The 44,717-nt window shown below is 44.2% G+C and carries 33 protein-coding genes and 3 tRNA genes; 23 read left to right on the forward strand and 13 right to left on the reverse strand.

Features of this window, described 5'->3' with window-relative positions:
- Window positions 1-219: 219 nt before the first annotated feature.
- From pgi to K5Q92_RS17810, 4 genes are all read right to left on the reverse strand, one after another.
- Window positions 220-1,857, reverse strand: a complete 1,638-nt coding sequence (gene pgi, locus K5Q92_RS17795; RefSeq protein WP_220770234.1) for a glucose-6-phosphate isomerase — start codon at window positions 1,855-1,857, stop codon at window positions 220-222.
- 18 nt (window positions 1,858-1,875) lie between these two features.
- The gene (tal, locus tag K5Q92_RS17800) at window positions 1,876-2,832 is read right to left on the reverse strand and encodes a transaldolase (protein ID WP_220770235.1); all 957 of its coding nucleotides are present in this window, start codon (window positions 2,830-2,832) and stop codon (window positions 1,876-1,878) included.
- A 280-nt stretch (window positions 2,833-3,112) separates the two neighbouring features.
- Window positions 3,113-4,210 (reverse strand): OmpA family protein, encoded by a 1,098-nt coding sequence (locus K5Q92_RS17805; protein WP_220770236.1) that lies wholly within the window; start codon window positions 4,208-4,210, stop codon window positions 3,113-3,115.
- A gap of 237 nt (window positions 4,211-4,447) precedes the next feature.
- Window positions 4,448-6,814, reverse strand: coding sequence for a phosphoketolase family protein (locus K5Q92_RS17810; protein WP_220770237.1), 2,367 nt, complete (start codon window positions 6,812-6,814; stop codon window positions 4,448-4,450).
- 419 nt (window positions 6,815-7,233) lie between these two features.
- Here K5Q92_RS17810 and K5Q92_RS17815 point away from each other — a divergent pair, with 419 nt between their 5' ends.
- Window positions 7,234-8,715, forward strand: a complete 1,482-nt coding sequence (locus K5Q92_RS17815) for a sodium:alanine symporter family protein (protein ID WP_220770238.1) — start codon at window positions 7,234-7,236, stop codon at window positions 8,713-8,715.
- Between the two features lie 273 nt (window positions 8,716-8,988).
- Entirely contained in the window at window positions 8,989-9,762 is a 774-nt protein-coding gene (gene yaaA, locus K5Q92_RS17820; protein WP_220770239.1) for a peroxide stress protein YaaA, read from the forward strand.
- 82 nt (window positions 9,763-9,844) lie between these two features.
- On the opposite strand, the gene K5Q92_RS17825 is transcribed toward yaaA, so the two are convergent.
- Window positions 9,845-11,248 (reverse strand): M20/M25/M40 family metallo-hydrolase, encoded by a 1,404-nt coding sequence (locus tag K5Q92_RS17825; protein WP_220770240.1) that lies wholly within the window; start codon window positions 11,246-11,248, stop codon window positions 9,845-9,847.
- A gap of 135 nt (window positions 11,249-11,383) precedes the next feature.
- On the opposite strand from K5Q92_RS17825, the gene K5Q92_RS17830 reads away from it, so the two are divergent.
- The gene (locus K5Q92_RS17830; RefSeq protein ID WP_202720391.1) at window positions 11,384-11,698 is read left to right on the forward strand and encodes a metalloregulator ArsR/SmtB family transcription factor; all 315 of its coding nucleotides are present in this window, start codon (window positions 11,384-11,386) and stop codon (window positions 11,696-11,698) included.
- Between the two features lie 244 nt (window positions 11,699-11,942).
- Here K5Q92_RS17830 and rpsT read toward each other — a convergent pair whose 3' ends face one another.
- A complete protein-coding gene (gene rpsT / locus K5Q92_RS17835) occupies window positions 11,943-12,209 on the reverse strand; it encodes a 30S ribosomal protein S20 (protein ID WP_220770241.1) in 267 nt (88 codons plus the stop codon).
- Between the two features lie 255 nt (window positions 12,210-12,464).
- Between rpsT and murJ the strand changes: the two genes are divergently transcribed.
- The 12 genes from murJ to K5Q92_RS17895 all read left to right on the forward strand — a co-directional run bounded on the left by murJ (window position 12,465) and on the right by K5Q92_RS17895 (window position 26,243).
- Window positions 12,465-14,024: a murein biosynthesis integral membrane protein MurJ gene (gene murJ / locus K5Q92_RS17840; RefSeq protein WP_220770242.1), complete on the forward strand. Its 1,560-nt coding sequence runs from the start codon at window positions 12,465-12,467 to the stop codon at window positions 14,022-14,024.
- A 65-nt stretch (window positions 14,025-14,089) separates the two neighbouring features.
- Entirely contained in the window at window positions 14,090-15,025 is a 936-nt protein-coding gene (gene ribF / locus K5Q92_RS17845; RefSeq protein ID WP_220770243.1) for a bifunctional riboflavin kinase/FAD synthetase, read from the forward strand.
- Window positions 15,026-15,056: 31 nt separating this feature from the next.
- Window positions 15,057-17,879: an isoleucine--tRNA ligase gene (ileS, locus tag K5Q92_RS17850; RefSeq protein WP_220770244.1), complete on the forward strand. Its 2,823-nt coding sequence runs from the start codon at window positions 15,057-15,059 to the stop codon at window positions 17,877-17,879.
- 10 nt (window positions 17,880-17,889) lie between these two features.
- Window positions 17,890-18,402 (forward strand): signal peptidase II, encoded by a 513-nt coding sequence (lspA, locus tag K5Q92_RS17855; RefSeq protein ID WP_220770245.1) that lies wholly within the window; start codon window positions 17,890-17,892, stop codon window positions 18,400-18,402.
- A gap of 13 nt (window positions 18,403-18,415) precedes the next feature.
- Entirely contained in the window at window positions 18,416-18,829 is a 414-nt protein-coding gene (fkpB, locus tag K5Q92_RS17860) for an FKBP-type peptidyl-prolyl cis-trans isomerase (protein ID WP_275660436.1), read from the forward strand.
- 2 nt (window positions 18,830-18,831) lie between these two features.
- Window positions 18,832-19,761, forward strand: a complete 930-nt coding sequence (gene ispH / locus K5Q92_RS17865) for a 4-hydroxy-3-methylbut-2-enyl diphosphate reductase (protein WP_220770247.1) — start codon at window positions 18,832-18,834, stop codon at window positions 19,759-19,761.
- A 243-nt stretch (window positions 19,762-20,004) separates the two neighbouring features.
- A complete protein-coding gene (pilV, locus tag K5Q92_RS17870) occupies window positions 20,005-20,526 on the forward strand; it encodes a type IV pilus modification protein PilV (protein ID WP_220770248.1) in 522 nt (173 codons plus the stop codon).
- Window positions 20,527-21,507 (forward strand): PilW family protein, encoded by a 981-nt coding sequence (locus K5Q92_RS17875; protein ID WP_220770249.1) that lies wholly within the window; start codon window positions 20,527-20,529, stop codon window positions 21,505-21,507.
- A gap of 12 nt (window positions 21,508-21,519) precedes the next feature.
- Complete coding sequence (locus tag K5Q92_RS17880; protein WP_220770250.1) at window positions 21,520-21,954, forward strand: PilX N-terminal domain-containing pilus assembly protein; 435 nt, start codon at window positions 21,520-21,522, stop codon at window positions 21,952-21,954.
- A gap of 4 nt (window positions 21,955-21,958) precedes the next feature.
- Window positions 21,959-25,543 (forward strand): pilus assembly protein, encoded by a 3,585-nt coding sequence (locus K5Q92_RS17885; RefSeq protein WP_220770251.1) that lies wholly within the window; start codon window positions 21,959-21,961, stop codon window positions 25,541-25,543.
- A 2-nt stretch (window positions 25,544-25,545) separates the two neighbouring features.
- Window positions 25,546-25,935 carry a type IV pilin protein gene (locus K5Q92_RS17890; RefSeq protein WP_220770252.1) on the forward strand — a complete coding sequence of 130 codons (390 nt, stop codon included), beginning with the start codon at window positions 25,546-25,548 and terminating at the stop codon, window positions 25,933-25,935.
- A complete protein-coding gene (locus K5Q92_RS17895; RefSeq protein ID WP_220770253.1) occupies window positions 25,935-26,243 on the forward strand; it encodes a TapY2 family type IVa secretion system protein in 309 nt (102 codons plus the stop codon). The genes K5Q92_RS17890 and K5Q92_RS17895 overlap by 1 nt, the downstream gene beginning before the upstream one ends.
- A gap of 126 nt (window positions 26,244-26,369) precedes the next feature.
- Here K5Q92_RS17895 and K5Q92_RS17900 read toward each other — a convergent pair whose 3' ends face one another.
- Window positions 26,370-26,861, reverse strand: a complete 492-nt coding sequence (locus tag K5Q92_RS17900; RefSeq protein ID WP_220770254.1) for a GspH/FimT family pseudopilin — start codon at window positions 26,859-26,861, stop codon at window positions 26,370-26,372.
- A gap of 141 nt (window positions 26,862-27,002) precedes the next feature.
- Window positions 27,003-27,518, reverse strand: a complete 516-nt coding sequence (locus K5Q92_RS17905) for a GspH/FimT family pseudopilin (protein WP_220770255.1) — start codon at window positions 27,516-27,518, stop codon at window positions 27,003-27,005.
- 247 nt (window positions 27,519-27,765) lie between these two features.
- Between K5Q92_RS17905 and K5Q92_RS17910 the strand changes: the two genes are divergently transcribed.
- Window positions 27,766-28,104 (forward strand): P-II family nitrogen regulator, encoded by a 339-nt coding sequence (locus tag K5Q92_RS17910; RefSeq protein ID WP_202720377.1) that lies wholly within the window; start codon window positions 27,766-27,768, stop codon window positions 28,102-28,104.
- A 113-nt stretch (window positions 28,105-28,217) separates the two neighbouring features.
- Here K5Q92_RS17910 and K5Q92_RS17915 read toward each other — a convergent pair whose 3' ends face one another.
- The gene (locus K5Q92_RS17915; protein ID WP_220770256.1) at window positions 28,218-29,234 is read right to left on the reverse strand and encodes a LacI family DNA-binding transcriptional regulator; all 1,017 of its coding nucleotides are present in this window, start codon (window positions 29,232-29,234) and stop codon (window positions 28,218-28,220) included.
- A gap of 420 nt (window positions 29,235-29,654) precedes the next feature.
- Here K5Q92_RS17915 and K5Q92_RS17920 point away from each other — a divergent pair, with 420 nt between their 5' ends.
- Together K5Q92_RS17920 and K5Q92_RS17925 are read left to right on the forward strand one after the other, a co-directional pair.
- On the forward strand, window positions 29,655-32,279 hold the full coding sequence (locus tag K5Q92_RS17920; RefSeq protein ID WP_220770264.1) for a TonB-dependent receptor: 2,625 nt from the start codon (window positions 29,655-29,657) through the stop codon (window positions 32,277-32,279).
- Window positions 32,280-32,418: 139 nt separating this feature from the next.
- Window positions 32,419-33,945 (forward strand): tryptophan halogenase family protein, encoded by a 1,527-nt coding sequence (locus K5Q92_RS17925; protein ID WP_220770257.1) that lies wholly within the window; start codon window positions 32,419-32,421, stop codon window positions 33,943-33,945.
- Between the two features lie 59 nt (window positions 33,946-34,004).
- Here the strand turns inward: K5Q92_RS17925 and K5Q92_RS17930 are convergent, their stop codons facing one another.
- On the reverse strand, window positions 34,005-34,733 hold the full coding sequence (locus tag K5Q92_RS17930) for a SapC family protein (protein ID WP_220770258.1): 729 nt from the start codon (window positions 34,731-34,733) through the stop codon (window positions 34,005-34,007).
- Between the two features lie 750 nt (window positions 34,734-35,483).
- Here K5Q92_RS17930 and K5Q92_RS17935 point away from each other — a divergent pair.
- The 5 genes from K5Q92_RS17935 (at window position 35,484) to K5Q92_RS17955 (ending at window position 43,387) form a co-directional block, all read left to right on the forward strand.
- On the forward strand, window positions 35,484-38,189 hold the full coding sequence (locus K5Q92_RS17935; RefSeq protein WP_220770259.1) for a family 20 glycosylhydrolase: 2,706 nt from the start codon (window positions 35,484-35,486) through the stop codon (window positions 38,187-38,189).
- A 235-nt stretch (window positions 38,190-38,424) separates the two neighbouring features.
- On the forward strand, window positions 38,425-39,321 hold the full coding sequence (nagK, locus tag K5Q92_RS17940) for an N-acetylglucosamine kinase (RefSeq protein ID WP_220770260.1): 897 nt from the start codon (window positions 38,425-38,427) through the stop codon (window positions 39,319-39,321).
- 31 nt (window positions 39,322-39,352) lie between these two features.
- On the forward strand, window positions 39,353-40,486 hold the full coding sequence (gene nagA, locus K5Q92_RS17945; protein WP_220770261.1) for an N-acetylglucosamine-6-phosphate deacetylase: 1,134 nt from the start codon (window positions 39,353-39,355) through the stop codon (window positions 40,484-40,486).
- A 114-nt stretch (window positions 40,487-40,600) separates the two neighbouring features.
- Entirely contained in the window at window positions 40,601-41,785 is a 1,185-nt protein-coding gene (gene nagX / locus K5Q92_RS17950; RefSeq protein WP_220770262.1) for a transmembrane glucosamine N-acetyltransferase NagX, read from the forward strand.
- 288 nt (window positions 41,786-42,073) lie between these two features.
- Window positions 42,074-43,387 (forward strand): sugar MFS transporter, encoded by a 1,314-nt coding sequence (locus K5Q92_RS17955; protein ID WP_220770263.1) that lies wholly within the window; start codon window positions 42,074-42,076, stop codon window positions 43,385-43,387.
- A 563-nt stretch (window positions 43,388-43,950) separates the two neighbouring features.
- Here K5Q92_RS17955 and K5Q92_RS17960 read toward each other — a convergent pair.
- The 3 genes from K5Q92_RS17960 to K5Q92_RS17970 all read right to left on the reverse strand — a co-directional run bounded on the left by K5Q92_RS17960 (window position 43,951) and on the right by K5Q92_RS17970 (window position 44,704).
- Window positions 43,951-44,026: transfer RNA gene (locus K5Q92_RS17960), tRNA-Thr, on the reverse strand.
- Between the two features lie 52 nt (window positions 44,027-44,078).
- Window positions 44,079-44,154, reverse strand: a tRNA-Phe gene (locus K5Q92_RS17965).
- A gap of 474 nt (window positions 44,155-44,628) precedes the next feature.
- Window positions 44,629-44,704 (reverse strand) — tRNA-Thr (locus K5Q92_RS17970).
- Between the last annotated feature and the right edge of the window lie 13 nt (window positions 44,705-44,717).

Consider the following 44,717-nt stretch of genomic DNA (forward strand, 5'->3'; position numbering starts at 1 on the left):
AACCTCCTGTTGTTTATTCTGTCTTCAATTTAATAGCATGATTTTGATTCATGGTGCAACTAAAATGTTTCAAAAATGTTAAATCAACATGAAGTTTTATTGTTTTAGTTTGAACTATAGGAGGTGATATATCAGTGTTTTTCAAGCGACTACGGAAGGCTCTGCTGGTTAAAAACAAAAAAGCCAGTCGAAACTGGCTTTTTGAGGAGTGGCAGTGGCTTAAATATTTCCCTGTCTAAACAGATTGATTAAAGCATTACTGGATGAGTCTAGCTCTGTGGCTTCATCATCTGCAGTTAGACGTTCTAGCACATCGTTACCGAGCTGCTTACCGAGCTCTACGCCCCACTGATCGAAAGAGTTTATTTGCCAAATTGCGCCCTGAACAAAAGTTCTGTGTTCATACAGGGCGATGAGTGCACCTAAAGTCGCGGGTGTTAACTTATCCATTAAGATAGTGTTGCTTGGCTTATTACCTGGCATCACCTTGTGTTTAGCGATGAGCTGCTTTTGTTCATCGCTAAGGGTGCTTTGGCTTAGCTCCGCTAACGCTTCATCGAATGTCCGCCCTTGCATTAATGCCTGAGTTTGGCCAAAGCAGTTAGAAGCAAGTTGTACATGGTGCTCACCAACAGGATTGTGGCTGTTGAGTGGCATGATAAAGTCAGCAGGGATCAGTGCCGTACCTTGATGCAGTAGTTGGTGATATGCGTGTTGACCATTGGTACCTTCACCTCCCCAGATCACCGGACCGGTACTGTAATCGACATCTGTACCGCTTAGGGTGACAGATTTACCGTTACTTTCCATATCGAGTTGCTGGAAGTATGCCGGTAGGCCTCTTAGGTAATGATCATAGGTCAGTACGACATGAGACTGGGCATTGAAGAAGTTACCGTACCACAGAGAGAATAAGCCCATAATAACAGGCATATTATTTTCTAAAGGAGTGTTAGCAAAGTGCTCATCCATTTCGTGAGCGCCGGCTAATAACTCGCGAAAGTTATTCATACCGATAAGCAGAGCGATTGGCAGTCCAATTGCAGACCATAATGAATAACGACCACCTACCCAATCCCACATAGGGAAGATATTGTTGGCATCGATACCAAACTCTGTCGCCTTAGCCACATTTGAGCTGACAGCAACAAAGTGCTTTGCAACATCGGCTTGGGATGCACCCTGGCTTAAAAACCATGCTTTGGCGGTAAGGGTATTGGTTAAGGTTTCCTGAGTACCGAAAGATTTAGAAGACATCACAAACAATGTGGTTTGTGGATCCAGTCCCTTAAGCTTTTCAGTAATAGAAGTACCATCAACGTTGGCAACAAAGTGACAGTTTAGGTCCCCCGTCCAATATGGGCGCAGGGCTTGGGAAACGATTTTTGGCCCTAAGAATGAGCCTCCAATACCGATACTTACCACGTCGGTAATGGTTTTACCTGTATAGCCCTTCCACTGACCTGATGTCAGTGACTCGACGAACTCACCCATTTTTGCCAGAGTTTGCTGAACTTCGGCGACAATATTATTGCCATCGACTGTAATCACTTTATCTGCGGGCGCACGCAGAGCTGTGTGCAGTACAGCTCGTTGCTCTGTGTTGTTGATTGCCTGCCCAGCAAACATCGCCTTAATTTTCGATTCAAGCTGAGACTCTTTCGCTAATTGAAACAGTAATGACATCGTCTCTTTTGACGCGCGGTTTTTAGAGTAATCTAACAATAGACCGCATGCCTGAGTCGACATATCACTGAAGCGTTGAGGTTCAGTCGAGAATAGTTCGCGCATATGGGGAAGCGTCTTACAGTGCTTCTCCAGTGCTTGCCAGCTAGCTTGTTGAGTGAGTTCTGTCATTGTATTGTCCTAATTCCGTTAAGACGAAAGCTTATCTTTTAGCATAACTTCGAGCTTACCTTGGTCGATAGCGAAGTTACGAATACCTTCGGCTAGTTTCTCAACGGCCATAGCATCTTCGTTAAATTCCCAACGGAATTGGGCTTCAGTCATATCCGCTTCAGGCGCAACAACTTCAGTTGCAGGAAGTAGCTTCTGAACGATAGGGGTGTTGCTGTTAGATAGCTCTTCTAGTAGTGCAGGGCCAATAGTGAGTCTGTCACAGCCTGCAAGCTCAATGATTTCGCCTGTATTTCTGAAGCTTGCGCCCATAACCACGGTATTAAAGCCATGACGCTTGTAGTAGTTATAAATGCTAGTAACAGAGACTACACCTGGATCTTCAGCCGCACTGTACTCAAGGCCTGTATCTTTCTTGTACCAGTCAAGGATACGACCAACGAAAGGAGAGATTAGATAAACTCCGGCTTCAGCACATGCACGTGCTTGAGCGAAGCTAAAGAGTAAGGTTAGGTTACAGTTAATACCTTCTTGCTCAAGTTGTTTCGCGGCGCAGATCCCTTCCCATGTAGATGCTAGCTTAATAAGGATACGAGACTTGTCGATACCTGCTGCTTGATATAGGTTGATTAGCTTGTGTGCCTTAGCAATTGAGCCTTCTTTATCGAATGAAAGTCGGGCATCCACTTCAGTTGAAATGCGGCCAGGAACAATTTTTAGGATCTCTAAACCAATATTGACGGCAAGCTTATCACCGGCATCTTCAACCTGCTGTGCTAGATCGCTGCTCTGGCCTTTAGCCCAAGAGATGGCATCTTCGATTAATGCACTGTATTCCGGGATTTCTGATGCTTTTAAAATGAGAGAGGGGTTGGTTGTTGCATCTTCTGGCTGGTAACGTTTTATGGCTTCAATATCGCCGGTATCGGCAACAATGGTAGTGAAAGGTTTAAGTTGTTCTAATGTATTTGCCATGCGTATTACATCCTTACTCTATGTACAGCATCTGTGTGACAGTTAAGTTAGTTGCTATTAAAAGCCATTTTAATGAACATTCCAACTATATATGAAAAAAAATTACACAAAAGTTGCTGAAAATCATTAGAACGGTCATTTTTGGTAATCTAGCAACAATATTTTACTTGTTGTTAGCTGGGTAAAAGCTTAATCAGAAAGTATAGCTTTTTTGCGAACTGATAAAACTAAAAAGCCCACGCTTTGAGAAGCGTGAGCTTTTGTTAAGTAAATTGTACTTTTATTTAAGTACAGGCACTTTTTCCGTGCCAGTGACATGGGCTTCGATACGACGGTTAGCCTTATTGGCTTCTGCTGAACTACCTTCAATCAGCGGTTGGGTAATACCGTAGCCTTTAGATGATACTCTTTCTGGTGCGATGCCATACTCATTTACTAGAATTTCGGCAACCGCTGCTGCGCGGCGTTCGGAGATATCCATATTGTAGGCAGCCGATCCAGTGTTAGAAGCGTGGCCAGAAATCATAACTTCTGAGTTTGGATGCTGACTCATATAAGCGGCCAAATCCTTAATATCGCCATATGAAGAGGGCTCTACCTTAGCGGAGTTATTAGCAAACTTAGCTTCGATATCAAACTCGTCTTCAGCCTCCTGGTAAATTGTACAGCCATTTGCGTCAACTTTATGGGTCGGTGGAGTATTAGGGCACTGGTCTAAGTCGTCAGTTACGCCATCGTTATCAGAGTCTGCCACTACGATTGGCGCAACGACCGGAACAGGCTTAGCTTTACTGCCAAAGCGATAGCTTAGCTCTAAGCCCCAGTAGTTACTCTCCATCTCTAGGGTTTTCCACTTATCTTCATCTAAGTTTTCATAGCGGCGGTATTTCGCCTGAAGCTTTAGGTTATCGGTAATGTTATAACCAATACCTGCGCCAACGTATGGAGCAACGCCACTGTCACTATAGTACTCGCTACCATAGTTCTTATTATTAGAGATAAGGTAATTGAAGGCACCTGCTTCTGCGGATAGGCTCCAGTTACCGGCAAATGGCCAAAACGCCACTAAGCCAAGGTTCATCCCCTTGGCGCCAACGTCATTGAGCTTATTTGAATAGTCAACCCATTCGGCTCGGCCTAGGTCGCGATAACCTAGCTCTACGCCAAAGTGGTCATTTAACAGGTAACCAGCGAATACGTCCCATGCGTAGGGATCATCATCGCCGCAACTTTTCATGGTTTTTTGATCGCAATTGGGTTCGTAATTGTTGATGCCGACACCGCCACCTACATACCAGGGGCTCATGCCATCAGCTGCGTTTGCAGCAAAAGGTAACATCGAAGTAAGCAGAACTGCTTTTAGTGTGTTGTTCATCATTCAAAATCCTTATGTTTTATAATAAAACTCCTCCGTCTGCTCAATATCATTTCAAGCAGTGCTAGCGCTTATCACGGAGATCCATTATGTTTTAGCTAGCTGAGACTATTATTAGTTGCAAATGCGATATTTTCCACTTTATTTTCTGGATAATATAGAGCACTAAAGTTGTAAAAAGGGCGCTATTTGAAATAGCGCCCTTTTATTTGGCTTAATTTAGAGTCGTAAATCTGAAGTTTAGCGAGTCCAAACCCAGTTTTCGATGCTCTCTGGATCAACACCGTTGGCCTTGATGTAATTTCTATGATCGACTAGACGCTGAAGCATATCTGTAGTGATAGCAACGTGCTGAGTCTCATCAATTACGCCTTGCTGGAACAGCTTATACGCCATATCGATAACAAGGTGGTAGCGTGATGTGCCGTTACGTACGCCCATATCAAATGGTGTTGTTGTAGAGCCTTCCTCTTCATAGCCCTTGATTCTGAAACGATCGCTACCTTTATAGTCAAACACAAGTTTCTTAATCGTGTTTGGATAACCATGGTAGTTAAATACTACCCCCTTGTCGGCAGTAAATACTTCATCCATCAACCAAGGCTTGCTTTGGAACTCTAAGCTACCTAGACCACTGCTGGTAAGTTCTGTCACACTGACAAAACGAATGCGTACTCGTGGTAATAGTTCACGAATAAGGACTAGTGAAGCCATCGCCTCTTGTGTGACGTAGTCACCACAGCCCACTAGAACGACATCTGGATTTGCATCTGATGCAAAGTCCCAAACCATCACGCCATCTTTAGCTTGCTGACGAGCCTCATCGAGTGTTAACCACTGTGGTAGCTCTTTCTTACCCGCAACTAAGATGTTGAGCTTGTCACGATCGGCATAGGCGCGCTCGGTGTAAACTAAGGTGCTGTTACCATCTGCTGGTAGGTAAGCAGAGATAATCTTAGGGTGCTTCTCAAGCATCGCCCCTAAGAAAGAGGGGTTTTGATGCGAGTAACCATTGTGGTCTTGGCGTTCAAGCAGTGATGATAATACGACGTTACAGGCTGGCACAGGTTTACGGAAATGTACCCCTTGGCTGGCGTAGACGTATTTACAGTATTGGTCAGCCATAGAAGACACGACTTGTGAGAATGCCTCATAAGTTGGGAACATCGCATGGCGACCTGTCACCGTGTAGCCGTGTAGCATACCAAACAACAAGTTTTCTGATAGTAACTCGATGACTCGACCATCACGGGACATATCTTCATCCCAGCTTTCGATAGGCCACTGCCATGCACGGCTAGTTTCTTCAAATACAGCTTGCAATTGATTTGAGTAAGTTTCATCTGGGCAGAAAATGCGTAGATTGCGTTGGTCGCGGTTGAGTTTAAATGCATCACGCATCCACTCACCCATCTTATACATAGACAGGCCACGTTGGCCCCGTGGAGTTTCCGCACCGTAGGCCAGTTTTTCAAGGTTAGGCTGTGCTAAGGCGCGAACCACTTCACCGCCATAGCTTAAATGTTGACGGCCGCATGTGAGTTCTTTTGGTGGTAGTAGCGATTGAATATCTTCATCGAAGATAAGCTCGCCTTGATCGTTGACGCTGTATAGCTCGCCAAACTTATAGCTGGCTAACCAGGTATTCAGTGCATCTAGGTGGGCTTTATCGGTCGCACACTTATTAACGATAACTTGGTGGGACTCACAGTTACCTTCTAGTTTCTTACCGTTAAACTCTGCGGTACCTGTCCAGCCCTTAGCGGTACGCATCAAGATCACCGGCCAGCGTGGCTTAACAATGTCTTCGCCAGCACGCGCTCGGGTTTGGATGTCATTGATCATTTCATATGACTTGTCCATTGCCGCAGCCATTTGAACGTAAACGTCTTCTTCTAGCTCGTCGTCAACAATGATTGGGTGGTAACCTAGACCTCTAAATTCTAGATCCAGCTCTTCGTGGCTCATACGCCCCATACGAGTTGGACCCGAGATCTTATAACCATTGATATGAACGATAGGCAGTACGGCACCGTTGTTCTTCGGTGAAACAAGACGGTTTGCATACCAAGAGGCTGCTAGCGGGCCCGTTTCTGACTCACCATCACCAATTAGACAAGCGGCGATCAGATCGGGGTTATCTAAAACCGCGCCCCAAGCTACAGAAAGTGAGTAGCCTAGCTCCCCGCCTTCTAGAATTTGGCCTGGTGCTTCAGGGTTTGCATGAGAAGGGTAACCATAAGCGGCTGAGAACTTCTGACAGATATCAGTGATACCCTCTTCGTTATATGGGATAATGTCTGGATAGAAGTGACTTAATGACCCTTCCATAAATAGGTTTGCCTGAACGGCAGGGAAACCGTGACCAGGACCGACTAAGTAGACAAATGAGCGATTGTGCTTAGTGATAAGTCTGTTAACGTTTGCATAAACAAAGTTGATACCAGGACAGGTTCCCCAGTGGCCAAGGAGTCTTGGCTTGATATCGCTATGTTCGAGTGCGCGTTTATGCAGCACGTTTTTCTTTAAGTAAATTTGCGATGTCGCTAGAAAGTTAGTTGCTCGAACAAATTTCTTGAGTGCGACAATTTCTTGCTGATGTGCCATAAATAACCCCATTTACGTAATCATAAAGTTAAACAAATTTCATATTCACCACTATATTTGTAATTTTATTACAAAAACGTGGGCAAGCTCTGATTTATTGAAAGCAGTTTGTATAAAAAGCATCACCGACTAGGTGTAAATATAGTGTTAATTTGGTTATTTTGGCTGGTACTATTTGTGTGTTGGTGTGACGTTGATGTCAGGTAAGTGGTGAATTGTGATCTGTGTCGCTCGGGATTGAAGCGATGCTATGCTATTTTGCTGCGCGGATTACAGCGGGCGTGATGTAATTTTTTCACGTTTAAGACAATTTGAGAATAAAATCTGCTGTTATTTAAATACTTAGGAAGGTTAATACAGGATAAACATGATCGAGGGGCGATTTGCTCGATTTAAGTTTGTCATGGGGATTGAAAAAAATGATAGAAACAACGGTTAATTTTCTCAATGCGCTGCTTTGGGGAAAGCTTTTAGTATATGGTCTGGTGGGAGCCGGACTGTATTTTACAGTTCGACTGACATTTATTCAGCTTACTCATTTTAAGCACTCTGGCCAAATTATGCTTAAGAGTCGACAAGGTGGAGGCCGCAGCGGTCTTTCATCTTTTCAAGTGTTCTGTACAAGTATGGCTGCACGTGTTGGTGCCGGTAATATGGCTGGTGTGGCTGTAGCTATTACCGCCGCAGGTCCTGGTGCGGTATTTTGGATGTGGCTTATTGCTATCTTAGGTATGGCAACCGCTATGGTCGAGTCAACATTGGCGCAGGTTTACAAAGTGCGTGATGAAGACGGACAATACCGTGGTGGCCCATCTTATTATATGGATAAGGGACTTGGTCAACGTTGGATGGGGATCCTATTCTCAATCTTCTTGATCATTGCTTTTGGCCTAGTATTTAACGCTGTTCAGGCTAATACGATTACGGGTGCAATGACTCAGGTCTTCAATTTAGATGCAACTTATGTTGGTATCGCAATTGTGATCCTCAGTGCCTTTGTGATTATGGGCGGCCTAAATAAGGTGGCTAAGGTCTCTGAAGTCGTTGTGCCGATCATGGCTTTAGCCTATATCTTGATTGCTTTTGTTGTTGTGGCAATTAACTTCGATAAGCTACCTGATGTATTTATGCTGGTGATTAAGAGTGCCTTTGGTCTACAAGAAGCTGTGGCTGGTGGTGTGGCTTATACTATTGCTCAGGCTATGCAAGCAGGTATCGCTCGAGGTCTGTTTTCTAACGAAGCGGGTATGGGTAGTGCTGCTAACGTAGCAGCGAGTGCGTCACCAAACCCTAACCACCCAGCATCACAAGGCTTTGTGCAGATGATGGGGGTATTTGTTGATACTATTGTTATCTGTACTGCTACAGCGGCTATTATCTTGCTAGCGGGCGACTTAGGTTCGGATGGCGATGGTATTAAGCTGACTATTGAAGCGTTAACTCAACATGTTGGCCCATGGGGCGGCGGATTCGTAGCACTTGCTATTTTATTATTCTGCTTTACCTCAATTATTGCTAACTACTCTTATGCTGAAACCAACGTAATGTATTTATCGGGTAACAGTAAGAAAGCATTGCCGATCTTTAGAGTGTGCGTATTGGGTATGGTGATGTTTGGCGCTGTAGCTAAAATCGGCTTAGTGTGGAATTTAGCCGATGTGTCTATGGGCCTAATGGCAACAGTGAACATCATTGCCTTACTGCTACTGTCTGGTTTAGCGATTCGAGTTATTAACGATTATCGTCAACAGCTGAAAAGCGGCGAAACTCCAACGTTTGATGCTAGCAAGTTCCCTGAGCTATCTAATTTAGAAGGCGGGATCTGGACGAGTAAAACCGTTGAAGAGGAAGCCAAGGCTCAAGCTAAGGCGGAAGCGAAAGCTGATGCTGCTAATGCTTAATCTATAAGCCTTATCAGTACAATCTAAAAAACCACGCTGTTTAAGCGTGGTTTTTTTGTTTTTGTTCAGTATGATTGTCCTATACCAATCAGTATAAGAATGTGAGCTGCTCATCGCGCTTTTTGGGGAGTAAATTCAAGCCCTTTGGGTGATAGAGTCACTATGCTTCTCATTCGTTGCCTTGCCTCTAACGCGCTAAACTTTCGCTCAGAGAGCAATATCTTTAAACTGATTGGGACTAGTTTAAGAATTTTTTCTTTAAAGGACTCATGAATGCTGATCTTAGTCTCTCCTGCAAAAACGTTAGATTTTGAGAATCCACCGGGCAGCGAAAGCTATTCAATGCCAACGTTACTCGATCAAAGTGAACAGTTGATTGAAGTTTGCCGTAAGTTAACACCCGCAGATATCGCAAGCTTGATGAAAGTGAGTGATAAAATAGCAGGCTTAAATGTGGCAAGATTTAGCTCTTGGCAAAAGGACTTTACCCCAGCTAACGCAAAACAAGCTTTGTTTGCTTTTCGTGGTGATGTATATACGGGGCTTGATGCCGATACACTTTCTCCTCAAGCGTTAGATAAGGCGCAGCAGCAACTGCGGATTTTATCGGGTCTTTATGGCTTGCTTAAGCCACTAGACTTGATGCAAGCATATCGTTTGGAGATGGGCACTCGTTTAGCTAATGAGCGAGGCATAAACCTCTATCAATTCTGGGGCGATATCATTACTAATGAGATTAATAAGACCACAGAGGAGCAGGGGGATGAGTTTATAATCAACCTAGCTTCAAATGAGTATTTTAAAGCGGTTAAGCCTAAGCAACTTAAAGCGCAGGTGATCACCCCAGTCTTTAAAGACTGTAAGAACGGCCAATACAAGGTGATTAGCTTTTATGCCAAAAAGGCAAGAGGCATGATGGCGCGTTATATTTTAGATAATAATATTGACTCGTTAGAGGCATTAACCCAATTTGACACGGCGGGTTATTACTATAGTGAGAAAGACTCAACAGTGAATGAGCCTGTGTTCTTACGTGAAGAGCAGTAGTTTTGCTAGTGCAAAGATGAGTGATATGGATATAAGTAAAAAGCAGCTGTCAGGCTGCTTTTTACTTAGATAACCGAGAAAGTTACGGCTCTAGTACAATCGGGCGGAGTTCAATTTCAGATTGTGCCATTAGGTAAGCAAACTGAGCGTAAGCGGCGACATTTTGCCTAAGCGCTGCAGGGTCTATCTTATCTATAGTATCGTTTGGGGTGTGGTGATAGTCGAAGTAATCGCTGCCGTCTTGTCTAAGTGAGGCAACGGGAACACCCAAAGCGGGTAGCATGGATACGTCTGGGCCACCAGAGGCGTTGTTACTGCCCATAGTTACACCATTTGCTGTCATTGGTAGGCTTTTCTGTATTAACTGCTCAAAACCTTGTTCACTGGCTCTAAAGTCTATTTGATAGATGCGGCCCGCGCCAAAATCGGATTCAGCTGCAATATAATGCTTTTCAAGCTCCTCCTTGTGAGTACTCGCATAAGCCTTGCCACCAATGAGGCCTAGCTCTTCTGCTGCATATAACACGACTCTTACGCTGCGAGCGGGTTTAATGGGCAGGTCTTGGATCAGTTTTGCCGCAGCAGTGACAATGGCGACACCGGCGCCGTCATCAATAGCACCTGTGCCTTCATCCCATGAATCTAAGTGAGCACCAATCAAGACTATCTCCTCGGGCTTAGTGGTACCTGTTACTTCAGCAATCACATTGTAAGAGGTGGCAAATCCTTGGTTTTCAGAAGAGAGCGCTAATTTGACGGTGATTTCATCGGTGCGTTTTAGCATGGCATTGATAAGATCTGCATCGGGGTTGGACATCGCTGCAGCTGGGATCTTATTGACTCCATCTTGATAGCGCATCATTCCCGTATGAGCCATACGGTCGTGATCGGTACCAATAGAGCGGATGATAATGGCTACTGCTCCCTTTTTTGCGGCTGCAACGGCGCCTTTTGAGCGGCCTCCAACACTTTTGCCATAGCCTTTACCTGTTTTATGGCGCTCCGTTACGTGATCGATAAACACGATTTTGCCCTTAACTGCAGCGCTGTCGGCTTGCTCTAACGCTTTTAGGCTATCAAAGCGTATGATTTTCGCTTCTATCCCACCATTAGGTGTGGCAATACTGCCCCCTAAGGCGGTGATGACCAGAGGCTGCGGAAATGGAGCCGTGATTGATGCTTTCGCTTCACCTCGGTGCCACACGGGGACTTGTACTGCCTCTTTATAGACTTTATCGAAGCCTAGGCTCGTAAGTTTAGCCTCAGCCCATTGTACGGCTACTAAATCTTTCTCACTTCCGGCAAGCCTTGGGCCTACCTCAACGGTTAGAGATTCAACAAGCTCGTAAGCAAGCGCCGAATTAAGGGCTTTTTGTTGTAACTGAGCGGATATAGACTCGTCACTATTATTTGTATTAGTTTGTTGGCAACCCATTAAGCCAATAAGCGTTAATCCGCAAAGCAGATTGAGATAGTTGTTTTTCATAAGTTTTTTCATTTTTTATTATGTATGTCCCACTTTTAAAAACAATCTAGCAAAAAGTGTGCTTTATGTCCCGACTATATCTGTAAGGCAACGCTATATTAGAGCGTCGGTTTGTTTTAGGAGAAATGGCTCGTAATGAATATAGAACTAATGCAGCAACGAGCAGACCATGCCGTTGTATTGTTGAAAGCGTTAGCCAATGAACGTCGTCTGTTTATCTTGTGTTACCTTCTTAATGAAGGCGAGATGTGCGTTGGTGAAATGAATAAGAAATTGGGTTTAAGCCAATCAGCTCTGTCCCAGCATTTAGCTTGGTTACGTAAAGATAATTTAGTAGAAACGCGCAAAGAAGCTCAAACAGTTTACTACTCGTTAAAGAGTGATGAAGTTGCTGAGATTATTAAATTACTGAACAACATCTATTGCGATAGTTTAAAGACTGTAGCCTAGTGAAGTGAAGACCAGTTGTTAGCACGGTGAGATCGTTTGCTGATAGCTGGTTTTTATTGGCAAGTTAAAAGCTATAGAGTAGATGAACAATGGAGAGGCCTGCCTCTCTATTTTTTTGCCTGCAGTTTACGGCGGCCGATAGAAACGGCTTCATTGTACTAATGGTTAGGTTGTAGAGATGAAAAAGTGGCAGGCATAAAAAAACCGGCCAAGGCCGGTTTTTAATTTGCTTTAAAGCTAAAGATTAAGCAGCTAGTGCTTTGATTTTAGCGTTTAAGCGTGACTTATAACGAGCAGCCTTATTCTTGTGAATAAGACCTTTAGTCGCCATACGGTCAACAATTGGTTGTGCTTTAGCGAAAGCAGCAGTAGCTGTCGCGTGATCACCTGCATTGATTGCAGCAATTACTTTTTTAACGTAAGTACGTAACATTGAGCTACGGCTAGCGTTATGTTGGCGACGCTTTTCAGATTGAAGCGCGCGCTTCTTTGCAGACTTGCTATTAGCCAAGGTGCAACTCCTAAAACTGGGTTTGGTATTTTTAAGGTCGAGGAATATGCCCTATTTATGTCACTTTGTCAATGACAATGATTGAATCAGTCTGATTAACTCAAAATAATCCAACCAGCTTGGCTATCTTCAACCTAACTCGTGTAATATGTGGCGCAATTCTAGCAGGTATTGCTATGAGACAATAGAGGCTAATGCTAATTTTTACGCGATATTGCCTAAGTTATTTAGCTCTATCCAGAGGTCGGGGGCGTTTTGAGCAAGAAGTTAATTAAGTCAGGCATGATTGTGAGTGCTATGACGTTGATTTCCCGTGTTTTAGGTTTAGTTAGGGATGTGGTTATCGCTAACTTGATGGGAGCGGGAAGCAGTGCGGATGTTTTTTTCTTCGCAAATAAAATACCAAATTTTTTAAGACGCCTGTTTGCAGAGGGGGCTTTTGCACAAGCTTTTGTGCCAGTTTTAACTGAATATCAAGAAAAAAATACCAAAGAGGAAGTGCGGGAGTTAATTTCTAAAGTCGCCGGAACCTTAGGAATACTCGTTACTATTGTGACTTTAGTGGGAGTTATCGCATCGCCTGTATTGGCGGCTCTATTCGGCGGTGGTTGGTTTTTAGCTTGGTTAAATGATGAGCCCAATGGGGCCAAGTTTGAACTGGCCTCGTTAATGCTTAAGATTACCTTCCCTTATCTGTGGTTTATCACTTTTACTGCGCTAGCGGGGTCGATATTAAATACCCGTGGGCGATTCGCAGTCTCAGCATTTACCCCAGTATTTTTAAATGTTGCTATCATCGCGGCGGCTATCTATCTTGCGCCTAACTTGAGTCAGCCGGAAATTGGTTTAGCTTGTGGCGTGTTTTTAGGTGGCTTGGTTCAGTTTTTGTTCCAAATTCCTTTTCTTATTAAAGAAAGGGCCATGGTTAAGCCGAGTTGGGGCTGGCATCATCCAGGGGTAACCAAAATTCGCACCTTGATGATCCCGGCACTTTTTGGTGTGTCAGTGTCACAAATTAATCTGTTGCTCGATACCTTCATTGCGAGCTTTTTAATGACAGGTTCTATTAGTTGGCTCTATTACTCAGACCGATTGTTGGAGTTTCCTCTAGGTTTATTTGGTATCGCTATCGCAACGGTTATCTTACCTGCGTTATCTAAACGCCATGTAAATGCCGAAAGTAATGAGTTCGCCAAAACTATGGACTGGGGGGTAAAAGCGATTATTCTACTGGGTCTTCCCGCCATGTGCGGCCTAATTATGTTAGCTAAACCTATGCTGATGGTGCTATTTATGCGCGGTGCCTTCAGTTATGAAGATGTCGAGATGGCCTCATACAGTTTAATGGCCTATGGCAGCGGTTTATTGAGCTTCATGCTGATTAAAATCTTAGCGCCAGGCTATTACTCAAGACAAGATACTCGAACACCTGTGCGTTTTGGTATTATCGCCATGGTGAGCAACATGGTATTTAACCTGATTTTTGCGATTCCATTCGGTTATGTAGGGCTGGCGATTGCCACATCGCTATCGGCGTTATTGAATGCATTCTTATTGTATCGAGGCCTGCATATCGCTAATGTTTACCGTATCCAAAAATCGACACTGATCTTTAGTGTAAAGGTATTGCTCGCTGCAGGGGTCATGTTGGCAGTGTTATTTAAATTTGATCCTACTACGGCACAATGGATCGACTTATCCTTCATAGAGCGCAGCTTTACATTGGCAAAGTTGATTGCATTTGCAGCAATCTCTTACTTTATTTGCTTGGTTTGCCTTGGAATTCGCCCTTGGAAGATGAAAGCTGCTGTTTGAGTGCTGATTATAAAGGCTAGCTAGTATATAATCCGCCCATTTACTCTCATGCGTCGTGTAAGATAATGGAATTAATCCGCGGTATTCATAATATTTTGCCGAAACATCATGGTTGCGTATTGACGATAGGCAACTTTGATGGCGTCCATCGTGGTCATGCGGAAGTGATAAATCGACTGGTTAAAAAGGCACAGCATCTAGGCCTGCCAGCAGTTGTGATGACCTTTGAGCCGCAGCCGCGAGAGTTGTTTCAAGGTGAAAATGCGCCCGCTCGTTTGAGCTTATTGCGAGACAAGCTAGTCTTGCTAGATGAGCTGAAGATCGAGCGTCTATTGTGCGTGAACTTTAATAAGAAATTTTCGAGTTTTACCGCCGAAGATTTTATCGAGCAGCTACTCGTAAAAGCACTCGGTGTGAAATATTTAGTTGTGGGCGATGACTTTTGCTTTGGTAAAATGCGTCAAGGTAATTTTGAGATGCTACGCAAAGCAGGTGAAAAATACGGTTTTGCCGTAGTGAGCACCCAAAGCTTTGTTTTAGGTGATAAGCGCGTAAGCTCGACAGAAGTTAGGCTGCAGCTTGCAAAGGGCAACTTAGAGCAAGCAAGACGTTTATTAGGGCACCCTTTCATCTTAAGTGGCAAGGTTGCTCATGGTGAGAAAATTGGCCGTACAATTGGTTTTCCCACTGCTAATATAGCTTTAAAACGTAAAGTATCGCCAGTTCGTGGTGTCTTTGCTGTGAAGCTGTATTGGGATAATAGCGATATATATGAAGGCGTGGCTAACGTCGGTTTTAGACCAACGGTGAATGGTCAAGTGTGTCAGTTAGAAGTCCATCTGTTCGACTTTGATGGTGACCTTTATGGTAAATCAGTCGAAGTTGAATTGGTGGCGAAGATTAGAGACGAGCAGCCATTCGGATCGTTAGATGCGCTGAAAAAACAAATTAAATATGATGCCGATAGAGCGAAAGCCCTACTTGGTAGCGATGCAGGCTGAAAAGCTTAGCGAACAAAACGGTAAAGGATCAATGAGCGACTATAAATCTACTTTGAATTTGCCGGAAACAGAGTTTCCGATGCGTGGTAATTTGGCTAATCGTGAGCCAGAGATGTTGAAATCTTGGAACGAGAATGGACTGTACAAACAGATCCGTGAAAGCCGTAAAGATGCTAAACCGTTTATTTTGCATGATGGTCCTCCATATGCGAACGGTGACATTCATATTGGCCACTCAGTAAACAAAATTCTTAAAGATATTATTATTAAGTCAAAGACCATGTCTGGTTTTGACGCGCCATACATTCCTGGTTGGGACTGTCATGGTCTACCGATTGAGCTAAAAGTAGAGCAGAAAGTTGGTAAGCCAGGACATAAGATCACTGCTGCTGAATTCCGTCAAAAGTGTCGTGAATACGCGGCTAAGCAGGTTGACGGTCAGCGTGAGGACTTTATCCGTTTAGGTGTTTTTGCCGATTGGCAAAACCCTTACCTAACTATGGATTACAGCACTGAAGCTAACATTGTACGTTCACTTTCTAAAGTGATCGATAGCGGCCATCTACACAAAGGTGTGAAGCCAGTACATTGGTGTACCGATTGTGGTTCAGCTTTGGCTGAAGCTGAAGTTGAATACGAAGACAAGATGTCGCCAGCGATCGATGTGGCTTTCTCTGTTGTTGATAAGCCAGCCTTGCTTGCTAAGTTCGGCGTGACTGATTATCCACATAACATCTCTATGGTTATCTGGACGACAACACCTTGGACTCTGCCTGCTAACCGCGCGTTATCTGTTGGGGCCAATGTCGAGTACACCTTGGTTGAGATGGTCAAAGAGGGTCAGGCTCAAGCATTAGTATTAGCCACTGATTTATATGAGTCATGTGTTGAGCGTTTTGGCGCAGAGTCACACACTGTACTAGGTACAGCTGCGGGTAGCGACTTAGAGCTATTACGTTTTAACCACCCATTCTACGATTTTGACGTACCTGTTATTTTAGGCGACCACGTGACAGTTGATTCAGGTACTGGTGTGGTTCATACCGCTCCAGGTCACGGTCAAGACGATTTCGTGGTTGGTCAGAAATACGGTTTAGAAGTGGCTAACCCAGTTGGTGATAACGGTGTTTATAAGCCAGATACAGAGCTTTTCGCAGGTTTACATGTATTTAAGGCAAACAAGAACGTTGTTGAACTACTAGAAGAGAAAGGTGCGCTACTTAATCACGTACAGATTAAGCACAGCTACCCACATTGCTGGCGCCATAAGACGCCGATTATCTTCCGTGCAACGCCACAGTGGTTTATCTCTATGGATCAAAAGGGTCTGCGTACGCAGGCACTAAGTGAAATCGAGCAGACTCAGTGGATCCCTGATTGGGGTCAGAGCCGTATCGAGAAGATGGTAGAGAACCGTCCAGACTGGTGTATCTCACGTCAGCGTACTTGGGGCGTACCCATCACGCTATTCGTTCACCGTGAAACCGAAGAACTTCACCCAGATAGCGTATCGCTAATGGAGCGCGTTGCTGCACGTATCGAGCAGGAAGGCATTCAAGCTTGGTGGGATCTTGATGCATCAGAGCTTTTGGGCGACGAAGCTGACCAATATCGTAAAGTGACAGATACTTTAGACGTTTGGTATGACTCGGGTTCTACTTTCTCGTCAGTTGTTGCTTCACGTCCAGAATTTAACGGCCACCCAATTGATCTGTACCTTGAAGGTAGCGATCAACACCGTGGTTGGTTTATGTCATCGCTGATGATTTCTACTGCGATGAACGGTAAAGCACCGTATAAGCAAGTATTGACTCACGGTTTTACCGTTGATGGTCAAGGCCGTAAGATGTCTAAGTCAGTTGGTAACGTGATTGCACCGCAACATGTAACGAACAAGTTAGGCGCTGACATTCTACGTTTATGGGTTGCTGCGACAGACTATAGCGGTGAGATGACGGTTTCTGATCAGATCCTTAACCGTAGTGCCGATGCATACCGCCGTATCCGTAACACGGCTCGATTCCTATTGGCTAACATCAATGGCTTTAACCCAGAGACCGATATGGTTGCGGTTGAAGACATGGTTGCATTGGATCGCTGGGTTGTTCGCCGCGCAGCAGCGCTACAGCAAGAGTTACTAGAAGCGTATGAGCAATATAACTTCCACCTAGTCACTCAGAAGTTGATGCAGTTCTGCTCTGTTGAACTAGGTAGCTTCTACTTAGATATCATCAAAGACAGACAGTACACAGCGAAAGAAGACAGCAATGCTCGTCGTAGCTGTCAGTCTGCACTGTACCTCATTTCTGAAGCTATGGTTCGCTGGATTGCGCCAATTCTAAGCTTTACTGCTGACGAAATCTGGAAGCTGCTTCCAGGTGAGCGTGCTGAGTATGTGTTTACTGAAACTTGGTACGACGGCCTTAAGTCTGTGACGCTTGAATCAGATCTAAGCGATGAGTACTGGGATCAGTTACTAGCCGTTCGTGCAGAAGTGAATAAAGTGATTGAGAACGCACGACGTGAAAAGCAAGTGGGTGGCTCATTAGAAGCGGAAGTGACCTTGTATGCCGATGAAGCACTTCAAGCTGCACTTGAGAACCTTGGTGATGAACTGCGTTTCGTTCTATTAACCTCTAAGACTGAAGTTGTTGCGTTAACAGCCGCACCATCTGATGCTATTGAGACTGAGCTTGCGTCACTTAAGCTTGGCTTGAAGAAGTCAGAAGCTGAGAAGTGTGAACGTTGCTGGCACCACAGAGAAGATGTAGGCGCGGTTACCGAGCATCCAACTCTGTGTACTCGTTGTGTAACCAACATCGAAGGCGATGGCGAAGTTCGTCAATTTGCTTAAAGGAACAGTCATGCCCACTACTTGGAAAGACAGTGGCCTGCGTTGGTATTGGGTAGTTGTGTTGGTGTTTCTTGCCGACCAACTATCTAAGCAATGGGTGTTGTCGAATTTTGAACTTTACGAGTCGATACAGTTATTGCCCATTTTTAACTTTACCTATGTGCGCAACTATGGCGCCGCATTTAGCTTTTTAAGCGATGCAGGTGGCTGGCAACGTTGGTTATTCACCTTCGTAGCGGTTGGCTTTAGTGTAGTGTTATCGGTTTGGCTGCGTCAGCAGCCAAGCAAAATGTGGCGCTTAAACCTTGCTTACACCTTAGTGATTGGTGGCGCGTTAGGTAATTTGATTGACCGCTTACAGCATGGTTTTGTGGTCGACTTTTTAGATTTCTATTGGAATACAAGCCATTTTCCGGCATTCAATATCGCCGATTCTGCGATTTGTGTCGGAGCTGGACTCATCATCTTAGATTCGTTTGTTACTGGCAAAGATGACAAGCAAACGGGTGATCTGAAGGAGTAGTTAAGTGTCAGAGATGCATTCAATTTTATGCCATATGAATATCGTACTAGCAGATGGCTCAACTGCTGAGAGCACGCGCTCAAGTGGCAAACCTGCACGATTTAATGTGGGTGATGAAAGCTTAAGCCCTGCATTTGAAGCCGAAATTATTAACCTTAAACAAGGTGATAAGCACAGCTTTACGTTGCAGCCTTCTGACACATTTGGTGAGTCGAACCCTGATGCTGTGCATCATATGGATAGGAGCCGTTTCCCTGCCGATATGAAGCTAGAGTCAGGCGTTATCGTGAGTTTCGCAGGTCCTGGTGGCAGCGAGATCCCTGGTATGGTCAGAGACGTTGTTGGTGACTCGGTAACTATTGATCTCAACCATCCACTCGCGGGACAAGTGCTCACCTTTGAACTTGAAGTGGTACAGGTACTGTAATTATGAATATTCTTCTGGCAAATCCACGTGGCTTTTGCGCCGGTGTCGATCGCGCGATCAGCATTGTGGAGCGAGCATTAGAGCTGTTTTCACCGCCAATCTATGTTAGGCACGAAGTGGTGCATAACCGCTATGTGGTGCAGAATCTAAAGGATCGCGGGGCGGTATTCGTAGAAGAGTTGGATCAGGTGCCCGACGACAGCATCGTCATCTTTAGTGCTCACGGAGTGTCGCAAGCGGTTCGTAGTGAGGCGAAAAGACGCGGTCTTAAGGTATTTGATGCAACCTGCCCTCTAGTCACTAAGGTTCACCTACAGGTGGCAAGGGCTAGCCGTAAAGGCATCGAGTGCATCTTAATTGGCCATGCCGGACATCCTGAAGTAGAAGGCACCATGGGCCAATATGACAACGCGGCAGGTGGTGTGCACTTAGTTGAGTCACCTGAAGATGTGGCAAACCTCGTGGTAAAAGATCCAGATAACCTTTGCTTCGTGACTCAGACAACCTTGTCGATGGACGATACTGCAGATGTTATTGCTTCTTTACAGAAAAAGTATCCTTCTATCGAAGGGCCTCGTAAGGATGATATCTGCTATGCCACCCAGAATCGTCAAGATGCGGTGCGTAATGTTGCAGAACAAGTTGAACTCTTTATTGTGGTTGGCTCAAAGAACAGTTCGAACTCAAATCGTTTACGAGAGTTAGCGCAAAAGAAAGGTACAACGGCGTTCTTAGTCGATAATGCCGATGATGTGGATGCTACTTGGTTTAATGGCGTACAGCGTGTGGCTGTCACAGCAGGGGCTTCGGCACCTGAAGTACTGGTAAAGCAGGTCGTTGATGCTATTGCTAAGATGGCACCGAGTGTGGTCACAGAGGTTGAAGGACGTTTAGAGGATACGGTGTTTGCGGTACCTGCCGAGCTTCGTTGATCCTTCATCAAAAAAAGATACAAATTGAAATAAATAAAAAAGAGGCCTAGGCCTCTTTTTTTTGTATGAAATTCAGAAACATCTGCTATGTTAATCAGTAATTATTGTGAGTCACTACAATACAACATTCGACTAATCTACTATTAACCTGTATGCTTTAATATTACTATAAGTCACCGATTTTAAACGGTAAAAAAATAATTTCAACGTCAAGAATATGACGAATAGAGAGGAATTGACGGAATGGAAACCAGAGAGAAAGGGCTTTCATTAATTGAAGTGCTAGTCGCTTTGGTTATTTTAACCGTTGGCCTAGTTGGTGTCTTTAATCTTCATATCATCTCTAAACGCGGTAGCTTCGAGTCTTTTCAGCAGACTCAGGCGTCTTACTACGCCAATGATATTGTTAATCGTATGAGACTTAATCCTGGGCAGTTAGCGAATTATGTGGGTAATTATAGTGGCACTCCAACTATACCAACCCCCGCCTGTACCGGGGTCGCACTTTGTACTCCAGCACAAACTGCTACTTGGGATCTATATGAATGGCGAGCTGCATTTATCGGCCAAGCAGAAACTGTGGGGACTCAAAACGTTGGTGGGTTAGATACGCCCACAGGGTGTATCACTATTAACGGCAATACAGTCTCGGTCGTCATGTCGTGGCGTGGGATAAGGTCTACATCTGATTCTGGAAAACTCCCTGATTGCGGAAGCTCAAGTGATCGCCGACGAGTCTACTCAATTCAAACGGTGATTATTTAGATGAAATATCTCCCCAAAAAGAGCTTTTCATTGCAGTACGGCATGTCACTTGTCGAATTGATGGTTGCTTTGCTCATTAGCCTTTTTTTGTCTGCCGGTATTCTTACCATGTTTAGTATGTCCTCATCTAACGTGACGACGACCAGCCAATTTAATCAGTTACAGGAAAACGGTCGTATTGCACTCACAATCATGGAGCGCGATATCAGTCAGCTTGGCTTTATGGGGGATCTGACCGGAACCGATTTTGTGGTTGGCGTCAATACAACAGTTGATTCCCCCCTAGCGGCCGCCGATGACTGTATTGGTGCAGGCTTAAATAATGCATCGCTTCCAAATAATGAACCTGCCCACTTTAGACGCTTGTGGGGATATGAGAACGGCGTGAGTGCGCAAAGCTTAGCCTGTTTGATTGGAGTAAAAGACAGGACCGACGTCATACAGATAAAACGCTTTATTGGCCCCAGTGTCGCAGCTGGTGCAAGTACTGGATATTACGTGTCTTCAACGGCTAGCCAAGCCATCTTTTTTAATAATGCGGTTCCTTCAGCGAATTTACTAAATGCAAGAATTTGGGAATATCAACATCACGTATATTATATCGATGAAGCCAATAATATCCCCATGTTAAACCGCAAAACCCTTAGTGCAACAGGCATGAAAAATGACGAACAGTTAGTCGAGGGGGTTGAGAATATTCGTTTTCTATATGGCTTTGATAACGATGGCGATAGCACTCCAGATCGTTATATTCCAGCCGAAAATGTTACCTCTCTGATGTGGGATAATGAATCGTTTCAACGCTTAGTTGCTATCAAAATTTATGTGTTAGTGCGCTCCACAGAACAAGATAAGAGTTATACCAATGAAACGTCGTATCAGTTGGGCGATAAGGTTATCGCCGCACCAAAAGATAATTACAGACGTAAAATCATGTCGACAACGGTGGTACTGGAAAACCCAGTACTGATCCGAAGTTAAGTGGGGACTTTGATGAAGAAACAACAAGGTGTTGTGCTTTTTTTTGCGTTGATAGTGCTTATCGTTATGACGGTAATAGGTGTCGCGCTTGCCGTTAATTCAACCCAGTCTTTGCGTATGGCTGGTGCTGGAGCAGAGCGAGTGGAAGCCAAAGCTATTGCCGATGGTGGATTGGCGCAGGTCATCGCCGATAATGCTGGTGCAAGGTTTGCTAACCTTCCGGCTGTTGCAACCGCTGAGCTGTTTGGCGGTTCTCAAGTACTTACTCCGCTACCAGAGGCTGGAGTGAGGGATGTGGCTTGTCAACGAACTTCTAATGCAACTGGTGCAAATCTTGTGAGTTGTCGGCGGGTTCAGATCACCAGCACGGTGACATTTGGTCGAGATAATCTGGGAACACTCACAGTTGCCTCGGGTGTAGAGCAACAGGTGCTGACAGGGAATTAGGGTTATGATTAAAAATCTATTTTGTAGTGCAATCGCTGCCTCGATAGTCGTTTCAGCATATAGTTTCGCAGATGATACTGAGCTTTACCTTGTCGACCCAAATAAGGCTACGGGTAAACTACCTCAAGTGCTATTTATTTTTGATAACTCCGGCAGTATGTCCACTGAAGATCAAAATGCGGTAAGCGACTATTGCTCTGCAGCGGGAAAAGCGGCAGGTGACTGTAATTACGCCGAGGGCTTTGAGGATTACTTAGCGGGTTATTCTGGTTATATCAATGAAGCAGGGATCTATTGGAATGCAGGCGGCATTGATAATACCAGTAGCATGCCCGTACCGGACGAGCCAAAGGATTCTCGCCGTTTCTATGCCGATAACAATAACTGTAATAAGGCCGCTATTGCATTAAAAGAGCGAGGTCGCTATACCGGTTACCTGCGCGAATTTAAATCCAGTGGCAAAACAGGCAAGTGGGTTTCGCTCGCTGAAAACGAGGGCTTCAATCAGGGGGCAATAGTCGATTGCCAACAAGATATACTGGAGTTTGACTCGAAAAACCCCGGCAGGAAAAAGCAGGGTGGCGGCACGGTTGCCTTTGATGATGGTTATCCGATTGATACAAAAGCCATGTATACCGCAGGTTCAGATACGGCAGCTCAAGAGCTGAGTGTTGAGGGAACAGATTTTGGAGAGGGGAACCCGGTAACCCTTTACACTTCACATTATTTAGTTTGGTATCAGTGGGTGACCACAACAGAAGATGGCCAGAACAGTGGCGGTACCGGAACCCGGTTGGAAGTTGCTAAATCCGCTCTAAGTAAGGCTTTGGAGACTTTGAATATCCCTATCGAAGCTAGCTTAGCTGTATTTAATTTAAATTACCCCTGGGAGAATGAAATTGATGGCGGCAGAATTGTGTCTAGTATGAAAGATATTAGAAAAGATTCGGCCAATTTAAATAATTTTATCTCTTTAATCAATGGCATGCCAGCACAAACCAACACCCCCTTGTGTGAGACATTATTTGAGGCCCATCAGTATTTTAGCGGCGGAGCTGTCACTTACGGTAATAAAGACAGTAATGCTCAAGGGAAGTACAAGATTGATGGTTATGTCCCCAATAGCCCTCCTAGCATTATCAATTCAGGTAATTATACAAGCCCGTTTAAGAAGTGTCCTGATACCGCTTATGTGATCTATATTACCGACGGTGCGCCGACCTTAGATAGCGCTGCAGACGGTCTCATTAAGACACTCACGGATAACGCTACAGAAGCGGGCAAGTATGAGCCTTTCGACTTTACTAATACGAGGGGGGATACGGAGACGAGTTACCTTCCGGCGTTAGCGTCTTATATGTATAACAACGATCTTGTTGTGGGTAATACCGACGCATCTGGAGTCGATAATAAGCAAAATGTTATGTTATCAACGATTGGTTTTTCCGATGGCGCCGATGCGGCTGCTAGCTTATTAGAGGAGGCGGCTTTTCGCGGTGGTTACCCTAGAAATGATCTTGGAATATCTAAAGGTTATTATGTGGCAAAAACAGGCCTAGCGTTAGAGGAAGCTTTAAATACAGCACTTAAGTCGATTTTATCGGTCGACTCCTCCTTTACGTCACCCAGTATTGCCAGTAATAACTTCGATAAAACCCAAACCTATAACTCCGCCTATTTTGCGATGTTTTTACCAGGAGATGGCCCACGATGGAGTGGCAACCTTAAAAAGCTAAAGGTGACATCGTCCGGCGATATTGTAGGGCCTGGCGGAACATCTAAGGCTATCGATGCCGCTGGCAACATAAGTGCCAGCACTTGCACCTATTGGAATACATGCACGGCTTCAAGTGCGGATGGGAATAAGGTTAACTCTGGAGGGGTGCTCCCCGCTTTAAGAACAGCCCTTAAGAGCAGAACTTTATATACCAACAATAGTAGCAGTTTACTGAGTATAGAAGATGTCGCTTCATCATCTATGTATTCACTGCTGGGTAGCCCAGTTGCAGCGGATTCAGAATCAGCTTCGGTTCGGCAACACTTAGATTGGCTCTATGGCGTTGATGTGGATGACGATGATAATGATGAGAACCGTACTGAGGCGAGAATCGATGTCATGGGGGACCCGCTGCATTCCAAGCCGTTAGCCATTAACTTTGGAGCATCTTCTACCAGTTTGGACGTGCGGATCTTGGTGGGGACTAACCAAGGGTTAGTACATATGTTTAAAGATTCTGATACTGGCAGTAAAGATTACTCAGTTGGAACGGTTGAAGAGTCTTGGGCATTTATTCCTGCAGAGCTTTTATCCAATGTACCAACATTAAAATCGAATTTACCGACTGGAGCGCATAGTGTTTATGGTATGGACTTATCCCCTGTTGCCTATACCGAAACAGATACCAGTGGCAAGGTGAGTAAAGCTTGGGTCTATTTAGGGATGCGCCGTGGAGGCATGTCTTACTATGCACTTGATATTACTAACCCCGATCAACCTAAATTTAAGTGGAAGATCGATTCAAATACCACAGGTTTAGAAGAGTTAGGCCAAACATGGTCTGAACCTGTCGTCACCTTTATTCCGGGAGTTGAGAGCCCCGTATTGATATTCGGTGGTGGTATGGCTTCCCCTGACGGCACAGGCGAAGCGGTTTATATTGTTAATGCCGATACTGGGGCCTACATTAATAAGTTTACCGACTCGGGTATGAGCAGTATTCCAAATAAAGTCGCAGTTCTTGACAGTAACAATGATGGTGTGACCGATCGCATCTATGCAACCGATATAGGTGGTAATGTTTGGCGTATGGATATGCCTTCAAAAGTAAGCAGTGATTGGTCTGTGTTTCAGTTCGCTTCAATAAGCGCCTCTTTGTCACCAAATGATCGTATGTTCTTTGCAGAACCTGCAGTCGCACAAACGCAATTTAATAATATTCATAGTCAGTCTGGAACGCTGAGTTATCAAAACATCCCTTATGATGCCGTAACTGTGGGAACTGGTAACCGTACGAACCCGTTAAATACCAGTACAGATGATATGTTTTATGTTTTTCAAGACCGGAACGTAGTTACCAAGACGTTTTCAGGAGCGAATGTTCCTAGCCCATTGCAACTGACTGATCTATATGATGTTACCTCGTCAGCGCCAGTAACCGAGAGTGACAATGTGGCATTTGGCAAGAAGCGGGGCTGGTATTATTCATTATTGGCCACAGGGGAGAAGAGCCTTTCTGCATCACTTATCTTTGATGGTAAGGTTTATTTTACCTCTTTTATTCCACCAACTAATAACGAAATTAATTTGGATGCTGGCGTTTGTGGATTCTCTGGGCAAGGTAGACTCTATGTCTTCGATCTACATAGAGGAACAAGAACTAATAGTCAGCTCTATTATGAAGTTGGAGAGCGCGTTCCTGACACGCCACAAATTGTAATCCCTGAGTCTGAAGACGGCGAGGAGTCGAAGGCCTATATTATCGGCGTAGGTAAAGGGGAGTGCGAAAATGGCGAGTGTAAAGGAACCGTTGAGCTTGGTAGTGGTTTGACAACTAATCGAATCTATTACCATTTGGATGAGAGTAACTAATAATGCATAAAACAAGAGGCTTTACCTTAATAGAGCTAATGATAGTAGTGGCTATCGTGGGGATCTTGGCCTCTATTGCCTACCCTTCCTATATTGATTATGTGACTAAGAGTGCTCGCTCTGAAGGTGTTGCTGCAGTATTGAGAGTGGCTAATCTTCAAGAGCAGTATTACTTAGATAATCGCGCCTTTGCAACGGATTTGAAGAAGCTTGGACTTGGTGCTAGCCCATTTATTACTGAAAGTGGCCACTACAGTATTGCCTCTGCTGGTACTGCTGCGTTCACCATAACCGCAACAGCAATAGGGGCTCAAGCTAGTCGAGACTCGACTTGCGCAACGATAACTCTGACTCACGCAGGCATTAAGGGCCCCTCAAAGGAGTGTTGGTAATGATAAGGCTTAAATATCTAGTATTGGCGAGCGTTACGGCGCTGCTATTGCCAACTTCTCAAGCATTCGCAGTTGAATATGAAGAATACAAGTGCCATGTAGTGAGTAGTAAAAAGGGGGAACAAGTCGTTTTTTATCGCTGGAGGGTATCAGATTTTAAGCTTAAGTTCGCAAGCTTGCCGGGTAAGCAGTTAACCGACCATAAAGGTAAAAAATACTTTATAAGGGAGGCCACAGAGTGCGTTCCTTTAACTAAAGACTTTAGTTCTGAAAAGGCTAGGCGAGTCGATGAACGTACATTGAGATAGCGTTGAGGTGAGTTAGATGGTTTATAGTCCAACCAAAGGAGACATGAGCCATCTAACGAGCTTATTAAGTTTAATTTAGTCAATCAAATAGAGAGTACCATGCCTTTTTAGGCACTTCCTTAATAACTAGCAGCTGTTTCCCTCCGCCCCATAAGAAACTAAACCACTGGCGCTAACCTTAACACTTTTAGAGTTTGTTGCTTTACCATTTGGGCAGTAGATAATTTCCCCACCTGATGAAAGCCCTTCAGAGGAGAATGTTATCAAGGCTGTTGAGCTTTTGATTTTGTCGTTGCTGTTGAAGCCATCTATTGCACGCAACTCTTTATCTGTGCCCCCAGCATCAGTAAGGTAGACTCTGATCCCTTTTTGCCATTCAGCATCGCTACCGCAAGAGACCTGACTTGCAAATGAGCAAACATTGACTCTGGTACCATAGCTAACGGCTTGGTTACGAGCAAAAGCTAAAATATTGTGAATTTTCTCAACATTACTATTAACCCGAGTTTGTTCGTACATTGAGACTAAAGAGGGGACCGCAATTGATAATAATATCCCTGCAACAACAATTGTTATCATAAGCTCTACTAAGGTAAAACCTTGCTTCTTGTTCAACATATGCGCAATCCTTTCAGTCCCTTCCAATTCATGCCTGTTAGCATTATAAGCGAGAAAGTTTAGTATTTCAGCATATAAGTTGTTCTTTTTTAAAGTCAATATCTTGGCGAGTCGAGATGTTTTGACATGTGGAATAAAGGCTCAGTTTGAGCACTCAATCTGATTAGCTTGAGAAAACCTGATCCTTCCGGCTTGATTTACAATAACGGCTTTGGAGTAAGGGTTAGTGGGAGACGACGGGCAGTACCTTAGTGTACCGTTAGAGCCGGATGCTAAACCATCAGGGTGAAATCGGACAGCGCTTCTGTTGTAGCTTACGATATCTTGTGGATTGAATGGAGATGTTTGAAGAAGAATTTTATCTGTATTATCTATCCGGTTCTTCTCACCCGAATCGGTAAAAACGGTAAGCCCTAAGCGCCAGTCTTTACTGCAACTATCAGATGTAATTGGGCATACGGTAACTCTTACCCCAAAGCTAATTGCGGCGTTTCTGGCATATTGTAGAGTCTGCTGTATAACACGAATTGCTGCCTGCGCTCTTTGTGCTTCGTAAAGCTGGCTTAACGATGGAACAGCTATCACGATTAGAATTGTCGCAACGACAAGAGTAATCATTAGCTCGATTAAGGTAAAACCGACGGTTCTGTGGTGCATATCAACTCTTCCTTGAGTTTGTTTGGAATATTTACTTCCTGTAAATATCGCGCTGTGGGCACTTTAAAAGTATAGCCTAGCCTTAAGTAAACCAAGAACCGATTAGTATATTGTTCGGTTACATGAAGACAGCATTTACTTTTGAGTGCAGCAACAAATCACATTAGTCTTCTGAGTTTTGTCACTGCGTGATAAGCTACGACGTTATTAAATAGCGTCTTACAGCAAGTTTTTAGGGAGTTTTACAATGAAAAAAGTCGAAGCCATTATTAAACCATTTAAGTTAGATGATGTGCGTGAGTCGCTTGCTGATATTGGTATTACTGGTATGACTGTTTCAGAGGTAAAAGGCTTTGGTCGTCAAAAGGGGCATACTGAGCTTTATCGGGGCGCTGAGTATATGGTCGACTTTCTGCCAAAGGTTAAGATTGAATTAGTAATTCAAGACGAACTTTTAGAGCAGGCCTTAGAGGTTATCGTTGATACTGCGCGTACTGGTAAGATTGGTGATGGTAAGATTTTCGTCACCGATATTGAGCGTATTATTCGTATTCGTACTGGCGAAGAGAACGAAGAGGCTGTATAGCGTTAGCGGCTTTTTCGCATTATAGAGTGTTTAATATAATGCGAAAAAGTCGAGCTGAGGCTAAGTTGAACCTAAATTGAATCTAAGTTAAGCCTTAATTACTCAACGTTGAGTTAAGCTCTTGGTTTGGCCGATGAGTCTCTAATCACCGGCTCAGGCTGGAATACTTTCGCAAGTTCTGAACTCTGCTCTCGGCGTTTAGCAATCAATAACTCGGTTGCGATATGCGCAATCTCTTCGTTGGGCTGATGCACGGTAGTGAGTTTTGGCCAAGTCTGACGTGAAAACGGGCTATCCTCGAAACCAACAATAGAGATGTCCGATGGGATGTCCACACCTTCTAATCTTGCCGCAAACAATGCACCTGCAGCGATTTCATCGTTACAAGCGACAATCGCAGTCGGTCTAATCTTTTGACTTAGTAATGCTTTAGCGCCTTGTACTCCTGACTCAAATGAATACTTTCCATCGATAATATAACTGTCGTTAACTGCGATGTTGTTATTCTCGAGTGCTTGCTTAAATCCAGATAAACGCTCTTTAGTTGATTGGTGTTCATGGTCACCACTCAAGAAGGCGATATGCTTATGGCCAAGATCAATAAGATGCTGCGTAATTGAAACCGCACCGGATCTGTCGTTAACCAGAACCGCTAAGCCAGAACCCGTCTCAACTTTTTCCCCCGCAATAATACGCACATAGCTGGCATCGATTTTATCGAGTGCAGCCAAGATCACCGGATCTTCAGAAAGTGGTGGTGTGAGTACTAAACCAGACAAACGATTGTGCTTAACTAACTTGGTCAGATCTTCGCAGATATTGTCAGCCCGAGAGTTACAAGGGTGGATCAATAGCTCGTAACCTAGGTCTTTACAGGCCGACAGAATGCCATTCTGCATATCAATAATATAGTAGGCATTGGGATTATCATAAATAAAACCAATTACATAAGATTTAGTTCCAGCCAAATTCCTTGCTGCTAAATTGGGCTGGTAGTTAAGCTCTTTAATGGCAGCATGCACTTTATCTATCGTGGCTTGCTTAACCGAAGGCTCATTATTAGTAACCCGTGACACTGTTTTTATCGATACGCCAGCATGTTTGGCAACATCATTTATGGTGACTTTCATTAAGCGGGATTCTCATTAGTTAAACATTCTGTGCTGCCAAAGCATGGTAACACAAGATTAACAAACCGCGCTGAGATGGTGCAATTTGTCCTTAAATTTAGCGGTATAGTGCGAAGTTTTATCGGAATTAGCAATAATAAGCCACGAACTTTTTGCGATTTTTCATTCAAATAAAAAAAAATGCATTAATTAATCACATCGCTTACATGTTATTAACTGGCTGTATTTAAATGGTTATTGGGTGAGCTGTTTCGCACTTTTGTTGTTTTGTATAAATATAATCGGTGCTTCGGTTATTTTGTTGTGGCGCTAGTGTTAATAGTTGTGTAATCTTTGCTCTAGACATGACAGCGTTGTCATTCCGCTTCTGGAATGGTTATGGATATAAAAAAAGATAATAAGTTATGGAAGGGAAACGAGATGCGACCATCTACCTTTAAGAAAAGTGTACTAGCTACAAATATCGCGCTGCTGATGAGCGGAGCTATGTCTGTTTCTGCTATGGCAGCAGAGGCTGATGCGAAAGCCGCAGCTGACGAAAACATTGAGAAAATTGAAGTTCGTGGTATGCGCGCTTCAATGAAAGCCTCAATTAATGCTAAAAGATTCTCAGACTCAGTTGTTGATGCTGTAACAGCTGAAGATATTGGTAAGTTTCCCGATGGTGACGTAGGTGAGTCACTAGGCCGTATTCCGGGTGTTGCCGTTAACCGCCAATTTGGCCAAGGCCAGCAAGTTTCTATTCGAGGTGCGTCAAGCCAGTTAACTCGTACCCTGCTGAATGGTCATTCGGTTGCCTCGACTGGTTGGTACGACCAACAGGCCATCGACCGTAGCTTTAACTATTCTCTACTTCCGCCTGAAATGGTAGGTGCAATCGAAGTTTATAAGTCATCACAAGCGGATATTCCAGAAGGTGGTATTGGTGGTACGGTGATCGTTAAGACCCGTAAGCCACTCGATTTAGATGCAAATACTGTTTTTGTTAGTGCTAAAGGCGACTATGGCACAATTTCAGAAGAGATCGATCCTGAGCTTTCAGGTTTGTACAGCTGGAAGAACGAAGATGAAAACTTCGGTTTCCTACTTTCGGCAGCGGCTTCTGAAACTAACTATCAGCGTAATGGTATCGAATCGCTAGTAGGCTGGGGTGATATCGTTCCAACAACTTTTGAGCAAGAGCGTGAGCGCACTGCAATTAATGGTGCCTTACAATATCGCCCTACCGACAACTTAGAGTTTGGCTTAAATATCATGAGTCTTGATATGAAAGCTAACAACGCTAACACCTCACTGTTTACCATGTTCCCAAGTATCGTTGACGGTGATAACCGTAAAGAAGAGATTTGTGAGCAAACCAATGCTTCGGGTACTTGTACCTTCTATCGTCGTGACGGTAAGGGAGCAAACCCCGGTTGGGCGCAAACTTGGGCGCGTAAAGCGAGCATGGACTCAAACACTTACGATTTAGATTTTAAATATGAAGCGGACAACTATACCTTAGAGGGCCGAGTGGGTAACACTAAGTCTGAAGGTGGTACAGACATGACTGCTAACTATGGTTTCTGGTTAGGTCAACCTGAAGATTTTGTTGGAACTTACGATGCGACTGGTGAAGTTGTTAAAATCGATATCGCTAATAAGTCATTTGGCGCTGAAGATTTCGGTGGTCCACTTTCTCCAGCGGGTTGGTCGCTTAAGAAGCAGCCAAACTCGGATGAAGAGACTTATGCACAGTTTGATGTCACAGTGCCTGTAGATCTAGGTGCAATAACCTCATTTAAGACCGGTGTTCGCTGGGCTGATCATGACGTAAAACAAGAAACTTTCCCTGCTATCGTTAACCCAGATGTGACAGCTAAAGATGCGTCAGCTTACTACTCAGGTACAGTATCTTCAGGCGCCGGTTTTACTCTACCTAAGCCTAATCTTGACGCTATGTTGAATGATGCTAATGCCGCTATTACAGATTTTAGTACGGATAATGAAGTATATAAGTCTGGTTACGGTACTATTAACGAAGAGAACCTAGCGCTATATCTAATGGCTAACTTCGAGTCAGATGGTATTCGGGGTAACTTCGGTCTACGTTATATCTCGACCGATGCCTCTTCTGATTACTTTGAGCTGCAAAAGGATGGCTCTTACGCTGACAACCTAAGCACAATGGATGCGAGCTATAGCGATGTGTTACCGAGCGTAAACGTAGCATTTGATGTGACTAGCGATGTGATTATTCGTACTTCGGCATCACAAGTTATCTCACGTCCTAACTATGGCGATATGTTTGCCTCTTCTGCATTAGCGGGATATAAGGACGATGTTGTAGGTAATGAAGTGGTCAATACGGGTAACATTGCACTTGAGCCATTTAAAGCGACTCAAGCAGATTTGGGTGTTGAGTGGTACTTCAGCCCAGATGGTCTTGTTGCGGCGACATACTTTATTAAAGATATCAGTTCGTTCATTACTTCAGATCAAATCTTAAATCAAAGCATTGGAATTATTGACCCAGGTTCGGGAGAAGACAACTGGACTAAGTCGACTAAGAAAAATGGTACCGGTGGCCAAATTCAGGGTATCGAGCTGCAGTTACAAGATTCATTTGAAAACGGTCTAGGTTACTCTGCTAACTATACCTTTGCCGATTCTGATGCGCCTGCTGATAACTACCCTGATGAAGTGAGCGTGTTCTCTGATTCATCTGAGCACACTGTTAACTTAGTGGGCTATTATGAGATGGAAGATTTCTCTGCTCGTGTAGCTTATAACTGGCGTAGTGAATACATGATCCGTGAGCTTCCAGGTTTCTACGGTAACCGTGAGCACCAAGACTACGGTACTGTTGATTTAAGTGCTAACTACAATGTTACTGATTACCTATCTGTAACCTTCGAAGTGGTTAACTTACTTGAAGAAGACAGCGTGCAACTAGGTGTAGCTCCTGATTCTGCAGAAGTTAAGCCAGAGCTTAAGAATGGTTACCCAGCATGGAGCTTCGAAGGTGAAGCTCGCTATAAGCTAGGTGTAGCATTACGCTTCTAAGTAGTTAATGTATTGAATAAAGCCCAGCAACGCTGGGCTTTTTGTTGTCTATTTAGAAAAGTTAATACTAATGATTTGATTGACTCTATAACCACTATGCTAGATGGTTTTTGGCGGGCGTTAAATACTTGGAGGTGAGATGGAAATTAAAAGGGTCGCGATAGTAGGTGGTGGTACAGCGGGCTGGTTGGCTGCAAACCATCTAGGTAAGGCACTGGTAAATAGCGAAAAGTTGTCTATAACCTTAATTGAATCTCCAGATATTCCAACCATAGGGGTGGGCGAGGGCACTGTCCCGGCTATCCGTCAATCACTTAAAAGCTTTGGCATAAGTGAAACTGAGTTTATTCGCCGCTGTGATGTGACCTTTAAGCAATCGATAAAGTTCGTTAACTGGCTCGATAAGCACAAACATGGCCAGCAGAACTTTTATCATCACCTGTTCGATATGCCTGGCACAGTGCTGCAGGATTTAACCGAGCGTTGGTTATCGAATAAAGAGGGATGCTACGCAGGTGCTGTATCGCCTCAACATGCCGTTTGTGAGGCTTTTAGGGCGCCAAAGAATATAAGCGATCCAGAGTATTCAGGAAAGCTAGGTTACGCTTATCACCTCAATGCGGCCAAGTTTGCAGAGTTACTCGGTGAGAATGCCAAACAGCGTTTTAGGGTTGAGCACCTTCGCGCCAATGTTAAGGAGGTTGTTCTTGGGCAAGACGGTGAGATAGCTTCTCTTATTACAGATTGCGCTGGTACGTTAGATTTCGACTTCTATATTGATTGCAGTGGTTTTGCTTCATTACTTATAGATAAGGCGCTTAAAGTACCTTTTATCAATAAGGCTGAGCAGTTGTTTGTCGATAAGGCTGTAGTGGTTCAGGTGCCAACTGCTAATGACGATATTATCCCCCCTTTTACCATCTCTACTGCTCATCAGGCTGGCTGGATTTGGGATATCGCGTTGAGTAATCGCCGTGGTGTAGGCCTTGTCTACTCTTCTAAGTATATGGATGATGAGACGGCAATTAATAAGTTAGATAAATACCTAGGTGGACAGCTCGCCCAGCATCAACACCGAATTATTCCTATGACGGTAGGCTACCGAGAGCGATCATGGGAGAAAAACTGCGTAGCATTGGGCTTGGCACAAGGCTTCTTAGAGCCCTTAGAGGCCACATCTATTCTTTTGACCGATTTTGCTGCCGGATTCTTAGCGCAGCGCTTCCCAACCTCGACGTCACAGCTTACCGGAATGCAGCAGCGTTTTAATCATGTTATGAATTATGCTTGGGATCGAGTCGTCGACTTTATCAAGTTGCATTACTGCCTGTCTGATCGCAATGACTCACAATTTTGGATAGATAATCGAGATCCGGCAACTATTTCCGATGAGCTAAAAAAGCGTTTGGCAATGTGGCAAGACTTTGTCCCTGCTAGAGAGGACTTCTTTAGCAAGTTTGAGGTCTTTGATTTAGAGAACTTTCTATATGTTTTATATGGTATGGATCATACGCCTAGGGATAAGGTTTTATGCAATGAGCCGAGCACTGATAGCGCGGCTTTACATCAGAGGTTAAATAATCTGGTGACACATCTTGTTGAAGAGCTGCCCCAGCATAGAGAGCTACTTGATAAAATAAAGCGTTATGGTTTACAAAAATTATAGTTAGCTAGGGTTAAGAGCCAAACTCACGTTATTGCGAGTTTGGCTTAATCAATAAGGGCTTAGTGAGTCAAATCGTAGTGGTTTTGTTTTTCAATCAGACGTGGGATCTGCTGCAGTGATAGTAAATGAGCGTAGATTAGTGGTAGCAGGCCGTTCTCTTTTAGGGATATAAACTCTTCATTACTAAGCTGGTTTAACGCTTTCTCATCAACAACATATATACCGTCGATGTTTATTGGTTGCTGACTTTCGGCTAGCTTAACCGTTAACTGTTTTGCCGTGAATAAGCTCTTGGATGCTAGGAGCTGACAAATATTGCCTGTCTGTTCATTAAAAGCGGCTATTTCAAGTAGCGCTTGAGTTCGCTTCTTAAGGTATTCACTCTGCTCTTTATTATCGTTAAATAAGCGATGTGCATTCTCTGCAGCTTCGGTTACTAACGGGCTAGCGGTATCGACGCAGATCAGAACGTTGTCACTTTCTTGACTGGTCTTAACTAAAGATAAGGGGGCGTTATTAAAGCCTCGAGGTTTTATCATTGCTGGCCAATCACTGCTTTGACAGTAGAGGTTTAGGCCGTTTTTAACTCCCATCATGGCGACAGGAATAAATTGTCCGGTCTCGCTGTTCTTAACAAAAACCAGTGGAAACTCGGTCGCTAATTGATGAAATTCATGAAAAACAACAGGAATGAGCTGCTGCTCGGCAAAGCGGCGATAGTCTTGGGACTCGGCAATACACATTTCAAGATGATTTTCAGAGTTAAGTGGGACGATATTATTCTTCATTGTTATAGGGTCCTTGAGCGTAATCCATTTGTAAGCCACTAGAAAACTAACACAGGTGTGTTGCAATTGCGTGTTTTTTGTTGTGCTTAGGTATACTTATAAGTGACAACGTTGTCAATTAAGCCTCGGGAATAACACCTTACAGATCTAGATAGCTATGCTTTCGCCTCATCGGTACCTAGGTTAATTTTATCTACTGTTATCTAGGGGCTATTTCTAATATCAACCTTTTTTGTGCCCAGAATGTTCATATCGGAAGTCAAAGAAGAGAGCCGTAATCAATGTTTATATAGAAGGATGTGGTTTAGGTTATTGTTTTTATGTGTTTTTGTTCGTTTTCTTCTCGTTAGGGAGAATATAAATACAGCTAAATGTCAGATAAATGTAGTTGTTTTGTACATATTTGTGTATATTCTAAATGACAGCGTTGTCATCTGCTTGTGTGACAGGTTGTTTGTAAGGTCTTCATGGACGGGAAGAGGTCTCTCGTTTCATGTCTTTGACGAACAATTATGTTTGTTACTCCTATATAGTCTCTCCCCAGAAACTAGCGTGGGCCGAGTACTTTATGAGTACTCGGCCATTTTTTTATCTGGCACAATAGAGGAGCCTTACGCAAGGTATTGAGAAACAAGCGTGTTAGGACCTAAGTAATACTGAGTTCTCGTTGATTTCCATAAGGGGGAGAAATAACGAGACCGTGCTTGAGCATTTCATCTTTAAATAACAATAGAAATCATAGGGAATGTAATGAAGATTAAAGTGATAGTTTCAGCGGTAGCACTCGCGTTGTCTGTTGGTGCATGTTCTTCGGAGAGCGAAACTGAAGAAGTTACTCATGTTATCTCCCCCACTAAGCAAGAATTACCGCCTAGTCAACCAGTAAGTTCTTCTGGCTTGACTCAAGCTTCACTGAAGCAAATTGGTGAGACGCTCGATATTCGCTATCGCGTAGTGACTAACATCCCTGACGATAATTGTGACCAAGATGCGGCAGATGGACGCTGTTTCTTGGCTGAAATAGTTCTGACTTCTCAAGTCGATATAGACAGTAATGATTGGGCTATCTACTACTCCCAAATGCGACCTATTCAAAGCATAGTGGGTGATGAGTTCACTATCACTCGTATTCAAGGTGATCTACATAAAATCACTCCGGCGGCAGGCTTTAGTGGCATTAAAAAGGGCCAAACTAAAACGATTCAATTTCGCGGTGAGCTATGGCAGTTATCTGAAACTGATGCCATGCCCAACTACTATATCGTTGCCGATGGTTTAGAGCCTGTCATCATTGCTAGTACTCAGGTATCGGTTGATCCTGAAACTGGTATGGAAGTTCGCCCCTATGTTAGCGCCTTTACCGATAGTGATAGCCAATATAAGCGCCGTGAAACAGACAAGCTTCAATGGGCAACGACAGAGGTATTATATCGTAATAACCTCAACACGCCTGTCGATGCCAGCCTAGCAGAAAATACCATTTTACCCACGCCGTCAAAGGTTTCACTGAAAACAGATGCTAAACCTATCTCACTAAAAGATGGAATAAAACTCGAGCTTAATGGCGTCAGCCTAGATGTTGTAGATGCGGCGTTGCAGCGTTTAGCTCGCATCGGCGTTGAGCAAAGTAACCCTGAGGTTGAAAGTGGTGTTAACACGGCACTGTACCCATTAGCTACTGCGAGCATTGAAGGAGAATATCGTCTCGAGATCTCTAGCAATGAGATCAAGATTTTTGCTGCAGATGATGCAGGCTTCTCCTACGGTTTAGCCTCACTGGCGGCGCTAGTCGATGCTAACACCTTAACGGTTAACCCTATGCTGGTGGAGGATATGCCGCGCTATGATTTTCGTGGCATGCATATCGATGTATCACGCAACTTCCATAGTAAGCAGTTGATTCTAGACCTTTTAGATCAGATGGCGGCCTATAAACTTAATAAGTTACATCTACATATGGCTGATGACGAAGGTTGGCGCTTGGAGATTGCAGGCCTACCTGAGCTTACGGAGGTAGGAAGTAAGCGCTGTCATGATCTCAATGAAGATACCTGCCTACTACCTCAGTTAGGCAGTGGTCCCTATAGCGACACTAAGGTTAATGGTTACTATAACAGAGCCGACTATATCGAGATCTTACAGTACGCGGCCGCGAGACAAATACAGGTGATTCCATCGATGGATATGCCGGGTCATTCGCGAGCGGCGATCAAATCGATGGAAGCGAGAGCTCGCAAGCTAAATGCTCAAGGGAAAGTAGAAGAGGCAAAGCAATACCTGTTATCTGATAGCCAAGATAAAACTGTCTATTCATCGATTCAGTACTATAACGATAACACCTTGAATGTATGCATGGAGTCGACCTTTACCTTTATCGAAAAGGTAATCGATGAAATCGCTAAGTTGCACCAAGCTGCTGGCGTGCCACTGAATCTCTATCACATAGGTGCTGATGAAACGGCTGGAGCCTGGCTCGAATCCCCGGTATGTAAGGCATTTATCGCCAATAATGATAAAGGCGTGACTAGCATGGAGCAGTTAGGTGCTTACTTTATTGAAAGAACCTCAAAAATGTTAGCAGATAAAGGCATTGAAGCAGCAGGCTGGAGTGATGGCATGAGCCATACTCGCCCCGAAAATATGCCAAAGCAGGCGCAATCTAATATTTGGGATGTTATTGCACACGGTGGGCACAAGCGGGCACATCAACAGGCTAACCTTGGTTGGCAGGCAGTGCTGGGGCAACCTGAGGTTCTCTATTTCGACTTTCCCTATGAAGCCGATCCGAAAGAGCATGGTTACTACTGGGCGAGTCGTAATACTAACTCAAAGAAGATCCATAGTTTTATGACTGGAAACTTGCCTGCCAATGCCGAGCAATGGACTGATATTGAAAACCTACCTTTTGAAGCCGATGACACCCTAAAAACTGATGAGTCAGGCAAAATGATTAGTGAGCCACTAAAGGCTACGTTTGGCTTCGCTGGTATTCAAGGTCAGCTTTGGAGTGAGACTGTGCGTAGTGATGAAGTAGCCGAATACATGATGTTTCCTCGTCTGATGATGCTTGCAGAGCGTGCATGGCACAAGCCTAGTTGGGAAGTGCCATATCAGTACCAAGGTGCTATTTATAATCAGAAAAGCGGCTTCTTCACCAGAGAGATGCGTCAAGCCCAGGCGAGTGACTGGTACACTGTCGCCAATACTTTAGGTGCTAAAGAGCTATTAAAGCTAGATAAAGCCAATATAGCCTATCGGGTACCCACACCTGGAGCAGTCATTAAAGACGGTAAGTTGTTTGCGAACGTTATTTTTCCAGGACTTGAAATAGAGTATCGCGATGCAACAGGAAAGTGGCAGAACTATGCGGAAGGGGTAAAGGTAACTGCACCTGTTGAAGTGCGTGTTATTGCCGCCGATGGCAAACGTAAAGGCCGAACTCTAGTAATTAAATAACAACTAAGTAACAGGTGTTATCTTGCGCTTGTTAGTAATAACTAAGCCTGAATGTGGCAGCATTAAGGTGTTGCCACACTTCCACCCTATTATCAGGCAGGCTTAAAAAACAAATGACAACGCTGTCATTATTGTTGTAACATGGAGTTAACTTAGTGGGCTTTAGAGACATTTATATGCATAAAGCCCTGACCCATTCTGCATTTAAAGAATGAGAACAAAAAAGAGGTCTGTCATGGGCATGAGCCAGGCGAAAGAAGAGTCCCTATATATAGGTATCGATGGTGGTGGCAGCAAATGCCGCGCAACAATTTACACTCACGATTATCGCATCCTAGGTACTGGAGTTGCAGGCCGTGCTAATCCGCTTCATGGGCTAGCCCAAACATTTCAGTCAATTGAAGAGTCCACACAGCTAGCCCTTGTTGATGCGGGTCTAAAAGTTAGTGACAGTAAACAACTCGTTGCAGGCCTCGGTTTAGCTGGGGTAAATGTTCCTCGCCTTTATCAAGACATCGCTAAGTGGCAGCATCCGTTTGCTAGCATGTATCTCACAACTGATCTTCATACGGCTTGTATCGGCGCTCACCAAGGCCAAGAGGGCGCGGTAATCATTACTGGTACAGGCTCTTGTGGTTATGCACGCGTTGGTGACCAAGAGTTATTTCTCGGCGGGCATGGATTTGCTTTAGGTGATAAGGGCAGTGGCGCTTGGCTGGGATTAAAGGCCAGTGAAGCTGCGCTGTTAGACTTAGATGGTTTTGGCGAGAAAACATTACTGACCGAACGATTGATGCAGCACTTTGGGGTCAATAATGCCCTCGGCATTGTTGAGAACTTGGCGGGGCAATCTTCCAGTACTTATGCCAAGCTTGCCAGAGTCGTGTTTGAATGCGCTCAGCTTAATGACGGCGTGGCCTTAGATATTGTTCGTGAAGGTGCTGCCTATATCAGTGAATTGGCCAAAAAGTTATTTGGCATAGAACCGCCTCGATTCTCTATGATCGGTGGTTTAGCCGAACCTCTAGCACCTTGGTTGGCTGAAGATGTATTAGCTAAATTATCTCCTAGTCTGCAGCCGCCAGAGTGGGGCGCAGCCTTTTTTGCTAAACAACAGCATAGCAAAGCGTAGCAGGATCACTATTTTAGTAAGTGAGAATAAGATGAAGCAGACGATAATTGCCGACCGCGTATTTGATGGACAGAGATTTCATACAGATTTAGCCATCACCTTCGAAGATGGTCATATCCTTTCATTCGACACGGCTCATGGTGCAAGTGAATCTCGCGTAAGTGGGCTGATAGTTCCGGGATTTATTGATGTGCAAGTCAACGGCGGTGGTGGAGTTCTGTTTAATTCCTCACCGAGTGTTGAGGGCATCGAAGCGATAGGTAAGGCTCATGCTAAGTTTGGTACGACAGCTTATTTACCGACACTTATTACTGATGATGTCGATGTGATGCGTCAGGCGGCCGATGCCGTTGCATTAGCCGTTAAGTCAAACAGCGCTGGTGTCGTCGGGGTTCACTTCGAGGGGCCGCACCTAAGCGTGCCTAAAAAAGGTGTGCATCCACAATCATATATCAGACGCATCTCCGATGCCGAGCTGGCAGTTTTTAGTCGCCAAGATCTAGGTATTAAAGTGGTAACGCTTGCACCTGAGAATGTATCACCAGAGGTGATAGAAGCATTAGTGAAGGTGGGAGTTAAGGTATGTTTAGGTCACTCCAACGCTGATTACGATACTGTAAAAAAGGCGCTCGCAGCTGGTGCGACAGGCTTTACCCATTTATATAATGCGATGTCGGCACTGGACTCTAGAAGTCCTGGCATGGTCGGCGCAGCTCTAGAAAGCACAGATGCTTGGTGTGGTTTGATTGTCGATGGCCATCACGTTCACCCTGCTTCAGCACGAGTAGCAATCAATGCCAAACCTAAAGGCAAGGTCATGTTAGTTACCGATGCAATGCCGCCAGTAGGGTTAGATGATGAGGCGAGTTTTGAATTATTTGGTACTCAAGTAATAAGAGCAGGCGACAGACTGAATGCCGTGACGGGTGAGCTCGCTGGCTGTGTGCTAGATATGGCAGGAGCTGTAGCTAATACCGTCAATATGCTAGGGCTAGCACCAGAAGAGGCGTTAAGAATGGCCTCTTTGTATCCTGCCCAGTTCCTTGGCTTAAGTGATAAGATGGGGCAGTTACAAGTAGGTGGACGTGCCGATATGCTGCTGCTTGATGATAGGTTCCGTGTCCAGCAAACCTACATTGGTGGCGAGTTGGCTTTTAAGAGCTGAAATCTCATGCTGTAATTTGGTTAAATTAAGCCTCAGTTGTGAATACAAACTTAAAAATCACCTGAGGCTTTGCTTTATGTAGACGGCGATAAAAGCGATAACAAGGGTTGTTTAATGACAATAATAATAGATAAACCCCGAGTAAGTACGGCAAGTGCGGTGGCTGAAACGGTTTCCAAGCCGTCAGCAAAGCCTCGGCTCAAGTCATTGGATGCACTGCGTGGTTTCGATATGTTTTGGATTTTGGGGGGCGAAGCGATTTTTGCCGCTCTATTGCTATTAACGGGATGGGCTGGCTTTAACTGGCTCGACGCTCAGATGCACCATAGTGCTTGGCACGGTTTTACATTTTACGATTTGATTTTTCCGCTGTTTATTTTCCTGTCTGGCGTTGCCCTAGGCTTATCACCCAAGCGCTTAGACAAGTTACCCCTACCTCAACGTATACCCTTATATAAACATGCGGTAAAACGCCTATTACTCTTGCTGTTATTTGGTGTGATTTATAACCATGGTTGGGGCACCGGAGCGCCATTTGCAGTTGGTGACATTCGCTATGCTAGTGTGCTTGGTAGAATCGCCTTTGCATGGTTTTTTTGCGCTCTTTTAGTGTGGCACACAAGTTTAAGAACTCAGATAGTGACAGCAATATCCGTATTGATTGGCTACGCCTTACTGCAAGCCTTTCCAATGGTAACCTTAGACAGCAGCGGAGCCTTTAGTCAAACAGGCTCAATTAATGCCGCTGTTGATAATTTATTATTGCCGGGCATAACTTATCAGAACGCTGCTGTGGATCCCGAAGGAATACTTTCGACGATCCCGGCAGTCGTAAATGGCTTATTTGGTGTCTTTGTGGGGCACTTTATCGTTAAACCTCACGTTAAGGGAGAGTGGTTTAAGGTTGGAGTTTTAACCATTTCCGGTTTTGGTTTATTGGCGCTAGGCTGGGCGACTTCACCGTGGCTCCCCGTGAATAAAACCTTGTGGACCAGTAGCTTTACTTTGGTGACTTCGGGCTGGAGCATACTCTTCCTTGCCTTGTTTTACGCCATCATTGATGTAGTTAAGGTGCAGAAGTGGGCGTTTTTCTTTACGGTAATAGGTTGCAACTCTATCGTTATCTATATTGCGACTAGCATTGTAAATTGGAAGTACACAGCCAGCAGTTTGTTTGGCGGATTAATTTCTTCTTTGCCTAATAATGCTCAAGCCCTAGCAAGTGTTGTTGCTTTGCTGCTAGTGCAATGGCTAGTGCTTTACTGGATGTATAAGCGCAATATCTTCATTAAGGTTTAAGCTATATAAGTTTACATTTAGCCTCGATTAAGTACTTTTTCAAGGGGAAGGCGAAGAGCACAATAACTTTAAATTCGTGGTTTGAGTAAAAATGACAGCGTTGTCTTTTTCGCCGTAATGTTTTAACATCGGTGAAACATTAGGTTTAAAGTGGCCTGAAGTTGAAACTAAGGTAGAGAATATAAGCAGACAGTCATCTGCATAAGTTAAAGAGATAACAATGAAGGGTGGGGTAGCAGTTTAATCTGGTATCATAAAATTAATTACTATAAGAAGCAGGTTTAATACATGACAGCAACGACTCAGGCTCAAGCTAGCCCAAAGAGCAGTTTACTGCCTATGACCATTATTGGTGTGTTATTTTTCATCTTCGGATTTGTGACTTGGCTTAACGGCTCGCTGATCCCTTTCCTTAAAATCATCTGTGAGCTAAACGAATTTCAAGCCTTGTTTGTGACGTTTGCTTTCTATATTGCTTATACCGTGATGGCTCTGCCGATGTCATCAATACTTAAGAGAACGGGCTACAAAAACGGTATGGCAATTGGCCTAGCGATTATGGTGGTCGGCTCTTTGCTGTTTATCCCTGCGGCGCAGAGTGCAAACTTTATCCTGTTCCTTGGTGCTTTGTTTGTACTTGGTACGGGCTTAACCATTTTGCAAACCGCATCTAATCCTTACGTAGTGCATATTGGCCCTAAAGAAAGCGCCGCGATGCGAATTAGTATCATGGGGCTTATCAATAAAGGCGCAGGGGTTATTGTGCCCATTTTGTTTACGGCGTTAGTGCTGTCAGGCTTTGAAAACTTCACTGCAGATCACTTAGCTGCGTTAAGCGAAGCAGACCGATTAGCACAAATTAATGAGTTGTCTTCAAGATTGGTTATGCCCTACATCTATATGGCACTCGCGCTGACTTTCTTAATTGGTTTAGTTAAGTTCTCATCGCTACCGGAACTAGAGTTTGAGGCCGCTGAAGAGCATCAAGAAAAGGGCAGTATTACCCATTTTCCACAGGTAGTACTGGGCGCAGTGGCTTTATTTGCCTACGTCGGTGTTGAAGTGATTGCGGGTGACACTATTGGCTTATACGGTGAAAGTTTAGGGGTTAATAACTTTGCTTCGCTGACCTCTTATACCATGGTGTTTATGGTATTTGGTTACATAATCGGTGTGACCTGTATTCCTAAATTTATCAGTCAGGAAAAAGCACTGCTTGGTTCGGCGCTTGCTGGAATTGTTTGTATTATCGGTGCGGCGTTAGGTTCTCGTGAAAGCACACTTATCGCTGATATTCTTTGGGGATGGAGTGGTATTCCGGTGATCCCTGATACGGTAACCTTTGTGGCATTGATGGGATTGGCTCATGCACTCGTTTGGCCTTCAATTTGGCCACTGGCTCTAGAAGGTCTAGGTAAGTATACAGCTCAAGGTTCTGCATTGCTTATTATGGGGATTTCGGGGGGCGCAATCCTACCGCTAGTATTTGGTAAGGTCGCTTATTTTGCTGACAATACTCAGGTTGCTTATTGGGTTGGTCTACCATGTTATCTATTCATCTTATTCTATGCCCTGAAAGGCCATAAGATGCGTAGCTGGTAACATTGAATTAAGAAGCTCTTGCTTTGCAGGAGCCGTTACAAAGGAGCCTAAGGGCTCCTTTTTGTTTTCTTGGTAAAAGACGGTAAAAACTGAATGAGAGCCGGATACAAGCCGACAAAAGCTAAGACTGAAAAGCCGGAAAAGCCGGAAAAGCCGGAAAGCAAAGGCGAAATAATAAGAGTTCTGTAGGTCGGCATTTATGCCGTCATTGGTTTAGTAAGTAGCAAAGTGTTGAGACGGAAAAAACCTAATAAGAGCAGGGTATAGGCCGATAAAAGCCAAGACGGAAAAGCTGAAAGGGCACTGGCGAAAGGTAAATCATTGTAGATCTGCATGCCGTCATTGGTTTAAGGAAGTAGCAAAGTGTTGAGACGGTAGAAACCTAATAAGAGCAGGGTATAGGTCGATAAAAGCAAGACTGAAAAGACGGAAAAGCAAAGGCGAAATAATAAGAGCTCTGTAGGTCGGCATTTATGCCGTCATTGGTTTTAACCAAAAGAAACGAGGTACTGTTAAATTACGAATACAAAAAAGCCACTCAGTGAGTGGCTTTTTTGTTTTTATGGTGCCGGCACCAAGAGTCGAACTCGGGACCTACTGATTACAAGTCAGTTGCTCTACCAACTGAGCTATGCCGGCTTATTTGCTTAACAAGTTAACTAATCAAGTTAGTAAACTCATTAATAAATGTTGGTGCCCGAACCCGGAATCGAACCAGGGACACGAGGATTTTCAATCCTCTGCTCTACCGACTGAGCTATTCGGGCAACTAAGCGCTACTAATGTATACGTTAGATTTGCTACTTCAAACTGAGCCTTTAAAGCCCGTCTCGTTTGGAGTGCGCGTATAATATAGGGATGTTTTATAAGGTGCAAGTGCTTTTTTTATTGTGTGGGTTATTAGTAACCTAATTCCTTGCCAAGTTCCTGTTGAGTGGTTAAAAAAGCGCTAACTGTAGGCCTATTAACTTCAGAGGCAGCATTATTTGTCACTATTATCTGGTTGTTCGCTACCAGCCCACGATTTTCTTTAGTGGCATGCTCTCAATTCTGAGCTGCTTGAGCCATAAATTTAAAGGGCGCGCAGAATATAAAATAACACTTGCAGATGGGAAGGGTTTTCTTATTGAGCGGTTAGCCTAACGTAAGTTTGGAGCAGAGTCGTTTGGACCAGAGTAGTTTGATGCTGATAGAACGACAGAAACAAAAAAGCCACTCAGTGAGTGGCTTTTTTGTTTTTATGGTGCCGGCACCAAGAGTCGAACTCGGGACCTACTGATTACAAGTCAGTTGCTCTACCAACTGAGCTATGCCGGCTTATTTGCTTAAC

This window comes from Shewanella sp. MBTL60-007 (assembly GCF_019654915.1).
Classification (GTDB): Bacteria; Pseudomonadota; Gammaproteobacteria; order Enterobacterales; family Shewanellaceae; genus Shewanella.

Excerpts from the sequence above, each read along its gene's own strand:
- K5Q92_RS17925 (WP_220770257.1), top strand. The coding sequence starts at position 32,419 with ATGGAAATTAAAAGGGTCGCGATAGTAGGTGGTGGTACAGCGGGCTGG.
- fkpB (WP_275660436.1), top strand. The coding sequence starts at position 18,416 with ATGCATTCAATTTTATGCCATATGAATATCGTACTAGCAGATGGCTCA.
- nagA (WP_220770261.1), top strand. The coding sequence starts at position 39,353 with ATGAAGCAGACGATAATTGCCGACCGCGTATTTGATGGACAGAGATTT.
- ribF (WP_220770243.1), top strand. The coding sequence starts at position 14,090 with ATGGAATTAATCCGCGGTATTCATAATATTTTGCCGAAACATCATGGT.
- K5Q92_RS17900 (WP_220770254.1), bottom strand. The coding sequence starts at position 26,861 with ATGTTGAACAAGAAGCAAGGTTTTACCTTAGTAGAGCTTATGATAACA.
- K5Q92_RS17880 (WP_220770250.1), top strand. The coding sequence starts at position 21,520 with ATGAAGAAACAACAAGGTGTTGTGCTTTTTTTTGCGTTGATAGTGCTT.
- K5Q92_RS17895 (WP_220770253.1), top strand. The coding sequence starts at position 25,935 with ATGATAAGGCTTAAATATCTAGTATTGGCGAGCGTTACGGCGCTGCTA.
- K5Q92_RS17890 (WP_220770252.1), top strand. The coding sequence starts at position 25,546 with ATGCATAAAACAAGAGGCTTTACCTTAATAGAGCTAATGATAGTAGTG.
- ileS (WP_220770244.1), top strand. The coding sequence starts at position 15,057 with ATGAGCGACTATAAATCTACTTTGAATTTGCCGGAAACAGAGTTTCCG.
- K5Q92_RS17875 (WP_220770249.1), top strand. The coding sequence starts at position 20,527 with ATGAAATATCTCCCCAAAAAGAGCTTTTCATTGCAGTACGGCATGTCA.
- K5Q92_RS17930 (WP_220770258.1), bottom strand. The coding sequence starts at position 34,733 with ATGAAGAATAATATCGTCCCACTTAACTCTGAAAATCATCTTGAAATG.
- pgi (WP_220770234.1), bottom strand. The coding sequence starts at position 1,857 with ATGACAGAACTCACTCAACAAGCTAGCTGGCAAGCACTGGAGAAGCAC.
- K5Q92_RS17815 (WP_220770238.1), top strand. The coding sequence starts at position 7,234 with ATGATAGAAACAACGGTTAATTTTCTCAATGCGCTGCTTTGGGGAAAG.
- K5Q92_RS17905 (WP_220770255.1), bottom strand. The coding sequence starts at position 27,518 with ATGCACCACAGAACCGTCGGTTTTACCTTAATCGAGCTAATGATTACT.
- K5Q92_RS17805 (WP_220770236.1), bottom strand. The coding sequence starts at position 4,210 with ATGATGAACAACACACTAAAAGCAGTTCTGCTTACTTCGATGTTACCT.
- K5Q92_RS17955 (WP_220770263.1), top strand. The coding sequence starts at position 42,074 with ATGACAGCAACGACTCAGGCTCAAGCTAGCCCAAAGAGCAGTTTACTG.
- K5Q92_RS17920 (WP_220770264.1), top strand. The coding sequence starts at position 29,655 with ATGCGACCATCTACCTTTAAGAAAAGTGTACTAGCTACAAATATCGCG.
- nagK (WP_220770260.1), top strand. The coding sequence starts at position 38,425 with ATGGGCATGAGCCAGGCGAAAGAAGAGTCCCTATATATAGGTATCGAT.
- K5Q92_RS17810 (WP_220770237.1), bottom strand. The coding sequence starts at position 6,814 with ATGGCACATCAGCAAGAAATTGTCGCACTCAAGAAATTTGTTCGAGCA.
- K5Q92_RS17915 (WP_220770256.1), bottom strand. The coding sequence starts at position 29,234 with ATGAAAGTCACCATAAATGATGTTGCCAAACATGCTGGCGTATCGATA.
- lspA (WP_220770245.1), top strand. The coding sequence starts at position 17,890 with ATGCCCACTACTTGGAAAGACAGTGGCCTGCGTTGGTATTGGGTAGTT.
- yaaA (WP_220770239.1), top strand. The coding sequence starts at position 8,989 with ATGCTGATCTTAGTCTCTCCTGCAAAAACGTTAGATTTTGAGAATCCA.
- ispH (WP_220770247.1), top strand. The coding sequence starts at position 18,832 with ATGAATATTCTTCTGGCAAATCCACGTGGCTTTTGCGCCGGTGTCGAT.
- pilV (WP_220770248.1), top strand. The coding sequence starts at position 20,005 with ATGGAAACCAGAGAGAAAGGGCTTTCATTAATTGAAGTGCTAGTCGCT.
- K5Q92_RS17825 (WP_220770240.1), bottom strand. The coding sequence starts at position 11,248 with ATGAAAAACAACTATCTCAATCTGCTTTGCGGATTAACGCTTATTGGC.
- K5Q92_RS17935 (WP_220770259.1), top strand. The coding sequence starts at position 35,484 with ATGAAGATTAAAGTGATAGTTTCAGCGGTAGCACTCGCGTTGTCTGTT.
- K5Q92_RS17910 (WP_202720377.1), top strand. The coding sequence starts at position 27,766 with ATGAAAAAAGTCGAAGCCATTATTAAACCATTTAAGTTAGATGATGTG.
- tal (WP_220770235.1), bottom strand. The coding sequence starts at position 2,832 with ATGGCAAATACATTAGAACAACTTAAACCTTTCACTACCATTGTTGCC.
- K5Q92_RS17830 (WP_202720391.1), top strand. The coding sequence starts at position 11,384 with ATGAATATAGAACTAATGCAGCAACGAGCAGACCATGCCGTTGTATTG.
- nagX (WP_220770262.1), top strand. The coding sequence starts at position 40,601 with ATGACAATAATAATAGATAAACCCCGAGTAAGTACGGCAAGTGCGGTG.
- K5Q92_RS17885 (WP_220770251.1), top strand. The coding sequence starts at position 21,959 with ATGATTAAAAATCTATTTTGTAGTGCAATCGCTGCCTCGATAGTCGTT.